This is a genomic window from Chryseobacterium panacisoli (assembly GCF_008274625.1).
Classification (GTDB): Bacteria; Bacteroidota; Bacteroidia; order Flavobacteriales; family Weeksellaceae; genus Chryseobacterium; species Chryseobacterium panacisoli.
Genome location: NZ_VTRU01000001.1, coordinates 2,017,124 through 2,074,794, shown reverse-complemented (window position 1 = coordinate 2,074,794; position 57,671 = coordinate 2,017,124). Strand labels below are relative to the sequence as shown.

The 57,671-nt window shown below is 36.2% G+C and carries 39 protein-coding genes and 1 pseudogene (1 of these 40 cut by a window edge); 18 read left to right on the top strand and 22 right to left on the bottom strand.

The window, feature by feature from the left end:
• The 3 genes in view from FW781_RS09225 to FW781_RS09215 are tightly spaced (at most 47 nt apart) and all read right to left on the bottom strand, a layout consistent with a single transcriptional unit that may run on beyond the window.
• Positions 1-757: the 5' portion of a cation:dicarboxylate symporter family transporter gene (locus FW781_RS09225; RefSeq protein ID WP_228720164.1), read on the bottom strand. The gene continues 449 nt to the left of window position 1, outside the view; the window shows 757 of its 1,206 coding nt (coding positions 1-757); its start codon is at positions 755-757; its stop codon lies beyond the left edge, outside the window.
• 47 nt (positions 758-804) lie between these two features.
• Positions 805-2,091 carry a CitMHS family transporter gene (locus FW781_RS09220; protein ID WP_149387126.1) on the bottom strand — a complete coding sequence of 429 codons (1,287 nt, stop codon included), beginning with the start codon at positions 2,089-2,091 and terminating at the stop codon, positions 805-807.
• Between the two features lie 23 nt (positions 2,092-2,114).
• Positions 2,115-2,720: a DUF2490 domain-containing protein gene (locus FW781_RS09215; RefSeq protein WP_228720163.1), complete on the bottom strand. Its 606-nt coding sequence runs from the start codon at positions 2,718-2,720 to the stop codon at positions 2,115-2,117.
• A gap of 383 nt (positions 2,721-3,103) precedes the next feature.
• On the opposite strand from FW781_RS09215, the gene FW781_RS09210 reads away from it, so the two are divergent.
• Positions 3,104-4,072: a sensor histidine kinase gene (locus FW781_RS09210; protein ID WP_228720162.1), complete on the top strand. Its 969-nt coding sequence runs from the start codon at positions 3,104-3,106 to the stop codon at positions 4,070-4,072.
• Positions 4,065-4,763 carry a LytR/AlgR family response regulator transcription factor gene (locus tag FW781_RS09205; RefSeq protein ID WP_149387123.1) on the top strand — a complete coding sequence of 233 codons (699 nt, stop codon included), beginning with the start codon at positions 4,065-4,067 and terminating at the stop codon, positions 4,761-4,763. The genes FW781_RS09210 and FW781_RS09205 overlap by 8 nt, the downstream gene beginning before the upstream one ends.
• Positions 4,764-4,818: 55 nt before the next feature.
• Here FW781_RS09205 and FW781_RS22745 read toward each other — a convergent pair whose 3' ends face one another.
• From FW781_RS22745 to FW781_RS09190, 5 genes and pseudogenes are all read right to left on the bottom strand, one after another.
• Positions 4,819-4,953 (bottom strand): hypothetical protein, encoded by a 135-nt coding sequence (locus FW781_RS22745; protein WP_255812661.1) that lies wholly within the window; start codon positions 4,951-4,953, stop codon positions 4,819-4,821.
• A 265-nt stretch (positions 4,954-5,218) separates the two neighbouring features.
• Positions 5,219-5,356: a hypothetical protein gene (locus tag FW781_RS22410; protein ID WP_165790518.1), complete on the bottom strand. Its 138-nt coding sequence runs from the start codon at positions 5,354-5,356 to the stop codon at positions 5,219-5,221.
• A 154-nt stretch (positions 5,357-5,510) separates the two neighbouring features.
• Positions 5,511-6,233, bottom strand: a complete 723-nt coding sequence (locus tag FW781_RS09200) for a DUF3108 domain-containing protein (RefSeq protein WP_149387122.1) — start codon at positions 6,231-6,233, stop codon at positions 5,511-5,513.
• Positions 6,234-6,979: 746 nt separating this feature from the next.
• Positions 6,980-7,627 (bottom strand): annotated as a pseudogene (locus FW781_RS22815) (M1 family aminopeptidase); the annotation flags it as partial.
• A gap of 1,117 nt (positions 7,628-8,744) precedes the next feature.
• Positions 8,745-9,323 (bottom strand): HupE/UreJ family protein, encoded by a 579-nt coding sequence (locus FW781_RS09190; protein ID WP_077418960.1) that lies wholly within the window; start codon positions 9,321-9,323, stop codon positions 8,745-8,747.
• 150 nt (positions 9,324-9,473) lie between these two features.
• On the opposite strand from FW781_RS09190, the gene FW781_RS09185 reads away from it, so the two are divergent.
• The 3 genes from FW781_RS09185 (at position 9,474) to FW781_RS09175 (ending at position 14,378) form a co-directional block, all read left to right on the top strand.
• The gene (locus tag FW781_RS09185) at positions 9,474-12,692 is read left to right on the top strand and encodes a S8/S53 family peptidase (protein ID WP_149387120.1); all 3,219 of its coding nucleotides are present in this window, start codon (positions 9,474-9,476) and stop codon (positions 12,690-12,692) included.
• A gap of 81 nt (positions 12,693-12,773) precedes the next feature.
• Positions 12,774-13,289 (top strand): DUF6702 family protein, encoded by a 516-nt coding sequence (locus FW781_RS09180; RefSeq protein WP_149387119.1) that lies wholly within the window; start codon positions 12,774-12,776, stop codon positions 13,287-13,289.
• A 126-nt stretch (positions 13,290-13,415) separates the two neighbouring features.
• The gene (locus tag FW781_RS09175; RefSeq protein WP_149387118.1) at positions 13,416-14,378 is read left to right on the top strand and encodes a phosphatase PAP2 family protein; all 963 of its coding nucleotides are present in this window, start codon (positions 13,416-13,418) and stop codon (positions 14,376-14,378) included.
• Here the strand turns inward: FW781_RS09175 and FW781_RS09170 are convergent.
• Complete coding sequence (locus FW781_RS09170; protein WP_149387117.1) at positions 14,375-14,968, bottom strand: acyl carrier protein phosphodiesterase; 594 nt, start codon at positions 14,966-14,968, stop codon at positions 14,375-14,377. The genes FW781_RS09175 and FW781_RS09170 overlap by 4 nt on opposite strands.
• Before the next feature lie 232 nt (positions 14,969-15,200).
• Positions 15,201-16,550: a DNA repair protein RadA gene (gene radA, locus FW781_RS09165; RefSeq protein WP_047379126.1), complete on the bottom strand. Its 1,350-nt coding sequence runs from the start codon at positions 16,548-16,550 to the stop codon at positions 15,201-15,203.
• Between the two features lie 137 nt (positions 16,551-16,687).
• Here radA and FW781_RS09160 point away from each other — a divergent pair, with 137 nt between their 5' ends.
• A complete protein-coding gene (locus FW781_RS09160) occupies positions 16,688-17,257 on the top strand; it encodes a YceI family protein (protein ID WP_149387116.1) in 570 nt (189 codons plus the stop codon).
• Positions 17,258-17,336: 79 nt separating this feature from the next.
• Here the strand turns inward: FW781_RS09160 and FW781_RS09155 are convergent, their stop codons facing one another.
• From FW781_RS09155 to FW781_RS09130, 6 genes are all read right to left on the bottom strand, one after another.
• The gene (locus FW781_RS09155; protein WP_149387115.1) at positions 17,337-19,037 is read right to left on the bottom strand and encodes a bifunctional alpha/beta hydrolase/class I SAM-dependent methyltransferase; all 1,701 of its coding nucleotides are present in this window, start codon (positions 19,035-19,037) and stop codon (positions 17,337-17,339) included.
• A gap of 3 nt (positions 19,038-19,040) precedes the next feature.
• Positions 19,041-20,342 carry a phosphatase PAP2 family protein gene (locus FW781_RS09150; RefSeq protein WP_149387114.1) on the bottom strand — a complete coding sequence of 434 codons (1,302 nt, stop codon included), beginning with the start codon at positions 20,340-20,342 and terminating at the stop codon, positions 19,041-19,043.
• Positions 20,324-21,079, bottom strand: coding sequence for an SDR family NAD(P)-dependent oxidoreductase (locus FW781_RS09145; RefSeq protein ID WP_149387113.1), 756 nt, complete (start codon positions 21,077-21,079; stop codon positions 20,324-20,326). Before FW781_RS09145 ends, FW781_RS09150 begins: the two co-directional genes overlap by 19 nt.
• Before the next feature lie 233 nt (positions 21,080-21,312).
• Complete coding sequence (locus FW781_RS09140) at positions 21,313-22,368, bottom strand: patatin-like phospholipase family protein (RefSeq protein ID WP_149387112.1); 1,056 nt, start codon at positions 22,366-22,368, stop codon at positions 21,313-21,315.
• 4 nt (positions 22,369-22,372) lie between these two features.
• On the bottom strand, positions 22,373-23,176 hold the full coding sequence (locus FW781_RS09135) for a phosphatidate cytidylyltransferase (protein ID WP_149387111.1): 804 nt from the start codon (positions 23,174-23,176) through the stop codon (positions 22,373-22,375).
• Positions 23,166-23,768, bottom strand: a complete 603-nt coding sequence (locus tag FW781_RS09130; protein ID WP_149387110.1) for a CDP-alcohol phosphatidyltransferase family protein — start codon at positions 23,766-23,768, stop codon at positions 23,166-23,168. The genes FW781_RS09135 and FW781_RS09130 overlap by 11 nt, the downstream gene beginning before the upstream one ends.
• Positions 23,769-23,921: 153 nt before the next feature.
• On the opposite strand from FW781_RS09130, the gene FW781_RS09125 reads away from it, so the two are divergent.
• Together FW781_RS09125 and yidC are read left to right on the top strand one after the other, a co-directional pair.
• On the top strand, positions 23,922-25,529 hold the full coding sequence (locus FW781_RS09125) for a CTP synthase (RefSeq protein ID WP_149387109.1): 1,608 nt from the start codon (positions 23,922-23,924) through the stop codon (positions 25,527-25,529).
• A gap of 178 nt (positions 25,530-25,707) precedes the next feature.
• Entirely contained in the window at positions 25,708-27,507 is a 1,800-nt protein-coding gene (gene yidC / locus FW781_RS09120; protein ID WP_149387108.1) for a membrane protein insertase YidC, read from the top strand.
• A gap of 130 nt (positions 27,508-27,637) precedes the next feature.
• Here the strand turns inward: yidC and FW781_RS09115 are convergent, their stop codons facing one another.
• Complete coding sequence (locus tag FW781_RS09115) at positions 27,638-28,222, bottom strand: ribonuclease HII (protein ID WP_149387107.1); 585 nt, start codon at positions 28,220-28,222, stop codon at positions 27,638-27,640.
• Positions 28,223-28,478: 256 nt separating this feature from the next.
• Here FW781_RS09115 and FW781_RS09110 point away from each other — a divergent pair, with 256 nt between their 5' ends.
• From FW781_RS09110 to argS, 6 genes are all read left to right on the top strand, one after another.
• Positions 28,479-31,496: a SusC/RagA family TonB-linked outer membrane protein gene (locus tag FW781_RS09110; protein ID WP_149387106.1), complete on the top strand. Its 3,018-nt coding sequence runs from the start codon at positions 28,479-28,481 to the stop codon at positions 31,494-31,496.
• Between the two features lie 46 nt (positions 31,497-31,542).
• A complete protein-coding gene (locus FW781_RS09105) occupies positions 31,543-33,135 on the top strand; it encodes a SusD/RagB family nutrient-binding outer membrane lipoprotein (RefSeq protein ID WP_172625689.1) in 1,593 nt (530 codons plus the stop codon).
• Positions 33,136-33,539: 404 nt separating this feature from the next.
• Positions 33,540-36,497: a SusC/RagA family TonB-linked outer membrane protein gene (locus FW781_RS09100; protein ID WP_149387104.1), complete on the top strand. Its 2,958-nt coding sequence runs from the start codon at positions 33,540-33,542 to the stop codon at positions 36,495-36,497.
• 3 nt (positions 36,498-36,500) lie between these two features.
• Positions 36,501-37,961, top strand: a complete 1,461-nt coding sequence (locus FW781_RS09095) for a SusD/RagB family nutrient-binding outer membrane lipoprotein (RefSeq protein WP_149387103.1) — start codon at positions 36,501-36,503, stop codon at positions 37,959-37,961.
• A gap of 53 nt (positions 37,962-38,014) precedes the next feature.
• Positions 38,015-38,464 carry a lipocalin-like domain-containing protein gene (locus FW781_RS09090; RefSeq protein WP_149387102.1) on the top strand — a complete coding sequence of 150 codons (450 nt, stop codon included), beginning with the start codon at positions 38,015-38,017 and terminating at the stop codon, positions 38,462-38,464.
• Between the two features lie 130 nt (positions 38,465-38,594).
• On the top strand, positions 38,595-40,355 hold the full coding sequence (argS, locus tag FW781_RS09085; protein WP_149387101.1) for an arginine--tRNA ligase: 1,761 nt from the start codon (positions 38,595-38,597) through the stop codon (positions 40,353-40,355).
• A gap of 61 nt (positions 40,356-40,416) precedes the next feature.
• Here the strand turns inward: argS and FW781_RS09080 are convergent, their stop codons facing one another.
• From FW781_RS09080 to ccoN, 5 genes are all read right to left on the bottom strand, one after another.
• Positions 40,417-41,370 (bottom strand): YihY/virulence factor BrkB family protein, encoded by a 954-nt coding sequence (locus tag FW781_RS09080; RefSeq protein WP_149387100.1) that lies wholly within the window; start codon positions 41,368-41,370, stop codon positions 40,417-40,419.
• Position 41,371: 1 nt separating this feature from the next.
• A complete protein-coding gene (gene tamL / locus FW781_RS09075) occupies positions 41,372-43,699 on the bottom strand; it encodes a translocation and assembly module lipoprotein TamL (protein WP_149387099.1) in 2,328 nt (775 codons plus the stop codon).
• The gene (locus FW781_RS09070; RefSeq protein WP_149387098.1) at positions 43,699-48,726 is read right to left on the bottom strand and encodes a translocation/assembly module TamB domain-containing protein; all 5,028 of its coding nucleotides are present in this window, start codon (positions 48,724-48,726) and stop codon (positions 43,699-43,701) included. The genes tamL and FW781_RS09070 overlap by 1 nt, the downstream gene beginning before the upstream one ends.
• Before the next feature lie 289 nt (positions 48,727-49,015).
• Complete coding sequence (locus FW781_RS09065; RefSeq protein WP_149387097.1) at positions 49,016-49,903, bottom strand: cbb3-type cytochrome c oxidase N-terminal domain-containing protein; 888 nt, start codon at positions 49,901-49,903, stop codon at positions 49,016-49,018.
• A gap of 19 nt (positions 49,904-49,922) precedes the next feature.
• On the bottom strand, positions 49,923-52,202 hold the full coding sequence (ccoN, locus tag FW781_RS09060) for a cytochrome-c oxidase, cbb3-type subunit I (protein WP_149387096.1): 2,280 nt from the start codon (positions 52,200-52,202) through the stop codon (positions 49,923-49,925).
• A gap of 185 nt (positions 52,203-52,387) precedes the next feature.
• Here ccoN and FW781_RS09055 point away from each other — a divergent pair, with 185 nt between their 5' ends.
• The 4 genes from FW781_RS09055 (at position 52,388) to FW781_RS09040 (ending at position 57,657) form a co-directional block, all read left to right on the top strand.
• Positions 52,388-52,681, top strand: a complete 294-nt coding sequence (locus FW781_RS09055) for a helix-turn-helix domain-containing protein (RefSeq protein WP_149387095.1) — start codon at positions 52,388-52,390, stop codon at positions 52,679-52,681.
• A gap of 353 nt (positions 52,682-53,034) precedes the next feature.
• Positions 53,035-55,926 (top strand): sensor histidine kinase, encoded by a 2,892-nt coding sequence (locus FW781_RS09050; RefSeq protein WP_172625688.1) that lies wholly within the window; start codon positions 53,035-53,037, stop codon positions 55,924-55,926.
• Entirely contained in the window at positions 55,923-56,537 is a 615-nt protein-coding gene (locus tag FW781_RS09045) for a response regulator transcription factor (protein ID WP_149387093.1), read from the top strand. Before FW781_RS09050 ends, FW781_RS09045 begins: the two co-directional genes overlap by 4 nt.
• Positions 56,538-56,712: 175 nt before the next feature.
• Complete coding sequence (locus FW781_RS09040) at positions 56,713-57,657, top strand: hypothetical protein (protein ID WP_149387092.1); 945 nt, start codon at positions 56,713-56,715, stop codon at positions 57,655-57,657.
• The last annotated feature ends 14 nt before the right edge of the window (positions 57,658-57,671 follow it).

The window sequence follows — 57,671 nt, the reverse complement described above, 5'->3', positions numbered from 1 at the left end:
CTATCACCAGAATAATTTCTTCTTTGATGCTGATCAGAAAATCCCAAAGGTTAATTTTAAAGTAAGCTGTTATAACACCTAATATTCCGAAAATAAAAAATACACTGGTAAGGTATACTGTGGCAACAATTTTACTTAATGGCAATAAAGTATTAATTCCGTAGACTGAAATTCCATAAGCGATATTACAGAAAATGACCACCGGAAGAAATATATAAACATACTTGATGAGCTTAAAAAACAAATTTCTTCCCGCGTCTAAACCTTTAAGAATGTTATCCTTTTTCTTTGAAAGACCAAGCAGTATTCCTGCAGATATTGATATTAAAAGAAAAAGTACATAATTGCTGATATGTAAAGGATTTGTAGTCTTTGCTAAAAACCTTTCGGGAAGTGCTTTGTGAGAAGAAATAATAATACCCGTATCGGCTCCCGGTTTTAAAAGAAGTCCGGCGCCGATTCCCAATAAAATACTGATGGAGGTGATGATTAAGAAATAGATCACCATCTGGCTTACAATTTTAATCGCATTTTCAGTACTGAAAATATAGCTTACTCCATACGTTACTGCAATGAAAATAACAGGAATAATCAAAACCTCAAGAAGCATGAAAAAGTAACTGCTTACCGTTTCCAGATGTTTACTGACTTCCGGAAAATAATACCCTGTTAATGCTCCACAGATAATCGCTGTAAAAACATAAAGGGTAAGGTTTCTTAAATAGGAGTCTGTAAATGTTTTTTGCTTAAGTTTCATCATCCGTTTTTTTATATGATAAGATTACAACATTCAAAGATATAATCTTATATAATACCAAGAACCAATGCACTCAGCAACATTACAATTGATGATCCTATGGCCCATTTTAAGGTGAATTTCAGATGATCGGAGAATTCAACACCTGCCAGTGACACCAGCAGATAAGTGGAAGGAACCAAAGGGCTTAATAAATGAGAAGCCTGCCCCACAAGACTGGCGCGTCCCAAAATATCAGGAGGAATATTCAGGTGGCTGCCCGTTGCTGTAATCACAGGTAATATTCCAAAATAATAGGCATCATTGGTAAGGAAAAAAGTAAGCGGTACACTGAATATGGCCGTGATTACATTCAGATAGCCACCCCAGGTTTTAGGAACGATACTGATAATACTGTTTCCCATAGCATTCATAATTCCTGTGCCATTTAAGATTCCTGTGAAAATTCCTGCTCCGAAGATCATTCCCGCTACAGATAATGCATTTCCTGCATGTTTTGAAATGATTTTCTGCTGGTCTTTCAGCTTCGGGTAATTAATCAAAGAAGCTATACAGAAGGCGATCATAAAGGCAATTCCCAAAGGAATAATATCAAGAATCATCACGCAAAGAAGGATGATGGTCAGGATAAGGTTGATAATAATAAGCTTGGGACGTCTTAATGCAGGATCATTCTCGCCGGCAATATCCTGTCCGCTGTATTTTGTGTATTTTCCATGTTTGCTTATTCTTTTTTTCTCTCTGACTCCTAAAATATAGGCAACAAAAAATACCCAGATCAGCCCGATCACCATTACAGGAATCATAGGAACAAATATTTCTGTATGCCCCAGTTTAAGAGAACTCATTACTCTCGCGGTAGGTCCTCCCCATGGTAAAATATTCATAATACCACCAGCGAGCATGATAATACAGGTTAGAACCAGTGGATTCATCCCCTGTTTTTTATAAAGCGGGAGTAATGCTGCCACTACAATAATATAAGTGGAAGAGCCATCGCCGTCTAAAGAAACTAAAGTGGTAAGAAGGGCGGTTCCGATGGTTGTTTTTACAGGATTATCTCCTACAGCCTTCAATATGACATTGACAAGAGGTTCAAAAAGTCCTGTATCAATCATCAGGCTGAAATACAGGATGGCAAAAATCAGCATAACCCCCGTAAGTGCTATTTCTTTTACTCCTTCTTTCATCATTTTCCCCAGATCAGGCCCGAATCCGGCCACCACTGCTATAAGGACAGGTACAAGTACTAAAGCGGTAAGCGGAGTCATCTTTTTGTTCATGATGAGAATCATGAAGATGAAAATCATTAAAAAACCAAGAAATGTAAGCATAGTTGTTGTAAATATTAATGAGGTTATTGTTTCTTTTTTCTCCAGTCAAAATTATTTCTGAATCCTACGAACCCATAATTACTTGTTTTTTGGGTTTCAAGCTGATTGATAAAAGCCAGCTCCAAAGCAGAGTTTTTTCCGAGTTTTATTCCAAGACCTGCCGTAATACGATTGCTGTCGAAAGGTTCTAGCTTATCAACATTCATTCTTATCTCATTTTTAAGAATACCGTAGAGCTTTTCTTTTTCGCCTTTTTTATTGAACGGAATTCTGACAGAGATCAGGTATCGGATTCTTACCTCGAATTCATCAGGATTACTGATAAAACGTTCTTCTACTCTAAGACGGTTTGATATTGAGGTTCTTCCGATATAATAATCAGCAGTTACCTGTTGAAAAGGTCTTTTTTCATATCTTATCTTTTTAGAATCGTCGGCATTATAAGATTCAAGGATCAAAAACATGGCTCCGGCAGCAGGTTTTATGTTTTCCACCACTTCATAATCTACATAAGCATTCACCAGAAAAAGTCTTGTATCATAAGCCAGGTCAAAAGAACGGTATTGGGTAAGTGCTGTTAAAGTACTTTTATCAGTAAGCTTTGCTGATAGCAGGTACTGAAACCACATATTATAATTGTCTTTGCTCTGACTGTGTAAAAGGCCATTTATCAAACAAAATGATAAAATAAGCGTTAATTGTATATTAAGTTTCATGTAATATTTGATTAATATTGCGGTTTCTCAAATATATTTATTCGGAAGAGCGGGCCCGGATTTTTTCAATCAATGACAGTTTTTCTCAACGAACTGCATTTTGAGACAAAAAGATATTTATATTTGATGCGTTTCAAAATAAGGTATGGACTATGTTTTTAATCATTAATTTTATTATTATATTATTGATTATCAGGATTTTATTTAGCGGTAAAATTCTGGAAAGTCTTATGAAGTACCGTTGGAAATTTTTGTTGAGGTTTCAGCATGTATTTTTCCTTTTTATCTTCATTTTGATGACTTATTTCACCGAAAACTACTTCCTGGATTCCACTCAGCTGGTGATCAGTATTATTTTGAATACAATTTTCAATATTGGAATTTACTATCTGGTATATTATTACCTTGTTCCCAGATTTTACTTATCCAATAAATATCCGGAGTTTATTCTCTATGCTTTAATCTGCTTTTTGGTTTCCAGCCTTTTCAGAATTTTGTGGGAACCTGCAGTTTTTCAGATAGATTTCAGCGGAAAAGGGTACCATGTAGGCTTTTTGTATAATATTTATATATCACAGGGGATCATAATTTTGGTAGGAGCTTTTTTGGGGATTACCAAAGACAAATTTTTAATAGAGCAGAATGTGATCAGCCTTGGAGAAGAAAAAGATCAGCTTTATCTTGATTTGCTGAAGTCTAAACTGAATCCTCATTTTTTGCTGAACACCCTTAATAATATTTACGCGAACAGTTTTACCCATTCTGAGAAGACATCGGATTCTATTTTACAGTTGAGTAAACTTCTGAAGTATATTATTTATGACAGCGGAAAGGAAAAAGTGACAGTTTCTCAGGAATTTTCTTCACTGAAAGCACTTGCAGCTTTGTATCAACTCAAATATAATAATCAGCTCGATATTGTCATGGATATTGAAGAGCAGGAAGAATTTGACATTGCTGAAATCCCGTCTGCTATACTTCTTACTTTATTTGAAAATGCCTTAAAACACTCAGCAATAGGAGAGGATACTCATGGTTTTATAAAATTATTCTGTAATATTGAGCGCTCTGAACTGTATTTTGAAATTATAAATTCTGTAGGGAAAGATAGAATTCATGCCGCTGAATCTAATTATCACGGATTGGGTAATGAAGCAATTATTCATATATTGGAAAAATTTTATCCTGATCAGTATGAATTTTATTCCGGACCGAAAGAAAATGATCAATATAAAATTGCTTTAACAATTACTATCAATGGCTAACCTGACTATCGTTAATGTAGATGATGAATACCCTGCGCTGCAGCTTGTAAAACAATATTGCGGTCAGCTTGAAGATGTTGAGCTGCTGGCTTCATTTCAGAAACCGGAAGAAGCCCTTGCTTTTCTAAAGGCCAACAAAGTAGATCTTGTTGTTTTTGATATCAATATGCCTGGCATCAATGGAGTAGAGCTTTTGCAGCAGCTTCCTGATCCGCCACTGTGTATTTTCCTTACGTTAGAAACAAAATATGCAGTGAAAGCATTTGAACTGGATGTTGTTCATTATCTTATAAAACCTGTAGATTTTGATACTTTTAGAAAAGCTGTAAATAAAGCAAGAGATTTTGTTCAGTTCAAAAATTCAGCAAACAATCATCATCAGGAGGACTATATTATGTTCAAATCCAATTATGTGATGAATAAAGTCTTCCTTAAAGATATTATGTGGATACAGGGATTCGGGGAATATATTGTACTGATGACCCCATTGAAGAAGTATATGATTCTGGAGAGAATGTCAAATTTTGAAGAGAAGTTTCAGCATTTCGGGTTTATCAGGATTCATAAGTCTTATATCGTATTGTCTGAGCACATCAATTCTTATAATTCCGGTCATGTTTTCCTGAAAAATGGGGAAGAGCTTCCATTGGGGAGGACGTATAAAAAGAATTTAAAAGCACATTTAAGCTAAAAAAATAAAACCGGAAATTTCCGGCTTTATTCAAAATTGTTATCTGATGAATGAACTATGGGCAATATTGTCCCGGTCCGATCCAAAGAATGCATTGTCCTTTGTAATTGTACTCACAGCAAATGCGTCCTGCTGCTCCGCCATTGATTGATTTCTGAGCATCTCTGCTTAATAATTTAGCGTTTTTCATAGTTAATAATATTTTGATTTGTACAATCCTGAGCATTTAAAGTCAATCAGGAGTTTGACATTTGGTGTAAAAGAAGTGAATCAAATATACTGTTTTTCCTTATAACGTGATATATTTTACTGATTTTTTTTTAAATAAAATTTTGATTATCAGTTGTTAATAACTTTTTATTCAATAGGAAGATAAACAATACAAAGATTGAAAATATAAAAAGAGAAAGCCGGAAACTTCCGGCTTTGTTCAAAATTGTTATCAGATGATAGAACTAAGGACAGTTTTGTCCCGGTCCGATCCATAAAGTACATTTTCCGTTATCGTCGCGTTCGCAGCATACAAGTCTGGCAGCAATTCCGCCATTGATGGTTTTCTGAGCATCTCTGCTTAGTAATTTGGCATTTTTCATAAGTAATATTTTGTTTTTTTTAATCCTGAACATTTATTGTCAATCAGGTTTTTGACATTTGGTGTTATGATTATTCAAATATAAAGCTTTTTAAGTCAGGTTGTTATGTTTTTTATAGACGGAAATAAGATGTTGGTATTTGTTCTTCAGTAATCTATTGGACCATCTCCAAAGACATTTTTCTTCCCGCCATATCCATATCCTGTTTTACGATCTTTCTTGTTGTGGTATCAATATAGTAAGTAGTGGTAGAGGCTTTACCGCTGATGTCATCATTTGTTTTTACCATCCAGACCGGTTTTCCTTTATATTCTGCTTTTTGGGTATCCAGAATGTAGGCTTTCATCATTCCTTTTTTCTGAGATTTTGGGTTGTAGTCGAAAATAGAAATCTCAGCGGTGTAATTTTCTTTTAAAGGAAGATATCTTATCAGCATGGCATAGCTGCTGCTGTCAAAATAATGGGCAGCAGGAATATCAATATCATCTTTTTTCTGAGATTTTTTATCAAGATAATATCCGGTGACTTTGCCTTTCTCGGATTTGAGAGCCATATCTCTGTTTAAGTTGTAAGAAGAATGATAAATGGGAGCGAAGTTTGATATTTTTACAAGGGTAGAATCGGTCCATTTTGCATCAGGAGCCTGTTTTAGCTTTACCGTTGTTTTGATGAGAAGATCAGTCTTGTTCAGCTTTTTGATGTCTGTAACAATAGTTCCGATTTCTATTTTTGTATCTGCTTTTTCAGCATACCATACCGCTTCAGTAGTTTCATCCTTTATTAATTTTGAATTGATCCCGGAGTTTTCCGGACTCAGCAGATTTTGGGCAAAAAAATTAGCACTACTTAGTATTAAAAGGAAAAGAATAGTTCTCATGATCTTTTTAATAATAAGTAGTGCTGTATTTGTTAAAAGTTACAACCTTTTGGTTTTTAACTCTTTCCTGAGGCCTGCATTGGATTCACCTTTCCGGTTGAGCCTCCTCTTACAGTTCCTCCTTCCTGTTTTTGTTTAAAGAGTTGGAATTTTGAATTTTCAGTGCCGGATCCGGTGCTGCTCCAGAAATTATTGGTGGTATCAATATCAGCAGTTTCTCTCATCGGATCAAGCTGAATAGATTTTACTTTCTTTTCAAAATAATACGTCTTGGAAACCTTTTGCTCATTCAGTCTCCAGATCTGAGCAGCAGATTTATCATACAATTTTGAACCGTCTTCAAAAGTGAACTCAAGAATGATTGGCATTACCAGTCCGCCTTTGTTTACAAAATCGATCTGATATCCTGTAATATTTTTAAACTTCTCTTTATCCTTAGCATCTAAACGAAGACTAGCCTCTGTTTTTACCGTGTATTCTTTATTATTGTCTACTTTTTCCTGACCTCTGTCATATCTGTAATAGAAATCCTGGGCATCTTTATCACCATCTACATAGAATTTGATATTCTTATCTTCTCTGTTTCTGATTTTTGATAGATCTTCAAAACTGTTTACCAATGGTTTTTCAACCTGATACTTCACTTCGGCAGCAGCTTTAGGATCAGTCTCCAGATTTGGAACGGCTACCGTTACTTTATCAATAGCAATATCTACAGGATCTGTACCGTAGAACCAGCCTCTCCAGAACCAGTCAAGGTCTTCACCGCTGGCATCTTCCATCGTACGGAATAAATCAGCAGGTTCAGGATGCTTGAAAGCCCATCTTTTAGCATAGGTTTTAAAAGCTTTGTCGAAAAGCTCTCTTCCCATGATCGTTTCGCGAAGAATATTCAATCCTGTCGCAGGTTTTGAATAAGCGTTCGGGCCATACTGAACAATATTTTCAGAGTTGCTCATAATAGGTTCCAGCTGATCTTTCGGAAGTTTCATATAATCTACGATCGTCCAGGCCGGCCCTCTTTTGGAAGGGAATTTATTATCCCATTTTTCTTCAGTAAGATATTCTGTAAACGTGTTCAGACCTTCATCCATCCATGCCCATTGTCTTTCATCAGAATTGATGATCATTGGGAAGAAGTTGTGTCCTACCTCATGAATAATCACTCCGAGCATACCGTTTTTGGTACCCTCAGAATAAGTTCCGTCTTTTTCGGTTCTTCCGAAATTGAAACAGATCATCGGATATTCCATCCCGTTGGCTGCTTCTACAGACTGCGCCACAGGATATGGATAAGGAATGGTAAATTCTGAATAGGTTTTAATAGTATGCGCTACAGCTTTTGTGGAAAACTTTCTGTAAAGACCATAAGATTCTTTTGGATAGAAACTCATTGCCATTACTTTATTATTATTTTCAGGAATCGTTACACGCATTCCGTCCCAGACAAATTTTCTCGAAGAAGTCCATGCAAAATCACGAACATCTTTTGCTTCAAAAACCCATGTTTTTCTTTGTTTTGAATGGTTTTTTTCTGCTTTCTTAGCTTCATCCAATGTTACGATTTCGATAGGTTCAGCTGCATTTTCAGCTTTTCTGTATCTTGATAATTGATCAGAAGTTAATACCTGATCATAGTTTTTACATTCTCCGGTGCCTCCTACAATATGATCGGCAGGAACATTCATTGATACTTTAAAATCTCCGAAGACCAAAGCAAATTCACCTCTTCCGGTGAACTGGTGGTTTTGCCAGCCCTGAAAGTCGCTGTATACGCACATTCTTGGATACCACTGTGCCATCGTATACAGATCATTACCATCTGCAGGAAAGTTTTCATACCCGCCGCGGCCTCCCATCTTCATTCGGTTGGAAATATTATAGTTCCAGTCTACTTTGAAAACGAATTGTTCACCCTTTTTTAAAACTTTGGGAAGATCAATACGCATCATGGTTTTGTTGACGGTGTATTTTAAAGCATTGCCTGAAGCATCTGTTACTTTTTCAAGACTTACTCCGTAACCATTATCTTTTACAGGAAGTTCTGTTGCCTTCAGCTGCTGGTCGGTTGTTGAAGGACGAAGAACAGATGAAGCATCATATCCTGCATTTCTGACGCTTGAATGTTCATTTTCATCAAGCTGCAGCCAGATATAATCCAGATCATCCGGAGAATTGTTGTAGTAAGTCACCGTCTCTGAACCTTTCAGATTTCTTTTGTCCTCATCCAGATAGGCGGTAATATTATAGTCGGCTCTGTTTTGCCAGTATCCGTGTCCGGGAGCTCCAGAAGCCGTTCTGTAAATGTTGGGGGTTGGAAGAATTGTTCCCAGCTGCTCAAACTTGTTGCCATGGTTGCTGCCCGGGTTATTCTGAATATTTTGTGCGGTGAAACCTGTATATGCAAATACAGAAAGTGAAAGTATAACAACTTTTAGTTTCATAACCGAAATGATTTATTGATGATCAAAGATAGTAATAAGCTCTTGAAATAATACAAATATTTAACCTTTAAAAAGGAATTCTTTCCAAAGTCATTTTTAAGGATAAAGCAAATACGCCGGAAGAAACGAAGAGTATCCAGTCTTTTTTATTCACTTTGAAAAGGTTGAGTGAAATAAACAGGAGGATTAAGATCGCTGCAACAATTACAATTTGTCCAAGTTCCAAACCAATATTGAATCCCAGAAGAGGTAAAGCAATACTTTGACTTTTCGCAATCATTACTCTTGCCGTATTGGCAAACCCCATTCCATGTACCAGCCCAAAGATCAGAGCAAGATAGTAATTGGCCCGCATCAAGGTCTGCTTGTGATTTTTCATGATGATATTATCCAGTGATGTCAGAACAATCGTCAGAGGAATCAAAAATTCAACCCAGTCAGACGGAACTCTGAAGACATCCAGAATACTTAAAGCTAATGTAATGGAATGTCCGATCGTAAATGCGGTGACAAGGATCAGAATTTTTTTCCAGTCACTGTAAGAATAAACAGCAATTAAAGCCAGAACAAATAACTGATGATCTAAGGCGTCCAAAGAAATAATATGCTCCCATCCAAGGTTTAAATAAAAAAGAAAATCCTGCATTTTGGTTAAAAATTTTTATATTTTAAATATTTTGTTAAAATGTTATTAATATTATTGTTTGATTTGATTTTATGCTTATTGTTTGATAATTATTTATCTTATTTTTGATTTAGGTAAAAATTGTATAATTTTATTGCTTAAAAATGAAATATGGATATTAAAAAATTATTTTTTACAAAAGTAAGCATTTCACATGGAGGATCGAAGCTTCTCAGAAATGCAACAGCAGCCTTTTTAGGATTATATTCCTATGCTTTTTACGGGCAGGTACAGAAACTGGATTCCCGATTTGATATTTTATTGAAAAATAAAGAGAGTATTGCCAATGGGAGAGCAGTCAGAGAATTGGAACGCCCGGATATGAAACTTGATCAACATTTGGTGGTGACTTCAAAGGGAGCACAAACAATGTATTCATGTATTATTTATACTAAAGAGCCGGAAAAACTGAAGGCAGACGGTTTCATTATTCAGAGTCAGCTGCCAACCTTTTCCACAGCTTTAGTTTCCATTGAAGATATTGAAAGACTTGTGCAGCTTCCATATGTAACATCTGTAATGGGGCCGGCCTTTGATGAGCTTCATAATGATGTAAGCAGAGCCCAGTCCGGTGCAAGCCTTTTGCAGGATGGGGTTTTCAATAATACGGCTTATAATGGGACCGGTGTTTTGGTAGGAATTTATGACAGCGGAATAGACTGGAAACACCCGGACTTCAGAAAAGCTAATGACCAGACCAAAAGCAGAATTGTTTCTATCTGGGATCAGACATTGACTGCACAAGCCGGCGAAACTACTCCTGCAGGATTTTCAACGGGTGTAGAATATACGAGAACACAGATTGAAGATGAACTGGATGGAACACCAACAGGATTTGTTCGTGAAAGTGATACGAACGGACATGGAACCCATGTTTCAGGTACAGCTGCCGGAAATGGTGCGGCTTTTACAGATAAAAGACATAAAGGATTTTCATCTGATGCAGATATTGTATTTGTAAAAGGGGGAAATGGCTCTTTTCCTACAACAAACACAATTAATGCTTTAACCTATTTCAAAAATGTAGCTACGGCACTTAATAAACCTATTGTTGTCAATATGAGTATTGGCGGACAGGGAACGGCTCATGACGGAACATCAAGTCATGAAGTGGCTGTTAATAATTTTACGGCATCAGGACCTGGTAGAGTCGTGGTTATTTCTGCAGGAAATGATTATGGAGCTAACCTTCACAGAAAAGTGGATATTGCAGCTGGTGCAGCACAGACGTACAGTTTTACAGTAGCAAGCAATACTTCCGCGACTTCAATATTTTCATTCATTATGTATGCCAATGATAATACTCCTGTTACAGCAAAACTGACTACTCCTGATGGACAGCAGTATACTCAGAACATAAGTACAACTACGGCTCATACTATATTGGGAGGAGGCCTTACGGCAACTATGTATAACTATTGGGGTAATGATAACAACAAAAGATACGTACAGTTAGTAGTAAGCAGAAGCTCCGGAACTACCAATGTTCAGGGAAATTATACATTGGAAATTACCAATAATGGAGCACAACAGATAACAACCCATGGCTGGCTGTACAGCCAGGGAGTGGGAACTACCTTGCAAAATGGTGATAACGAATATATTGTAGGATCACCAGGAAATGCTTCTAACGCTATTACAGTGGCTTCTTATATGGGTAGAGCAAGTTGGTATAGTGGAACAAGTGGTTATTTTACGCTTACTCCGCAGGAGTCTATATCTTCATTTAGTGGGCAGGGACCAAGAACAGATGGCTTCCAAAAACCGGATATCGCAGGTTCAGGGCAGAATGTCATTTCATCCAGATCAGGTGATTCTTCTCCTGGTAGTACAGATATTATTGCCGGGACAACTTATTATGTGAAAAACCAGGGAACAAGTATGTCTTCACCGGGTGTAGCAGGGGCGGTAGGACTATTACTGCAGGCTAATCCGGCATTGACGGCAGCCCAGGTAAAAGCACGTCTTACCTCTAATGCAAGAATGGATGGAGCAACGGGAACTGTACCCAACATGAGATGGGGATATGGTAAACTAGACATTTATAAGGCGGTTACCGATGAGCTGGGATGTGTAAAATCTAATTTTGAGACGGTAGGATACGATGAACCTTATATTATTGCCAATACAGAATCTAATTATTATTTTGATAATATAGCCCTTGCTGTCCGATATACACCAACCCTGACAGGAAAACTGGGAGGATTTTCATTTTTAACGGGAACTTCTCTCCCTTCTGACATTCCGGTAGATATTCAAATCAGAAAAGTGGATGCGAATGGAAATCCCGGAGATATTATAGCCACTAAAACAATTACTTCATGGCTTAATAATGTGCAGAGATTTACCTGGAATTATGTGAATCTTTCAGATCTGAATGTACAAATGGTCACCGGAAAAGAATTTTATATTGTTGTCAATGGATTAGGCGGAAGGATTGCCATGAAAGCTGAGAATGCGGTGGTCAACAACAGATCCAAAACGTCTACAGATGGTACAACATGGACTTCCAGAACATTTGATCTTAAAATGAGAGCTGTGGTTTATGAAAACATTGCTGAAGTGAAAAATTTAGCAACATCCAATCAAACTAAAGCAAGTACAGTAGCTAATGGATACAACTATTTTACAAATGCCTGCCAGTTGATCTCCAGAGTTGAAAAAGAAACAGCGAGTACTGTAACAGGAAATACAACATCAAAGGTATGGGTGGATAATGCACAGCCAAACTATGTTGCAAGAAGATATGAAATAAATCCGGACACGAATGCAGCCACTGCAACCGGAAAAGTAACTTTATACTTTAAACAGAGTGATTTTGATGCTTATAATCTGACCAACGGAGTGAAATTACCTACTTCACCTACAGATGTTGCCAATAAAGCCAACCTTCTTGTTGAAAAATATACAGGAACAAGTACTACGGGTACAGTAGCTTCTTTTGGAGGAACTGCTACAATTATTACACCTGATATTGCAAATATTATCTGGAATGATACCTACCAATACTGGGAAGTGAGCTTCCAGACGACAGGCTTTGGCGGATACTTTGTGAAAACAGGAACAACACTAGGAACAGCAGATGTTAAGATGAGCTCAGAAGTAAATATCACTCCGAATCCTGCAAAAGATTTTGTGAATGTAGCATTAGGCAGACATTCTAAAGGAGCGGTAACCATTTATGATGCTTCAGGAAAACTGGTTAAAACCGTAAATGTAAATACCAATGCCGGTAAAATTGATGTTTCAGAACTGGTAAGAGGAACTTATCTGTTCACCATCGTACTGGATGATAACACAAAAATTACGAAAAAAGTAATTAAACAATAAATCTTCATCAATCAATTATTATCAGAAGCAGCAGTTTTTATAACTGCTGCTTTTTTTATATTTGCTGTAAAAATAGAATTCATGTCGGGTAAGCTTTTTTTTGGATTTCTTTTATTCGTAGCCATGGTATTTCAGAGTTTTACGAGTGACGAAGCTTTTCATCCTTATCATGTAGGCTCTGTGGAAATTAATTATAATTCAAAATCCAGAACATTTGAAGTAACGGGACGATTCTTCCTTGATGATATGGAAAATGGATTGGGGAAAAAATATGGAGGATCTTTTCATTTTAATGATGAAAAATACAAAGCAAAATTGAATGAGGCCCTGCAAAAATACTGTTCGGAATATTTCAAATTAAAAGCAGATAACAAATTTTTGAAAGTAAACTATATTGGTTATGAAGAAGACCAGGAATCCGTAGATATATTTCTCGAGTCTGAACCTGTAGCCACACCTAAAAAAGTAGAGACTGCTGTAAGTTTTCTATATAACCTTTTTGATGATCAGATCAATATTGTCCATATCATTGTAAAAGGGGAAAGGAAAAGTGAGAAGATGACATATCCCAACCGCTATTTATTTCAGCAATTTTAATTTGATTTGTTTTTACATTTAAAATTATAATCGAAATCATTAATCATCGTTATTTATTTTAAAAACTTTTCATTTAACATAAAATAGTATTAATTAGATAGTTTTGCATCTTGTTTTTATTAGATTATGAAGAGAAGAAAAGCGCTTGCTGTATTTGCCCTATTAATTTCTTTCACATTGTTTGCCCAGCAGGACAGCCTCATTGTTAATAATGCTTCTGACAGCCTTATTGCAGACAAAGACTCGGTATCACTTTTACATTTGGATGAAACTGTTCCACCGTATTCTTTCACAGAGAATAGGAACAGGAAAAATGATATTTGGGGGCATTTTAAATATGATCTTGTGACAATGGCGGGAGGTTTTGGGAATGCTTTTACGCGTCCTTTATCCTGGGAGAAGAAAGATTATATTAGATTAGGAGCTACTGTAGCTACTGTAGGAATGGTATACCTTGCAGATGAAGACATCAGCCGTGCCTTTATCAGAAATAGGGAAAATGCGCCTAATATCTTAAAAAAATTCGGGTGGTATTTTGGGAGTCCACAGATCAATTATGGTATTACGGGTGCCGTGTATGTAACGGGTCTTTTGATTAATAATGAAAAGCTGAGAAGAACAGGAGTTCTGATGATTACAGCAGCAAGTGCAACAGGGGCTATTCAGCAAATTTCAAAATCGGCAACGGGAAGAGCCAGGCCGGGAGCAGGACTTGGAAAACACTTTTTCAAACCCTACGGAAGAGATGCCAATTTCAGGAGCTTTCCATCCGGACATACAGTGCTCTCCATCACAACGAGCTATGCATTATCCAAACAATTTGAAAATCCATGGATAAAAGGCGGAATTTTAGCTGTCGGATCTGTTGTTCCGGTTTCAAGATTGCTTGAAGGGGCTCATTGGTTTTCTGATGTTACTTTAAGTGCTATTATGAGTATTGCCATTGTTGAGGGGATCGATAAATTTATGAAAAGAAAGGAAAAATATCAAGAGGATATAAACTATAATCTTAAACAGCAAAATAAGAATAAAATAGCATGGGATATTAATGCGGGGCCTTTAGGAATAGGTTTTGTAGGGCGCTTTTAATTCTCCAGTTGTAATAATGAATGAATTCCTTTTGTATGTTCCAGCAGGTCAGGAAAAAAATCATCATAACATTGCTGAAGATGATCTTTATTCTTTAAAAAAGCTTCAAAAACAGGAATATCTTTATCCAGGTATTTTGCTTTATTAAGTACATTCTGAATACTGAATTTAATTCCCCAGTCTTCGCGGTAATTATAAAGCCAGTCGTCGTGTTCCATTTTGACCAGCATTTTTTTGAAGTTTTCCGGCAGCCATTGCTTGTTAGCATTTAAAACGCTGTAAACTTTAAGAGAATGCGCTTTCCATTCTGCGAGAGTGTTTAAAGAAAGATCATTAGCCACAAAATAATCCATAGAAACATCCACAAATGCACCGGCATACAGCCTTACCAAAGGGGCAAATACTTTTTTAGCTTCATGAATGGCGGGGTGGGAGTCGGTATAAGTATCAATGGCTCTGTGTAAAGTAATTCCGTCCTGAATGTCTTTCGGGAAAGAAAAACGATCCCTGTTGCGGATAAAATCTTCGAGAAACTGACCAACGATCTGTCCGTCGGTAAAAGAAAGAAAAGAATGCGCCAGATAATTCATAACTTAAAGGTATGAATTAAAAGTGAATGTTTGATAAAAGTGAATAGTGAATAGTGAATAGTGAATCCGCTTCGCTTGTGAATTTTTTTATCAGCATCCCAATTGACTATTGACTTGCGCAGCAAAAATTGAGCATTCACAATTTTATCAATAGTGAATCTGCTTCGCTTGTGAATTTTTATTCACGTTCCAATTGACTATTGACTTGCGCAGCAAAAATTGAGCATTCACGTTAGAAAAGCCTCTCATGAAAATCCTCAATCTTACTCACCTCTTCGATCTTTATCCCAAATTTTCTTTTCGGAATTTTATTAAGATTGGAAACAAATATTTTTTCATAACCCAGCTTTTCAGCCTCAGTAATTCTTTGTTCCACTTGCGCTACAGGACGTATTTCACCACTTAATCCGATTTCTCCGGCAAAACAGTAGTGTTCTGAGATGGCAATATCCTCATTGGATGAAAGAACAGAAGCTACCACTGCCAGATCCAGTGCCGGGTCGTCTGTTTTTATTCCTCCGGTAATATTCAGGAAAACGTCTTTAGCTCCCAGCTGGAAACCTGCTCTTTTTTCCAGTACAGCCAAAAGCATATTCAATCTTTTGGAATCAAAACCGGTGGAACTTCTTTGAGGAGTACCATAAACGGCAGTACTTACCAATGCCTGAATCTCCAGAAGCATAGGCCGGTTTCCTTCCAGAGTTACCGCAACGGAGTTCCCGGAAAGTTCTTCAAATTTCTTGGTGATCAGAATTTCAGAAGGATTTTTAATTTCTTTCAATCCCTGGGAAACCATTTCATAAATCCCAATCTCGGAAGTAGATCCAAAACGGTTTTTATTAGCTCTCAGCAACCTGAAAAGGTGATTCCGGTCTCCATCAAAGTTCAGAACCACATCCACCATATGTTCCAGGACTTTTGGTCCGGCAATCTGACCATCTTTGGTGATGTGTCCTACAAGAAAAACAGGCGTATTATTTTCTTTGGCATATTTGATGATCTCATTGGAACATTCCCGGATTTGGGAAACGGTTCCCGGAGAACTTTCTATCAGCTGAGACTGCAGAGTCTGAATAGAGTCAATAATCATAAAATCCGGTTCCAGTTTTTTTGCCTCATGAAGGATTTTTTCCAATGATGTTTCTGTGAAAAGGAAACAGTTTGGATTTTGAATATCCGTAAGTCTGTCCGCTCTCATTTTAATCTGAGAAGCACTTTCTTCCCCGGAAACATAGAAGATTTTTTTCTTCATTTTCAAAGCAAGCTGAAGCAGAAGGGTGGATTTTCCAATTCCAGGTTCACCGCCAATCAACGTAACGGAACCTAAGACAATTCCGCCTCCTAAAACGCGGTTCAGCTCATCAGAAGGAGTTTTTATTCTTGGCTCTTCACTCGTTACCACTTCAACAATATTGATCACATGTTGTTTGGTTTTTGAGAAAGGAGGAGTTTTATGAGAAGGTTTTTCAACCACTTCTTCTACCAGAGTATTCCATTCTCCACAGTTTTTACATTGTCCGAGCCATTGTGGGTATTGAGTTCCGCAGTTTTGACAGAAATATGCTGTTTTCAGTTTTGCCATACTGCGAAGTTATAAAAAAGCATTTTTCTTTCAGAATCTAAATGGATTTAATATTAAAAACTAATCCATCCGCGGTAGAAATATCTTTCATATCTTAGCTTCATTCAATTAAAATATTAATGTAAAATATTATTACAATGAAAAAAGTATTTTTATCTTTCGTATTTACGCTTTTAAGTGTTGTGGCGTTTGCACAGGGTACGTGGGAAGTAGACCACATGCATTCTTCTGTCAACTTTAATATTAAGCATATGGGAATTAGCTTTGTACAGGGAAGGTTCGATAAATTTGACGGTAGAATGGCTAGTAGCGGTGCTAATCTGGATAATGCCGATTTAAACTTTTCCGTAAGTGTTGCTACCATTAATACCGGAGTGGATATGAGAGACAGACATCTTATAAGTGAAGAGTTTTTTGATGTTGCAAAATATCCAACTATTGAATTTAAAAGTTCTTCCGTTACAAAAGATAAAAACAACAATTATATCGTAAAAGGGAAACTGACTATGAAAGGGGTAGAAAAAGAAATCACTGCTCCGGCTACATTTGGTGGAATTACAAAGAATAAGGACGGTAAAGAAATCATGGGAATTCAGACAAAATTTACGGTGAACCGTCTGGATTACGGAATTAAATATGACCCTACAGGAGCTGGGATTGCGAAGGATGTTGAAGTAACAGCTTATTTTGAATTGGTCAAGCAATAATATTGTAAAACATAAAAAAATAAAAAGGTTTTCCACTCAATGGAAAACCTTTTTTGTTGAGATAAGCTGATTAAAAAAATTAGTTTGAAACATTCACTTTTCCTGAAGAAACGGTAAAAATTCCAAAGTCATCGATCAGCATATTTTCTTTCTGAATGGTATTAAAAGCCATAACTCTGTCCAGCTCTTTCTGTGAACGTCTTCTCATGATCCAGTCTTTGTTCTGATGATTGTTCAGAACATAGGCAATCATTTTCAGTTGGGGATGCCATGGCTGTCCGGTATAGACGATGTATGCATTCTTTTCTGAAATAGAATTCACTCCCTGAATCGCTTTACTGGCCATTTCATTATCCCCGAAAAGCTCAAGAATTCCGGATACAATGGTTATATTAGGTTCAATATTCAGTTTATGATAGGTTTGCGGATCAAAACAGTCAAAATTGGTAAACCGGATATTCTGATAATTCTTTTCTTTAATAACCTTTTCTCCAATCTCAATATTGGATTTTACAAATTCATTGATCACAATTTCAGCATCAGGATATTTTTCTTTGATATCGAATAAATAATTTCCCGTTCCTCCAGCAATATCCAGTATTTTAACAGATCTTCCTTGTTGTTTCAGAGCCTGAATATTTTGTTCTAAAAGTTGAAGCAAATGCTGTTTTCTGATACGGATTCCTTTCCAGCCGATTGCGTTGAGGTAATTTTTATCCATCATTTTTCCGAATCCCAATTTCCCTTTCGGCTCATTCTGATATACATAATCCAGCGAAGCTCCGGAATCGAAGCCATATTTCAGACCAATAGCCATTCCGTTGCTTATTTTCCCGATTTTTCCAAGAGACAATTTCTGCAGTTTAAAGTTCAGATTATTCCCGACATTATTTTGCAGGTCTTCATATTCTTTAACAGAAAAAAGGTCGGGAGAAAGTGATATTTGTTTTAAAGGTTTGTTGAAACATTTTTCAGCAAACTCCACAATTTTATCGTACACTTTTTCTTTTCCGGTATCGAATAAAATACCATGGAAAAATTCCGGAAGAACCTCATAATGTTTCAAATCCGTATCCAGTTTTTCATGGAATATCTTCTGTTCCTTATTGAAAACCACATGATCTTTTTCTGCCGCCAGAATTAAAGTTGGGATGTCTATCGCTTCAGCATCTTCTACCAGACGTTTTCCGGCTTTTGCAAGATCAATAAGGAGTTCTGCATCAATAGACCTTGAGATAAGCGGATCCGTGTCATATGCTTTTTGCTGTTCAGGATCATGAGTCAGCATTTTGGATTTTACATAACTTTTAATAATCAGCCCTTTCTTAAGTTTCGTTCCTAAAGTAATCATTTCATTAGCAAAGGGAACAATAAGATTGATTTTAAAAGCAGGAGCCAGAAGTGCCATTCCTGCGATAGGAGGTGCGAAATCATGTGCCCAGGCAGAAGCTACAACACCTCCAATGCTGTTGGCAACAACAAAAATATCTGAAATTTTCACACTGTATTGAGCATGGATAAACTTAGAAAATGCATCGAGATCCCTTACATAATCCATAAATACAGATGAGGTCTGGGTTTTCGTATAACCATGTCCCCGAAGATCAAATGCGAAGATGTTATATTTTGAAAACTGAGGAGATTGAGCAATATTATTTAGCCTTTCAGAATGCTCATGTCCGCGGTGGATCATAATAATGCTTTTCTGATGAGGTTGGTAATTCCACTCACGATAAAAAAATTCACTGTTGTCAAAACTTTTAAAATGTCCGCTGTTCATAGATTAAAATTTTTTCAGAAAATCCTCCAGGTAAGTATGAATAACTGCATGCTTATTATGGGTTTTCATTATGGTTATTGCTTCTGTTAAAGGTAAAGATAAAATATTTTTGATTACTAAAATTACGATTACTGAACTTCTTGTGAATCCCATGGTGCAATGAATAAGAATCTTTCCATCCGAAGGAAGTTGCTTGTATTTTTTGGTGATTTCCGAAATCAGCTTTTGGGTTTCATGAATATCCAGTGTTCCTATGTCCAGAAAAGGAACGGAGTGATAAACTGCTGTATCTTTTATGTTGAAAAGTTCTTCCATTTCGGCCGATACATCATAGACAAGCGTGGTTTGGGTAATTCCGAAATTTTTCAGGGTTTCCTGATCAGGTCTTGATGAAATATACAATCCGGGAAGAACTTCTACAGGGATTTTATTTTTCCGGAAAAACTTCCAGAATATCCAATACAGTAATAGATATGGGAAATAAAAGATTTTTTTAATCCATGAAATATTCCCTTTTTTATCTTTTAAAAAGTAAATATTATTTTTCTGATAATGATAGCCAATCAGAATGACCATTGTACCTGGCCACAATAAGAACAATCCAATATTTCCAAAGAATTGATTTATCATTAAGGCTGTTAAGATGATGATCCACCCCAATAGAAAGTAGAGGTTAGCTACCTGAAAATTCCTGTACAGAAAATCATTTTTTCTATAATGGAAGATAATAAAGCTAAGATGTGCGAGAATACTTCCGGTTATGATATCAATACAATGATGTTGATACGTCGTTAGCGTAGAAATTCCCAACAAAATGAGCCAAAATAATAATAAAGTTCTCCCTCTTTTTAAATTCCTGAAAACAGACCAGAAAATAAAAGCATAGGCAATATGCAATGAAGGAGCTTGGTTAAAGGGAGAATCAAAAGCTTTTAAAAACCGGAAAGAATATCCTGGAAAAGAACTGTTGATTTCGGGTTTGGGCAATGAGAATTTTAAGGGAAATAATAAGAAGCAAACTCCGGCAATAATAGTTACAAAAAGCATTCGCTGTGTTAGAATTTTAAGTTGTTCTTTATTTTGACAGAAGAGAAATACGCTGCAGAAAAAGATACCACTCGTCATATAAGGAATAATGCTCCATGGAATGAAAGGAATATATTTTTCAAACCCAAAAACAAAAGATGGGATTTCATCCAAAGTTGTAAGATACCATGCTGCAAAATTGTACACCATCATAAATACGATGGCACAAAGAATCAAAGCATATAACTTTTGTTGTACTGTCAGTCGTTTTTCATCCATTTAGCTTTTCTGAACATGATGATGTTTAATAATGAAGAAGGAAGCAGTGATAGCGATTTCATCATCCACTTCATTTTTGAAGGAAAAATAATGAGTTTTTTTTGTTTTTCAATTGCTTCTGAGATGATGGAGACCGCTGTTTCTACATCAGTAAGAAATGGTTTTTTTCTTAAATCATTCTGGTTAAGCTGTCTTAATTTTTCAGTATCAATATATCCCGGTGCAATTGCGGTGACTGAAATTCCAAAAGGCTTCAATGCACGGCGGTAAGCATCAGCAATCTGTAATACGGAACGTTTTGTCTTGGTATAAAGACTGGAGTTTTCATATTCCAGTATTCCTGAAACAGAAGCAATCACGGCAATGCTCCCTTTTTTTTGATTCTTCATTACTTTTCTTGCTGCCTCGAAACAGTTTACCGTTCCCAGAATATTGGTTTGAAGCATTTCTTCTGCTTCGTCGTATGAAATTCTTCCTGCTACATCTTCTGCATAGCTTCCGGCACAGTTAATGAAAATATTAAGTCCGTTTTTATCCACAAGAAAAGAATGCAATGTAGATAACACTGCATTCATATCAGAGACATCAGCCTGAAAAGCTTTTAAATTTTCATCATTTTTTTCCGAAATTTTGGTAAGATCTCTTCCGCAGATTCCTACACAATATCCTTTGGAAAGATAATGCCTCGCCAATGCATAGCCAATACCTGAAGTTCCGCCTGCGATAAAAATGGTCATAAGTGTTTGGTGGGTTTCATTTTTTGTAAAAATAGATTTTAAAAGTGAAAACAGGAATAATGTTTTTTAATGAAGTTGTTTAAACTTAAACCATTAAGATTATACTGAACATTTTTGATAAGTCTAAATAATTAGTATAAAACTAAGATATTCAATAGGCACGGGCTTTAGCCTGTGGTCACAATAGATCACCATGCCAATGGCTTTAGCCAAAACTTAAAAACGTTCTATTTTCAATTGAAATATTTATTATCTGCTTTTATACTTTTTATGGTTTGATCAAACCCATACTGCCATTGTATTTCCATGTCTTTTACAAATTGTGGATAACTTTTTGGAAAAGAAAAATCAATTTCAAATTTTTTCCAGTTAATGCCTTTTTTCAGATAATGTCCTTTTAGTTCCTGTTTTATATTGGTGGTGTCAATCTGCAGACCGGTTAAGATTTTTTCTGTTTCTGTAAGTCTTTTATTTCCACTAAATCCAAGTACGGAACGAACAAGTGCTTCTTCCACCGAATTGTAAGACTGTTTTTTTTCAGTAATTGTTTCCTGAGCCAGATGTTGAGCCAGTTCAGCAGGAACAAGATCTATGGCTCCGCCCGCAAAATATTTTCCATGAAGAAATGCCGGTTGCACATAAAACATATCAGAAACGGAAGCACGTGTACTTTCAAGCATAGAAAAATTAGTGATGATTTTGGGAGATTCTTCAACAGCGCTGTTTTTATAATTTTCAGAATTACTGATGAGGCGTTCAGGTTTGATTTTATTTGCAGTTTCAGTGTCTGTGAAGATTGTTTTTTGATATAATTTTTTTTCGTTTCTGGGTTGTCCCGATTCTTTTGGGGTAAAAAGAAGCTCAGAGCCAATAATTACCGTTGGAATTTCTTTTGAAAACTGAACATTTTTGATGGAGGGAAAACATTCAGATAAATCCTGAGGCAGCTCAACAAGATAACGGTTGAAAACATCTTCAATGAAAGGAGCATTTCTTTGATCAAATACTTTTTTCAATGAGAAAAAGCCTATTTCTGAAAGCTTTTTATGTTTTGTAAATACAGTGCCTGAAACAAATTGAAAATATTCTTCTGACTGCAAATATTCTTTTCGGGAAAGATGATCTGGAAAAGCATTGATGACTGTAGCAGCAAATGATCCGCCACAGGAAGCAATGAGAATATCCGGTTTGAGATTTATTTCTTCCAAGGCTGCAAAAATCCCAAGGTAGATCATTAGTCTTGTTCCGCCTCCTGAAAAAATAACCGCTCTTTTACATTTTTCATTCATCGTTTTAGTTTTTTATCAGAAGAGGAAATATCCAGAAAAATAATGGAGCATTGAAAATCAGACTGTCCACTCTATCCAGCAGACCTCCATGGCCGGGAAGGAGATTACCCGTATCTTTTACTCCTGTTTTTCTTTTTAAATAAGATATGAAAATATCCCCGAAAAATCCTGAAAGCCCCAGCGTAAGTCCTAAAATACTATTGGTTAAGATATTGGTTTTAAGCAGGAAGTAACCCAAAATGTTACTCAGAATAGTAGTAAGAAAAACGCCGCCGATAAGACCTTCCAAAGTTTTGTTAGGACTGGTTTGAGGGGTAATTTTATGCTTCCCGAAAAACTTTCCCGTCAGATATTGAAATACATCGTTCAGTTCAGTTACAACAACAATAAAGATAATGGAGTGAAGCCCATGAATGCTATCTCTTATCCAATATAAATGCGGGAAAGAAAAAAGAGAAACCAATAATGCTATGGTTAATCCATACAGCTGATCTTTAGAAGATTTTAATACTAAAAAGTAAAGCACTATAAGAAGCCCCAGTAGACTGCTGTACAAAAGATAATGCTCAATATTAAGATAAAATAACAGATAGAACTGTGTTATTCCTATGAGTATTGATGAAATAACAGGATTTGCACGGAGATTAAACATCTTTGAAAATTCAAAGCATGATTGTAGTCCTATCCATGAAACAAAAAGAACCATAGAGAGAGGATGTGAAATCCCGAGAGCAAAAACAATAATGATATAGATCCATGTCTTTACCCTTAAAGGAACATCTGCAAATTTATTTTCTTCAGATTTCATTCAGTGATTTCTTAAGTCGTGTATAAGTACTGATCAGGAGTAAAGCAATGATAACTCCAAAAATATACAGGGAAATACCGGAAATATTTACTCCGAAAAGCATTAACAAACCATACAAGCCAAGGATAAGTGCACGGTCACTTTTTCCCATAGGACCATCGTAAAGGCGTTCCTTTCCTACAATTTTCCCCATTAATCCTGCAAATTCATTAATAATGCTAAGAACTATAAAAGCAACAATAAGATATAAACTTTCTGGCTGAAACTTTAGAAGTGGAAAAAATATAATCACATCAGAAACAATATCACCCACTTCATTTAAAACTTCTCCAAGCTTGCTCGTCTGATTGAATTTTCTTGCCATCATCCCATCCAGCGCATTTAAAGCCATTCTTAGAAGTAATCCGATAGGAAGGCTCAGAAAAAACCATTTTGAAATATCAGCATTCCAGAACAATATCCCAATTAAAATAGAGAGAAGGATAGAACTGATCGTAATCTGGTTGGCTGTTATTTTATTTCTGTGAAAAAATAATAAAACAGGGGTGAGGAGCTGCTGAAATTTTGGTTTTAGTTTATAAACGGAAATCATGGTGGCTATAGCTTTGTTTCATTTGCTTATATCAAATATAGATAAAAATTTTTATCAGGTTTTATAATTGTTTGAGCGGTGTTTTTCAATTTTCAAAATGTAAATAATTGCTTTGTATCTCTTTTTCCCATAACTTTGCACAAACCTAATCTAATGAGTAAAAAGAATACAAAGTACATCTTTGTGACAGGAGGTGTAACTTCATCTTTGGGAAAGGGAATCGTTTCTGCTTCTCTGGGACTTCTACTAAAATCACGCGGCTTTAATGTAACGATCCAAAAATTAGATCCTTATATCAATATCGACCCAGGAACTTTGAACCCTTATGAGCACGGAGAGTGTTATGTAACTGAAGATGGTGCGGAGACGGATCTGGATTTAGGCCACTACGAGCGTTACCTTGATGCTCCTACATCCCAAAACAACAACGTTACTACAGGAAAAATTTATCAGACTGTAATTGAAAAAGAAAGAAAAGGAGATTTCCTTGGAAAAACAGTTCAGGTAATTCCTCATATTACTAACGAAATCAAACGTAGAATTAAAATCCTTTCAAAACAGAACTACGATATCATCATTACTGAGATCGGCGGAACTGTAGGGGATATCGAATCTTTACCATACATTGAAACTGTTCGTCAGCTGAAATGGGAATTGGGAGACAAAAATTCTATGGTAATCCACCTTACATTATTGCCTTATCTGGCTTCAAGTGGAGAATTAAAAACAAAACCTTCTCAACACTCCGTTCGTCAGTTGATGGAAAGCGGAATTATGGCGGATGTTTTAGTGTGTAGAACGGAGCATAAAATTCCTAAAGATCAGAGAGCAAAACTGGCTCAATTCTGTAACGTTGCTTTAGAAAACGTTATTGAATGTAAAGATTTGGAAACAATCTATGAAGTTCCAATGTATCTTCAGAAACAAAACTTTGATGACGTAGTATTGAAAGAACTGGATCTGAAAAGTGATAAAACAGCTGATCTTAAAGACTGGAAGAATTTCCTTAAGAAGTTCCAGAATCCTAAGAAAACAGTTGAGATTGCATTGGTTGGAAAATATGTTTCTCTTCAGGATTCCTATATTTCTATTGCTGAAGCTTTCAAGCATGCAGGAGCTGACCTTGAAACTGAAGTAAAAGTAAGATGGGTATACAGTGGAGATATCACAGAGGAAAATATTAAAGATACTCTGAAAGGAGTGAATGGTATTCTTGTAGCCCCAGGTTTCGGAGACAGAGGAATTGAAGGAAAAGTTCTTACTGCAAAATATGCAAGAGAAAATAAAATTCCAATGTTGGGAATCTGTTTAGGAATGCAGATCATGACGGTTGAATTTGCAAGAAATGTTTTAGGACACACAAAAGCGAATTCCGTAGAATTTGATACGGCAACTCCGGATCCTGTGATCTCATTAATGGAGGAACAGAAAAATGTAATCGATAAAGGTGGAACAATGCGTCTTGGAGCTTGGAAATGTTCTTTGAAAAACGGTTCTAAATTATTTGATATCTACGGAAGCAAAAATATTTCTGAAAGACACCGTCACCGTTATGAATTCAACAGTGATTATCTTCAGGAATTTGAGAAAAATGGTTTCCTTGCTACAGGTACAAACCCTGAAACAGGCTTGGTAGAAGCGCTTGAGCTTCCTGATCACCCATTCTATGTGGGGGTTCAGTATCACCCGGAATATAAGAGTACAGTGGCAACACCGCATCCTTTATTCAGAGCTTTCATTAAGGCTTGCGAAAAGAAATAAGGTAATATTTTATCATAAACGTCTATACATAAACTCAAGCTGATTATTCTCAGCTTGAGTTTATTATATAGTAACATCGTAAAGCATAGAGTTTTGATAAAAAAACAGTATTTTTGTCAGCTCAAAATTATGTACGTTACAGGTACATCCTAAGTTTAAAATTTTAATATAAAATAAAATGCAACAAAACAACGGAATCGATAAGAAACAAATGATTAGTTTCGCGGTTTTATGCCTGGTTCTCTTCGGCTTTATGTTCTATTTCCAGAACAAACAAGCGAAAGAAGAGGAGTTAAAAGCTCAGCAGCAGAAAACGGAACAGGTAAAAAATGCCGTAAAGCAAACTCAGGCAAACAATATCAATCCAAATGTAACTCCTAATTCCATCCAGACCGCAAGTCTTGGAAATAATGAACTGAAACTTGAATTTTCAAGCTTAGGAGGACAGGTTTCTAAAGTAGAGCTTTTAAAGTATAAAGCCTACAACCATAAAACAGACAATGCAGATCAGCCACTTTATCTGATTACTAAAAATAATTCAAACTATGGTTTTCAGTTTAAAGACAAAACAGGAAAGATTGTTAATACTAAAGATTTAGTTTTCTCACCTTCTGTTAATGGAAATGCTGTAACCTTAACTGCAGATTATAATGGTGCTGTAATTCAATTCATTTACACACTACTTCCAAAATATACTCTTGATTTTAAAGTAAGAACTCAGGGACTTTCCAAAATTACTTCAGACAATAAAGCTGACTTCATCTGGGATTATAATGTAAGAAACCTGGAAAAGGGTAGAGCTCAGGAGCAGTCTCACTCAGAATTCTCGTACGCTTTCAATAATTATAAAGATTATGATTATGATGGAAGAACAACGATGGAAGAAGAGAAGGAAACTCTTAACTGGATTGGTGTAAAGCAGCAGTTTTTTACTTCAGTAATTGAAGCTAAAAACGGATTTACTCAGAGCAAAGGAAATCAGGAAAATGTTGAAGAAGGAGAGTATTTGAAGAAATTAAATTATGAAGGCTTTGTTCAGATGACCGGAAGTGAATTGAACCAGGACTTCACATGGTATTTCATGCCATTGGATTTACCATTACTTAAATCTTATGATAAGAACTTCGATGAGATTCTTCCATTAGGTTGGTCATTCATCGGAGCAATGAACCGTTACTTCTTCATGTGGTTATATAGTATTATTGCTGCCTGGGGATTATCAGCAGGTTGGGTGATTTTTGTAATGACAATTATTGTGAAATTGATCCTTTCACCAATTATGTATAAGCAGCATAAATTGAGTGCGATGATGAAGGTAATCCGTCCGGAAATTGATGAAGCGAATGCTAAATTCAAGGATGCAGATCCAATGAAGAAGCAGCAAGCTACAATGGAAATCTATAGAAAAGCAGGAGTGAATCAGATGGCAGGATGTTTACCGGCGTTGGTTCAGATTCCTATCTTCTATGCGTTGTTCCGTTTCTTCCCGAACTTTATTGACCTTAGAGGTCAAGGGTTCTGGTTTGCAAAAGATTTAACGGCTTATGATGATTTGATCAAGCTTCCGTTTAAAGTTCCTTTCCTTGGAGATCACTTAAGTATTTTTGCATTAGCTTGTACAGTTGTTATCCTGATATATACTGTAATGACTTCAGGGAATATGCAGCAGCCTCAGCAGGAAGGGATGCCAAATATGAAAGTATTAATGTACATCTTCCCGATTACGTTCCTATTCTTCTTGAATACATCAGCTTCAGGTCTTTCCTGGTATTATTTTGTATCGAATGCAATTAACATCTTAATCATCCTTGTGATTAAATACGTGATTCTGGATGAAAAGAAGATCCATGCTCAAATTCAGTCTAACAAGGAAAAACCAAAAGCAGAAGGTAAGTTCCAAAAGAGAATGAGAGAAATGATGGAGAAAGCTCAGGAGCAGCAAAAAACTCAGGAGCAGCAAAGAAATAAGAAGAAATAAACTCTTAATTATAAATTAAAAAAAGAGAAGCAATGTATAATTGCTTCTCTTTTTTATTTGCATTTTATTTAGAATGGTTTCAAATTTCTATTCTTGGCATGAGAATTTAATAATTGAAAATGAGACTGTTTCAATCATATTTCAGCCTGAAAGATTGTCTGTGATGGGATGTTGGACCGTACTTTATAAGGGCCTCCTGGTGCTTTTTTGTAGCATAGCCAAAATTGGTGTCCCAGCCATATTCTGGATATTCTTCATGAAGCTGGATCATTAATTTATCTCTATAATTCTTGGCAAGAATAGAGGCCGCAGCAATAGACAAAACCTTAGAATCTCCTTTAATAATACACTGGTGCGGTATATAATTATAAGGGTGAAATTTATTTCCATCTACCAGAATAAGCTCTGGAATTATGGTAAGTTTATCCAGTGCCTGATGCATGGCATGAATGCTTGCATTAAGAATATTATGCTCATCAATAAATGAAGGTGGAAGCTCTGATATGGCGTAATCTTTCACATTATCTTTAATATAGTTATCCAGTTCCATCCTGGTTTTGAACGTTAATTTTTTTGAATCATTCACCAGATTTTGCTTGAAATTATCATCCAGAATTACTGCTGCCGCCACTACCGGACCACTTAAGCATCCTCTTCCCACTTCATCACATCCTGCCTCGATGTAAAGGTTTGACCAGTTTTTTATTAGCTCCATGAATTGTTTCTCAGAATGCAAAAATAGAAAAATTTTGCAGAAAGTTATTTTGTGTTTTTTTGTTTTAATCATTATAGATAGTATAATTTACTGTTTTTAATCCTTTTTATTAATTGTACATTTTTTTTATTTAATTGTATTTATAATGTGTTTTTTTTAACAATGAATATATTCATTATGAAAAATTAACATTTTTTCTTGCTGATTTTAAGAAAGTTTCACATATTTGTAGGCAATAAAAATAATCATTCTAAACATGAAGAAATTAACTACAAGTATTTTAGCGATCGCTCTAACTGCTTCCTTTGGAGTAATGAGTGCGCAAAATACGCAAGGTGATACTTTAAAAGTTACTGACCTCCGTGAGGTTGTTGTTACGGGTGCTCTCGGTCTTAAGAAGAGACAGGATGCGATTGTTACGAGTAATAAAGTTATTGATACTAAAGAACTTAATCAGGCAGTAAACCCTAACGCAGCTCAGGCTTTGACAGGTAAAGTGCCGGGTTTGCAGATTAATACAACAAGTAATTCTGTTAATAGTCAGGCAAAAGTAACTATTAGAGGTCCGAGATCTATTTCAGGTAATAATGAAGCATTGATTGTTATTGATGGTGCAATATCTACATTGAGTATTTTTCAGCAGTTACCACCCGAAGTAGTTGAAAGTGTAAACGTTATTAAAGGTCAGCAAGGATCAGCTTTGTATGGAGAGAAAGGAAGTAACGGGGTGATTGTAGTGACAACTAAAAAGGGTTCCAAATCTGAAAAAATACAATTTACTTTAACATCTTCTATAGATGTATCTACAATTTACAAAACTCCAATTCGTCAGCAGCTTTATGGACAAGGTTGGACTGGTGAGCCTACTGACTTCAGTGATGTAGAATATGGAGGGACAAACTGGGTGCCTTACGAAAACGGAAGCTGGGGACCTGCTTATAATGATCCTCAAATTGGAGGTCAGTCATTAATCGCCGGTTTGCCTCAAGCTGACGGAAGTTTAATTTACAGCCCATATGCTCCTAGAAAAAACAACGCTGATAAGTTTTTTAGAAATGGAGTTTTGATTCAGAATGGTATTTCAATGAACGTTGGGGGAAGAGACTCTTACTCTTTCCTATCATTCAACAGAGTTGAAAATGATTTTATGATCAAAGGAGATAATCTGAAAAGAAATACTGTATTCTATAAAGGTGGTAAGCAGCTTGGAAAATTAAGAATTGATGCTACTTTTAATTTTATTGATCAAAATACTTCTCAAACCGGAGGGAATCTTTTCGGACAGCTTATCCAGACTCCTACCAATATTGATGTTAGAGCTTATGAAGCGGGAGGAATGGATGGTCACTGGACGGCGTTTTCCCGCAGCCCATACTGGTTAAGAGATCATTTACGTAATGATAATAATACGACTACTTTTAATGGTATTGTATCTTTAGGATATGAGTTTAACAAAAATATTAGTTTGACTTATACAGGTAATATGTCAACAATATCTAATGTAATTGAAACTCATACTGATGCATACGGGCCTAATGAAGCTAAAACGTATAATGGTACAGGTACAGCTTATGATGGTACAAACTACTTGGATTACGGTGCTACAGCTATTACTTCTGCTTATAATAAGACGGTTAATAAAATCTGGAGATACTATGGAGACTTAATGTTAAACTTTAATTATGATTTAACTGATGATTTAAATCTTAAATTTAACTTAGGTAACAATATTCAGGATACAAAAGAAGATTATTCTCAGGTAGGAGGAACAAATCTGCAAATTCCTGGATGGTATAATATCCAGAATGTACTTAATGCTACTCCTTGGTACAATCTTGAAAACGGTAAAATGAGAAAGAGAAGTGTAGCCTGGTTTTCTAACTTGGATTTAGGATATAAAGATTATCTTTTCTTAAATGCAACTTACAGATTTGAACAATCATCCGCTTTAAGTATTCATGAGACACCTGCAGTAGGAGAGGCTAAAAGACCGTTGAGAAATGATGGATATTCCTACTATTCTGCCGGGGTATCATTCATTCCTACAAAAGCCTTTAAAAACTTATCAAACGGAGATATTCTTACTTATGCAAAAGTAAGTGGAGGTTTTACCAGAACAGGTAACTCTGTACTCGATGCTTATGCTGTTGATGAGGTTGGAACTTTCCCAACAGGTTTTCCATTTGGTACGCTTTCATCCTATATTATTAATAGAACACCGGTGTCCCAGGATATTAAGCCTGAATTTAATAATACTATAGAAGCTAATTTGAGCTTAGGTTTCTTGAAAGACAGGATTACTTTTGATGGATCTGTTTACCAGACTAAAACAGATGGTTTGATTACCAATAGTGGTGTATCAAATGCAACAGGATTCAGTAATGTATTAGACAATGCCGGATCTATGAGAAACAGAGGTTTTGAACTAGAATTGGGAGTAACTCCGTTCAAGTCTAAAGATTTTGAATGGAATGTGAAAGGTTCTTATTCAAAATATAAATCTGTTGTAACAAGTCTGGACAATGGGGCTTTAAGTGTACCTAGAGGAGCTTCAGGTCAAGGAATACCAGCTGGACTTTATGCTGTATTGGGAGGTAGCGCAAACACTATTATGGGTACTGCATATCAGAGAGATCCGGAAGGAAGAATCATTGTAGATGATCTGGGAATTCCTGTAGTAAGCAGCCAATATAAAGTGCTGGGTAAATTAGATCCTGATTATATCCTTGCCTTCAGTACATCTATTAGAGTTAAAGGGTTTACTATCAGTGCGGTGGCTGATTACAGAACTGGAAACAGTTTTGTTTCTGAAGCTAAAAACTTAATGTCTTATGTAGGTACATTGGAGAAGCAAGCTGATTTTAACCGTTCTAATGGTTATATCATTCCTAACTCTGTTCAGAATACTGGTACAGCTTCTAATCCTGTATATGTTCCAAACACTACACCGGTAGGTGATGATGCAAGCTATGCAGGTACAGTAAACTATTTTACTACCAACTATGGAAGTGATATAGCTGAAGAATTTGTAATTGATGGGACTGCTTTAAAAATTAGAGAAATTGCATTAAGCTATGCTATTCCTAAATCAGTACTAGCAAGTACTTTCATTAATAGTATGAGCATTGGGGTGTATGCCAGAAATCCATTTGTGGTATATGCGAAGGACAACAGAAACTTTGGTGATCCGGAAATGCAGACAGGTGCCAGCTTAGCAGTAAGCCAGTATCCTACGGCCAGAAACTTTGGTTTTAACTTTAATATAACTTTCTAAAATTCTAAAAATGAATAAAATTAAATATATAATCTCATCACTTATTGTGGTAGCTTCATTAACATCTTGTAATAATTATCTCGATATTAATGAAAACCCCAATTCTATTCACGCTGAGAATATAACCCCGGAATTAATTTTCCCAGGAGCTGTTGCTCAGTCTTATAGAGCGCAGGCTGGTGATATGATGCAGTTTGGTAATTTAATGATGAACTCCTGGGCGGGAGATGTATATCATTATGGTGGGCTATATCCCAATGAATTTTCTTTATCAGCTGTAAATAGCCAGTTTTATGATGGTATTTGGGATAATATTTACCAGAATGTCAATAACTTTGTGGTAATTGAAAGATATCCAAACGGTAATCATTCACAAGATAATTATATTGCTATGGCGAAAGTTATGAAAGCTTTCTATATGCAGTATATCGTTGACCTTTATGGTAACGCTCCTTATACAGAAGCATTTAAGGGGCAAAATAACCTTGCTCCTAAATATGATAAGGATGTAGATATTTATAAGTCTCTTATAGGTAATCTTGATGAAGCAGTAGCTCTTATCGATGCAGAAGAAGATAATGCTGTAAATCCGGCAGAAAAGGATATTGTTTTTGGAGGCGATATGACTAAATGGAAGGCATTTGCTCAGACTGTAAAACTTAGATATTTACTAAGAATGTCAAAAGTAACGGGTGATCTTGCTGCTTATCGTGATGGACATCTTGCAGCATTAAGCTCTAGCACTAACTTGGGAGCTAATTTAATAAGTTCAGATGTTGTTGAAAAACCTGGTTATTCTACTGCCAATAATGATAAGTTGAATCCATTTGCATTTAATTATTATTATAACTCTACTCCTACTGAAGTTCAGAATCATATTGTAATTACAGCTTCAGAACACATTGCTATTGCTTTAAATGGTAATAACTTGGGGAATACAGCACCGCAATATCAGAAATTTAATGGACTAGTTGATCCTCGTAGATTCAGATTATTCACTAGCATAACCTACAATAGTGTTGGTCAGGTAAAAGGTGTGAGACAAGGTGCTACCTCAGGTCAACCTGGTGCTCCTACAGATAACCAAAATGTATCAAAACTTGCTGCAGGGAATTTTTCAGGAGGTACTCCAGTTAGTAATGTTACAGGTGTTCTTAATGCATCAAATGCCAGAGGAGGTGTTATTATGTCTTTGGCAGAAGCAAAACTAATGCTGGCAGAAGCATCTTTAAAATATCCTGCATTATTTACTGGTGGGCAGACAGCCTTCAATGATGGGGTTACTGCTTCAGGTCTGTGGGTAGGAGTTACCCCAGTAAATATGGGTACATATATTACAAATATTTCTACAAGACCTGGTTTGGGCTGGGTAGGTACTGATGCACAAAAAATGGAAGCAATCATGACTCAAAAATGGTTGGCTCTTACTAATGTGAATCCTACTGAAATGTATATTGAGTATAACAGAACCGAACTTCCTTATAATCCTTTAGCTGTAAATGCTGTAAAATCAAGAAGGCCATATAGATTGGTTTATCCTAATTCTGAATTTGCGACAAACTCAGCAAATGTACCAAACATTGCAAGTGATGTTGTATTTACTAAAAATCAATATACACCTTTCTGGAATCAAAATTAATCTTACAAATTTTTAATATATTTTTACCGCCTTCGGGCGGTTTTTTTGTTTTAAGATCTAATATTTCCTTAAATATAAAAATATGCCCAACATAGCATCTGCTTGAAGTATTTATGCTTTTTATCTTTTTCAGGCTTTCAAGTTGTTGACATTCAAATCGTTTAATTCCTCTTGGTTTGTGATTTAATATAGATATTATCAATTTAAATGATTGTTATTATTTCTTAAATGAAATTAACAATTAAGTAATTTGTTTTTGTTAAATATTTGTTTTTTAACTAATTTTAATGTTTGCATCGTTGTTTTTATTTCAAAATATTGAATAAATTGTAATTTTTTTAAATTTTGCTTTGTGGTATTAAGAAAGTTTTACAAATTTGTAAAGTCACAAAAATTAATTTGATATGAAGAAACTAACAGCAAGTCTTCTTGTTTTAGTACTGTCTTCTTCCATAGCTGTTGCAAACGCCCAGCAAAAGAATGATACTATTAAAACAAAAGAAATTGAGGGGGTGGTGGTAACCGCACTCGGAATTAAAAGAGAGAAGAAATCTCTTGGTTATGCTTCCGAAGAAGTAAAAGCAGCAGAGTTAACCGGAGGAACTACCAATACCGGTAACGTAGCATCTCTTCTTTCAGGGAAGGTGGCCGGACTACAGGTAAATACAAACAACAACTTTGGCGGATCTGCAAACCTTTTGATCAGAGGATATAAATCTTTATCAGGAGGTTCTCCACTTATTGTAATTGATGGTTCACCCGTTAACAATAACACTGTAACCGGGTCTACATTCGATTATGGTAACTTTCTTTCAGACATCAATCAGGAAGATATAGAATCTGTAAACGTATTGAAAGGTGCTGCTGCATCTGCTTTGTATGGTGAAAGAGGAAGTGATGGGGTAATCCTGATTGTAACTAAAAGCGGAAGAGGAAATAACGACGGAAGCTGGGGGGTTACTTTAAATTCAGGAATTACAGCAGGATTTATCGATAAGTCTACATTCCCAACTTATCAGAAAAAATATGGAGCAGGATATGGTGGCCAGGCATGGAACGAAGATCCGGGACCTGGAGGTTACAATTATGCTAACTTTGTAGATGACGCATCTTACGGACCTGCATTTAATCCCAACCAATTGGTTTACCAATGGGATTCATTTGATCCTTCTTCTCCAAACTATGGAAAAGCTACACCTTGGGTTGCTGCAAAAAATGGACCTATTAAATTCTTTGAAACACCAGTCACATACATTAATACAATTACCATTGAAAAAGGAAACAAAACTTCAAATCTTTCCTTGTCATATTCCAATATGCTTTCTAATGGTTTGATGCCTAACTCTGAACTTAAAAAAAATACAATTTCTGCGAAATTCAATCACGATTTTACAGATAAATTACATGCCTCTGTTTTCACAACTTTAACTTTACAAGATACGAGAGGGCGTAATGAAACGGGCTATTCAGATAATATTGTTTCTGGTTTCAGACAGTGGTGGCAGACCAACGTAGATGTGTTGGCATTAAGAGATGCTTATGCTAACAATGGAAATAGTAACTTTTCCTGGAACAGATCTACAGCGGCTGATGGAACTCCTCAATATTGGAACAATCCGTATTTCCAGAGATATCAGAATTATCAGTCTGATGACAGGACCAGAATATTCAGTTATGCCCAATTAAAATATGATGTTTCCAAAAATTTTGGAATCACAGGAAAACTATCTTATGATGATTTACAGATGGTTGTAGAAGAGAGATTAATGAATGGATCGCTTCCTCAGGCATTTGGTGCATCCGGGCTTAATGTAAGTTCGGGATACGCAAGAACCAATGTGAAAAACACTGAGATCAACTTTGATTTATTTGCTAATTACAAGGTTGATATTACTTCAGATCTAAGTGTTAGCGGTATTGCAGGGGGGAACGTTAGAAGAAACCTTGTGGATAATATTTTTATGAGTACAGAAGGAGGTCTATCTAAACCTGGGCTTTTTGCTATATCCAACTCTGTAAGAACGATACTTCCACCTGATGAAAATTATGCAAAATGGGTTACTTCCAGTTTATATGCAACAGCATCCTTTGGGTATAAGAACTTCTTATTTGTGGATGGTACTTACCGTGTAGACCAATCGTCTAACTTACCAAAAGGAAATAACAGCTATGGATATCCTTCGGTTACAGGTGCTGTTATTCTATCCGAATTTGTAAAACAACCATGGTTAAGCTTCTGGAAATTGAGAGCAAACTACGCTGAAGTAGGTTCTTCTACCAACAATTACAGATTGGTAAATACTTTCAAAGCAAGAGGTGAAGGTTTATTTGACCAGCCTTATTTCCTTGCAAATCCAAATTTAAAACCTCAAAGATCTAAGGAAACTGAATTCGGTATGGAAGCACAGTTTTTCAAAAATAGGCTAGGTTTTGACATCGCAATCTATAAAACAAGAACATTTGACCAGATTATCAACTTGCCGGTTTCTTCTGCAACAGGATATAGAACATTCCTTGTAAATGCGGGACAGATTGACAATAAAGGGGTCGAAGTACAGTTAAATGGTACACCATTTAAAACAGATAATTTTACATGGGATGTGAATGTGAACTGGTCTAAAAATGAGAATAAAGTTATTGCATTAAATGGTGATTCTCAGAATTACTTAATAGCAAGTTATCAGGGTGGGGTTTCTCTTAATGCACGTGTAGGAGAATCTTTTGGAGCTTTGGTAGGATCAGATTATGTATATAATGCGAATGGCGATAGAGTAATTGATCCAGCTACAGGTCGCTATTTAAGAAATAATAATCAGGTAATAGGAAATATCACACCAGACTGGGTAGGTGGTATCAGAAACAGCTTCCGTTATAAAGATTTCTCAGTAAGTTTCCTTATTGATGTGAAAAAAGGAGGAGATGTATTCTCTACTGATATGTATTACGGATTAGCAACTGGTCTTTATGCAGAAACAGCTGATTATAGAGAGGGTGGATTCGTACATCCAGGTGTTAACCCGAATGGAAATGTAAATACGACCCCTGCGATTAATCCGGGATCTTTTGGTAACGTAGACGGATATAGAAGAATGCCGAATAAAAGATTTGTTTATGATGCATCTTATGTAAAACTTAGAGAAGCAAGTATAGGGTATAACCTTCCTAAATCTGTTCTGGCTAATACTGCTATTCGTGATGCAAAAATTTCAATTGTAGGTAGAAACCTTTGGATTATCCACAAAAACTTACCTTATGCAGATCCGGAAGCGGGTACTGGGAATGGTTTAGGAGCTAAAGGTAATTCTATCGGAGTACTACCTACTACCCGTGATATTGGGATTGATATAACTTTAAAATTCTAGAAAATGAAAAAAATATTTTTAATTATAGGTTTAGCTTCATTATCGTTAACTTTTACATCTTGTGAAAGAGACATCACGTCACTAAATGAAGACCCTAAACACCCAACTGAAGTTCCGTCAGGAGTACTTTTTGCCAGTGCTGAACATGCACTTCTTGACCAGCTATTGTCTGCCAATGTAAACCGTAACATTACCAGGTTTTTTACGCAGCAGTGGTCAGAAACTACTTATACTGATGAGACGAACTATGATATGGTGACGAGACCAATTCCAAGGAATCATTATAACCGTATGATGGCATCTGCATCAGCTACAATTAATTCTCCAGGAGTATTATCTGCATTAAGAGATGCCAGAAGGTTTCTTGAGACCGAAGGAGTAGATCCCGTTACTAAAAATAACAATATTGCTATGATTGAATTAGTAAATGTTTATGCATGGGCTAATTTGGTTGACACGTATGGTGATATCCCTTATTTCGGAGCATTGAAAGCTACCGCTGAAAATCCAGGAAGTGCGGAAATTCCTTATGATGATGCAAAAACAGTGTATCTGGATCTTATCAAAAGAATTGATGCTGCTGTTGCTATGATTAATACTTCTGGTAGTGGATATGACAAGGATTTGATCTACAAAGGAGACATGACTAAATGGAAGAAAATGGGTAATTCATTGAAATTCAGAATGGCTGTAACTTTAGCGGATAGCGACCCTGCATTGGCTAAAACATATGCAGAAGCAGCTTACACTGCGGGATTATTTACTGGCAAAATGGATAATTTCGGACTGCAGACTTTTCCATCGGGATTGCTGTCAAATCCTGTGTATCAGGATGTTATTCAATCTGGTAGAAATGACTTTATTCCGTCAGATGTTCTAGTTGATTTTATGAATACTACTTCAGATCCAAGAAGAGCAACGTGGTTTACACAGGTTGCTGGTGCTTATGTTGGTGGAGTTTATGGAGACCAGAATATTTTCAAAGATTACTCTCACTTTACAAACGTAATTTCTGGAGAAAATGCACAAGGCTTTTTATTAGATTATTCTGAAATTCAGTTTTTAAGAACTGAAGCTGCTGCAAGAGGTTTCAGCGTTGGTGATACTGCGGCTAATTTATATGAATCTGCAATTAAAGCATCAATGACTGAGTATGGTATTACTGAAGCTACTGCAAATACTTTTATAGCTGCTAATCCATATAATGCTGCTAACTGGAAAAAATCTGTAGGTGAGCAAGCTTGGATAGCAATGTTCAATAAAGGATTCCAGGCATGGAACTTTGCAAGAAGATTAGACTTCCCTGTATTTGTAAATCCTGGAGGTTCTGTAGTAGAATCAGTACCAGTAAGAATGAAATATTCTGATCAGGAATATCTTCTTAATGCTAATAATGTAAATGCTGCTGCTTCAAAAATTGGAGGTGATAAGGTATCAACCAAATTATTTTGGGATAAATTTTAATAATAATAATTCTTCAAGCCTGTTTATGGCTTGAAGAATATAAAAACTTTTATATGAGATTTTTTATAGGAATTCTTCTTTTAATGGGCATTGCATCATGTTCAAGTGATGATGATCGTACGGTTGTAAATGAAGATGTAAGTATTAATGGAAGCTGGAAACCATATAAGTACGAGTTCAAAGGTAAAGATATAGTGCTGACTGATTGCGAAAAGAAAGGAATCATATTTATAAATCAGGATTTCTCAGGATCTTATGAAAGATATGATATCTCTTCTTCTTCCGGAAATTGTAATTTGTTTGATTCTTTTGGAGGAAAATGGACCTTTGATAAAATGTATCAGACATTAACTCTTACTTACACAGAAGCAGGAGTTTCCAAGACATTGAAAAAAGAAATAGATTCTTATTCCAATACTGAACTCAGAATTAATGACAACAGCAAAAACCTGGATAATACACCTGGAAATGACGAAGCTGTCCTTGTTTTCAGAAAAGAATAAATATTCTTGTTTACCTATAAAACCGCCTTCGGGCGGTTTTTTTATTTCCGTATATTTGTAACTCAGATTTTGAGCGGAAACACACGGTAAAATGTTTCAGCAATAAGCATTAAAAAGAGAATTTACAAACATGAATATTAAATATATTATAGAAGAAAAACTTTCAGAAGTTATTTTAAATGTATATCAGTTAAAAGACATCAAGCTGGAAGTTCAGGAAAATAAAACGGAATTTGAGGGCGATTTTACCATTGTTACTTTTCCGTTGGTGAAACAGTTGAAAAAAAATCCAGAGAGCATCGGAGTTGAATTAGGTGAAGCTTTGACAGAGCAGACGGAAATTTTTGAAAGTTTTAATGTCGTAAAAGGTTTCCTTAATGTTAAGGTTAAAAATCAATTGTTTGTAGATAACTTCAGATCTGTAAGCAAAAATTTTTCTGTTATAGAAAAGAAAAATGCCACAGTAATGGTAGAATATTCTTCACCGAATACGAATAAACCTTTGCACTTGGGACACATCAGAAATAACCTGTTAGGATTCTCTGTAGCTCAGATTTTAAAAGAAGCCGGGTATGACGTAATCAAAACTCAGATCATTAATGACAGAGGAATTCATATCTGCAAATCTATGCTGGCTTGGGAGAAATTCGGAAACGGAGAAACTCCAGAAACAACCAATACCAAAGGAGATAAATTTGTTGGAAACTATTACGTAGAATTTGACAAAAACTATAAAAAGGAAATTGCTGAGCTTGTAGAACAGGGTATAGGAGAGGAGCAGGCTAAAAAAGATGCTCCGGTGATGAAAGAAGCACAGAAAATGCTTCTGGATTGGGAAAATGGCGATGCAATGGTAAGAGCACTTTGGGAAGAGATGAATTCATGGGTTTACAAAGGATTCAATGAAACTTATAAAAGACTGGGTGTTGATTTTGATCAGGTTCAATATGAAAGTAATACTTATATTTTAGGAAAAGATCTTATTCAGGCTGGATTAGATAAAGGTGTTCTGTATCAGAAAGAAGACGGTTCTGTCTGGTGTGATCTTACCGACGAAGGGCTTGATCAGAAACTGCTGTTACGTTCAGACGGTACATCAGTTTATATGACACAGGATCTTGGAACGGCAGTTGAACGTTTTAAGCAAAATAATATCCAGAAACTGATTTATACTGTAGGTAATGAGCAGGATTATCACTTCCAGGTTTTATTTAAAATTCTGAAAAAATTAGGATATGAATGGGCTGATCAGCTGTTCCACCTTTCTTACGGAATGGTAGAGCTTCCTGAAGGTAAAATGAAATCCCGTGAAGGAACTGTAGTTGACGCCGATGACCTGATGCAGGAAATGTATGAGACCGCAAAATCTAAAGCTCAGGAATTAGGAAAATTGGAGACACTTTCCGAAGAAGATAAGGAGATATCTTATGAAACAGTAGGTTTGGGTGCATTGAAATATTTTATGCTTAAAGTAGATCCTAAGAAAAAAATGCTTTTCAACCCGGCAGAAAGTATTGATTTTAACGGAAATACAGGGCCATTTATTCAGTATACTTATGCTCGTATTCAGTCATTGTTGTCTAAAGCAGGTGCTTTGCAAACAGAAACAGCTGATATTGAATTGAATCAATCCGAAAAGGAATTGATTATGCAGCTGACCAACTTTAAAACTGTAGTAGCCAAATCAGCGGAGACATTAAGTCCGGCTTTGGTGGCAAACTATGTTTATGACCTGGTAAAGGCCTATAATTCTTTCTATCAGAATAACCCAATTCTGAATCAGGAAGATGAAAATGTAAAACAATTCCGTTTAAATATTTCAGATATCACAGCAAAGACGATCAAAAAATCATTGGAACTACTGGGAATCGGAACCGTAAACAGAATGTAAAAATAAAAGCCTCCTGAATTTCAGGAGGCTTTTTATTATAAGTACGTTTAATATTTTAGAATTATTTTGAATCTGAAATTTCTGAAGTTTGCTGGTTGCTCATCTGCTTCAGACTATCTGCATATAACTTGGCTGGAGTCCATCGTGCATGCTTGGAAAGAATGGCTTTATATCCCTTTTTGTAAGTATAAACTTTGGTGAATACGGCGCCAAAAAAGATCAGCATACAGGAATAGTTGATCCACATCATAATCAAAATGACTGTTCCGGCAGCTCCAAAGGCTGAGGTAGGCTTCACCTGGTTAAAATAAAGACTTAATAAAAACTTTCCGAGGGTAAATAAAACGGTTGTCAGAAATGCTCCTTTCCATACCGGTTTCCAGCTGATCAAAACATCCGGCAGCACTTTAAACATTAAAGCAAATAAAAGCATGACCAGCCCAAATCCTACAGCAAAATTTACAAACTCTACCAGCATATAAGTTTCAAAACCAAAATATCTGGTAATAATCTGATTGAAAAGACTAATCAGGGAAGATAAAACCATGGTGATCATCAAAAGAAATCCCATAATAAGAATCATTCCCAGAGAGTTAGCTCTGTCCAAAAGGAACTTAATCAATGCCTTTTTGGGAGCAGCTTCTACTTCCCAAAGCGAATTTAATGAATGCTGAAGTTGAAAAAAGAGTGTCGTAGAACCGAAAACTAAGGATCCGACTCCCACTGCTTTCATAAAAATATTCTTTTTGTCAATCAAAGCACCGGCAAGCATTCCTTCAATACTTTTAGCTACATCTGGTCCCATAATACCACTGATCTGCGTGCTGATCTGCCCGCGAATGGCTTCTTCACCAAAGAAATTCCCAAGCACCCAAATAATAATAATCAATAATCCGGGGATAGAAAAGATAGCATAATAGGCCAGACTTGCTGAATCTTTTGATGCAGTAGAATTGTTCCATTCTGTAAATGTGTCTTTCAGAACCTCCCAGAAAAATTTAGCACTTTTGATCATATTAAAAAGGATATCCGATGGCAATATTTAAAACAAGGTTATCTTTCCTCCAGCTTGAGTCTCCGAAATTAATTTTATCGAAGGCCCATCTGTCTCCTTTTTCGTAATAAGGAACTCTCAGTGGCATAGCAAGATCCAGTCTTAGAATCAGGATAGAGAAATCCAGTCTCAGACCCACTCCGGCTCCCACCGCAATTTCATTTAAAAAATCTTTTGAAAACTTAGCGCCCGGTCTTGTGGAATCGTCATGAAGCAGCCAGATATTTCCTGCATCAACAAAAACGGCAGCATTTAAAAATTTATAAAGATTAGCTCGGTATTCAGCATTTAATTCCAGCTTCACATCTCCGGACTGATCAAAATACGCTCCCTTATCAATAGTTCTCGGATCAAAGCTTCCCGGTCCTAATGTTCTTGCACGGAACGCTCTGATACTGTTACTGCCTCCTGAGAAAAACTGTTTGGAGAAAGGAATATATTCTGAATTTCCGTATGGATAAGCAATTCCTCCGATAAACCTTGTTGCCAGCGAAGATTTCTCAGTGAATTTATGGTAAAATCTGAAATCGTTTTCAATCTTCACATACTGGCTGAAAGGAATACCGAATATTTTCTTTTCCTTATCTTTTTTTACATCAGCTCCGGTTACCAACCCTGTAATATTTCCTGCAAGATCAAGCGTTCCTTTATAATAAACGGTATTGGTCTTTGGAAGCATCGTGTTGGTATACGTGAAAGAATAAGTAGGACCAAAAATTAACTGTTTATCTACAATTCTCTGCATGGCAGGATTGGTAGCAGATATTTTTTTGTATTCATCCGTAACATTTGCCGGAGAAACCAATGTAATATCAATTACTTTGAGATCATGTTCCTTTCTTGCATTTTCTTTCCACAAATATCCAAATGATCCGGTGAAGTTATTTAAGGTGTAATATTTTGTTCTGTTCTGGAATTCATATCCCAATGTGATATTCGTTCTCGGAACAAATTCACTGGAAGAATGAAAACGGAAAGGCGCTACAATTCTCGGGATAGAAAGCTGTGCATTCGCTCCTGCACGGAAAATATTATTGGCATCCTGAGCACCTCCCATCTGGAAATCAAAAGCTCCAAAGATGGCTGCCTTGAATTGCTCTGCACCTCTGAAGAAATTCCGGTGGGTCCAGTTCAGATTGAGTTCACTACCTGCATAATTTGCAGAATTGGTTCTTCCTAAAGCTTCCAGGCGAAGTGACTGGATTTGTCTTGGTGTTAATAAATAATAGGCATCAAATTTATGACTTAATGAATCCGAAACCACGAACTCATTTTTCACAAATTTAAAGACACCGAGACTGATCAAACGGTTCAGTGTAAGATTATGATTGGAACGGTTATAAAGATCTCCTTTTTTGAAATATAAAGCTCTGTCAAAAATTTTCGGTTTGAATTTATGCTGAGGATCAATGACGTAAATATCATCAAATGCATATTTGGAAAGAGAATCTTTATTCATTGGAATGCTGTATTTTCCTTCTTTTACATCCTGAATGTTGTAATTGGGAAATACAATAACATTATTGATGCTGAATTGCTGGGTTGCTAAATCAGGTGTATTGTCTTTCAGTTTTACATTAAGTTCGACCTTATGATTTTTACTTACGGTACTGTCTGCCTGTACGATAATATTATCAGGGTGGAAATAATAAAAACCTCTTTCTTTTAAACCATTATCAATTCTTTCTCTTTCTGCTTTGATGACATCCAGATCAAATGGTTTTCCGTTTTTAAGAAACGTTCTTTTTGTTAAACCCTGAATTTCCTGGTTTATCAATGTAGAGTCCTTCTGGAATTTTACACCGTCAATCAGATATCTGGAACCCGGTCTTACCGTATAAATTACCTGCGCTTTTTTGTTCTTTGAAACTGTATCATAAGAAGCTTTAGCATTGAAATATCCTTTATTTTCAGAATAATTGACAATAATATCTTTATTGAACTCACGGTCTACATCACCTAATAAGACAGGCTTTTCACCCATTTTATATTTAAGCCAGTAATTGAAACCTTTATCCTTTTTCGGCTCTTTGGCGATATTATAAAAATACAGCTTTGGACGCATTCCCAAAAATGTAGAATTGGGTTTTGGAGTGAGATTAGCTTCCAGTGCAGCCTGAAGATCATTTTTTTCTTTTTTTGAAATTGTATCATTTTCAATCTTTATTTTGGCTCCTGTGTAGAGCATCTGACCTTCTTTCAAAAACCTTGTATTACTGCACGATACTACTGTGGATGCCATTCCGGAAACCAACAGATACTTACAATATATATGGAACTTATTACTCATTATTTAAATTCTACTACTTGGTTATTTTGATTCTTTTTTGGCTTCTTGTCTTTAGATTTCTGGAAGATCTCGCGGAATTTGTCATAATCCAATGTAATAATGAATCCCACTCCGGTCTCTATGATCTGCCCCTGAAGAGCCACCTGATATTCATCCTTACGATAAGCCCGCAGCATGTATCTTCCGTCTTTGGAAAGGCTGTAATCCACAGAAACATTACCTGCAATATTGGTCATATTTTCGTTCTGGCGTGCCTGGCCTTCCAGTCCGAAATTACTTCCTACCGTTACCTTCAGTCGGTCATTCAGTAACTTTTTACTGATGTCTACATTAAGGTCGGTTCGGGTATTTTTCTCCCCGCTGGAATAATCTTCAGTAGAATCAAGACCGAAGTTCAGGTCTACTCCTTTAATCAGTCCGGAGGCAAGATTGTTCAGTTGTTGAGAAAGAATTTTACTCACACTCTGTCTTGCCATGGTTTCAGCAGACATTCCTACACCGCTTTCAAATGGATTTTCTCCGATGAAACGGTTCAGAAGAAGTAAAGCAAATACCTGTTTATTCATTTCAGATTCCTGAGTTCTCAGCTGGGCGAGTTTTGCATTAACATCCTCGGTTACCGTTGAAGCAACAGAATTATTCTTTTCATCAGTAGTAATGTCAAAAGAGAGCTGAGGTTTCAGCAGTTCTCCTTTCATTTTTAATAAAGTATTGAAAGGAATCTTTTGTTTATACTGATTCATCTGTGAAGTTGCTTTTCCGGTGAGTTGCTGCTCTAAAAGATCAATAGGCGGAGCTTCTGTTTTATATACGGCAGTAATATTCATTTGAGCCATAGTAGGTTCACCCGTCCATGTGATCGTGCTGCCTTTCTGAATATCAAATTTACGTTTAAGCAAGCTCACGGAAAGATCATAACTTCCTTTTTCCACTTCATAAACTCCTACCAATGTCATTTTTCCGGAAGGGTCAATTCCTCCTGTGAGTTCAGCTTCTCCCTGAAGTTTTACAAAATCACCATTTACTTTATCAATAATAATAGAGAGTTTGGCTTCTTTGCTGACTTCAATATTGACACTCACATCCATTCCTTTGATACGGCTTTTGGAGTCGAGAGAATCTGTTTTAATCGTTTTATTTAAAACCACCTGATCCTGATCTATAAACTCTACAATACCGTCTCTTTCCTGTAAAGATGGGGAAGATTGAGGAAGAACAAATGTAAAGTCTGTGTTGTCTGCCACATTTAGTTTTCCGTCTACTTTAGGAAGGTCAAGATTTCCACGGATATGAAGACCGGCATCAATGGCCAAAACACCATACATCATCGCATCGTTTGATTTTTCTGAATTGACCACTTTAAAATCTCTGGCATTGACATTCAGATTGAAGGCAAAATCTCTGTAGGTCTGTGTCAGAACCTGTCCGTCCACAACAAGGGCATTTCCGTCTTTATCTTTGATTTTGAATTTATCAAACTCAATTCCACGGCTCGTAAAATCTATTTCATCGCTCAGATGTCTGAAATCACTTCCTGTTTTGGCTATTTCCAGCCCTGCATCGTTGAATTTTACTTTCCCTAAAATATTAGGTTTATCAGTAGTTCCGGTAATCTTTAAATTTCCTGAGAGATACCCTTCCGTATTGGTAATTGCATTCATGGAAAACCCCTGAATACTCTTCATCTGGAGCTGATTGATCGCCATATTCAGATCGAAAGTACTGGAAGAAGTATTATAATCTCCCAGGATTTTTACATCATTGTTATTTCCGGAAAGCGCAATGTCAGCATTTAAAACATTCGGTGAAGCATTGTTTACTTTTACCGCAAGGTTTCCGACAGGACTTCCGTAGACGATTAAATCAGAAATATTCAGGTCCGAAGTGAAGGTCATATTTTTAGTAACATCACGAAGCTGTGCTGTCCCATTAATAGTTCCTCTTGCCAGAACAGTATCTTTTTTAATAAGTTCCGTAATGGTTTCAATCTTAAAATCTTTCAACGAAATGTTCAAAGGACTGCTTGGGCTGGTGCTTTCAGACTGAACAGCAATTTCACTGTTTCCATTGGACAGGATGAAATTGTCAGCCAGAATTCCTTTGCTGCTGATCTGGATTTTGTTGTTTTCTGCAACATTCCAGTCTGTATAATTAAGCTTTAAGCCATTCGGGTTCAGAGAAATCTCTGTAATATCATTTAAGGATTTTGCATTTCCTGCAATCAGGAATTGGGTAGCATCCTTTTCGTCTTTTGTAGTGACGTTGTATCGGATGGTATTGTCTGCAACATCTCCGTCAATATTGATTTTATTTAGAGAAAAGCTTGAGCTTTTTAAGGCTGCAACATTCAGGCTGTACTGTAAGGCCTGATTTTCATTGGTTACTTTTAAAACTCCTTTTTCAATAGTATTCTCCCCATATAGTAATCGCGGAATCTGTCCGTCAATTTCAATTTTCTGAGAATCCGCATCGTAGTTTCCTGTAAGATTGATGGTTTCAAAATCTTTCAGATCCGGAACAAATTTTCTGATAATATCATCATTTTTGATTTTGGCTGTAAAAGTAAAATGCTGCCCCGGATCTATTTTCTGGCTTTTATCCGGCTTCTGGAACTGATAATACTGATTTACGGTTTTCGTTAATGCTCCAAAAATCTGGGTAAGTTTATATTTACCCTTGAGTTCCACATCTGCTACCTGAGAATTGAAAACAATCTGGGTAGAATCCTGAGTAGATGAAGCTTTCAGATTCACTTCCTGTACCGGATAGACTTCTTTGGTATCCGAGAACGCGAAATCTTTAAGGTTTAGATATCCGTTCAGATTATTTGGATCTAAGCTGGTGAAATCACCATCAATTTTTCCGGCAATAATCATCGGTTTTTCATAGAAACCAAGTTTGTTCACATCCAGTTTGATGACTTCTCCATTCACTTTTACCGTAGGATTTTTTTCATCATACACTCCGGACGCGGTCAGCTGTAAACTGGCATTGGGATCTTTTGAATCAAGAATAACATGATAAGCTCCTTTCTTGATCTTTCCGGTAAGATTCATGTTTTGATAGCGGTATCCTTTATAGACTGCAGAGGCAACATGTCCCTTTAAGTCTGCATTGGCATTTTTAAAATCAAAACTTTCTCCTTTTGCAGCAATCTGTGCTGTAATAGGACCAATATCTTTATTCTGAATAATTTTTCCTACCTGTATGCCCTGAAGATTTGCTTTTACATCATACAACTCATGATTTTTCCTGCGCATATCTACTTGGGCAATTACGGCCGCATTTCCAAGTGTGGAGTAGAGATTCAGATCTGCATTCACAACTTTAGTTGTGCCTTTTGCATTTCCCTTGATGCTGAAATGGGAAGGAAGGGAAATATTGGAAGGAATTGTATTTTTCGGGACAAGATTGAATATTGTTTTGGCGCTGGAAGAAAATTCTCCGATTCTCAGATCATAATACAACTGATCAGGATTCATCGCATTTTTAATTTTTCCGGATGCCATTACTCTCAATTGATCCAGCCCTGAAACTTTAAGATCCCGTATTAAAAGGTCATTCACGCTTCCTTTTACATTAGCGTTTACATTGAGAATAGCGTTCGGATATTTATTAAATGGAACTGTACTTCTTAAAGTGGGAACCAGATTCAGAATGTCAGAGAATCCTATTTTTGAATCTTTAATGTTGGCCGAAATCTTTACAGCGCCTAAGTTTGAGCTAAGCTGGTCGATAGAGTTATAGTTTAAAATAACCTCATCACGTAAGATTGTTTTCGGAGTCTGAAGGTAAAGATCTTTGAGGTAAGCTTCTTTTTCTGCATACACGAAATCCGTATTGAATTTCTGAATATCCAATCCTCTTCCCTCTTTGATTTCTGCAGAATTCACTGTGCCTGCAAAAGTATTATTCTCCATTTTGAAGCTTCTTACCTCCACATTCATTTTTGAAAAATTCAGGTGGTTGAAGTCCATTCCCTGTTTGGTTGGAGCAATAGCGGTATTGTTGTAGCTTGCCTTTACATCATTCAACACAAGTTTTCCTAAAAGAAGTTTCATAGCTTTATCCTGATCGGAAGCTTTGGAAACTTCAGGTTCGTTTGTCTTTTTCGGATTGGCATTCTTAGCGGGAAGATAAAGGTTGGCATTAATATCTGCTCCGGAAAGGAATACATTAGAAATATTGTAGGCATTGTTTTCAAGATCAAGTTTATTGACCTTTGTACTCAGCTCTTTAAATATAACTTTTGCAAATGTTTTGGTATTTTCATCACCGTAGTCAATGTCGAAATGAGTAAGCTTAATGCCTCTCAATTCAATATTCATTGGTTTTTTTTCATTGAGAGAGTCTACTTTTTTCTCAACCTTTTGAGCGACCTCTTCTACAAGTCCCTGTTTTAACTTTAATTTTAATCCGTCAAGGTTAATATCATTAACAGCGTAATTGTTTTTATTAAGATCAAAAGTTTTTACCCTGGTATCAAACGACTTAAAATAGAGTTGAATATCATTCCTGGACTGTTGATCATTGAAGGTTACTCCAATATCTTTTAAATTGATTTTATCAAGAGAAATAATGAATGGCTTGGAAGAACTTTCTTCTTTATCACTGGTTGCGAAAGCATCAATGATATAATCGAAATTGAATTTGCCATCCGGTTTCCGTACAACATTAGCACGGGCTCCTTGCATGCTGACTGAAGTAATGTCTGCTGTAGAATTGAGGAGTTTCAGCATATGTAAACCTACATCCAGTTTCTTCACTGCGAGAAGAGTATCTACATCCTGCCCTTTGAGATAAAGATTTTCCATGACAAGACTGTTAGGAAATCCGATGTAAACTTTTTCAAGGCTCACCTTGGTTTTGATTTTTTTCTCAAGGTAAACAATAAGCTTGTCTTTGATGAAGTTTTGAACGGCAGGAAGCCTTAAGCTTAATATCAACAGGGTAAGAAAAACCAATATTGAAATAAAGGTTATTACAATACGCCTTAAAATTTTTGTGGTGTTGATTTTCAGTTTCAAATGCGAGGTGGTTTCTAACAAAGATAATAATACTATTTTACTTAGTCTTTGTTGTGGTATCCTTTGCAAATGCAAAAATCCTGCCTTGGATGTCTTATTATGGAATTTTTAGTTTGTAGTTGTCAAGTGAATAGTTGAGTAAGACGAGCCAAGGCATGGATATTTATTTTAAAAAGCCCCCTTTATATCATTTTTAATGTTGAAAAGGTTAGTTAGCAAAAATGAAATTCAAATGTTAGTGTAGTAGAAAAGGGGGCTTGGCATGGTTTATATGATAGATAATAATTTTTTAGTTGTTTCCGTTTTCCCATTTTACCTCTTCTCCCTGTGGAGCGGCACCGCCTTGTGCTGCTGTAATAGGAGCGGTTTCCTGGTTGATATGGTAAATGTATGCGGCAATCTTTTCGGCATCTCGTCCTGTGATGGTTCCTTCCTTGATGAAAGGTCTCATGGTAGGATTGTTTGGAGAACCGTTTTCAAGCATCCAGAATACATTTTTGAATAAACTTTTTTCTTTCATGTTGATCCAGTGTGTGTCAGTAAGGTTCGGACCAATTCCTCCTTTTCCTCCGTCTCCATGGCAGGTAACACAATTTGTTTTGAAAAGCTCCTGGCCTTCTGCGATATTATCAGCACTGTATTTTGCGGATTCCAGATCGATCTGAGGAGCTGTTTTTTCATATGCTTCAATAGATGCTAACATGGTTTTGGCTTCTTTGGTATATTCTACTTCCGGATGGGCGTAATCTGTAAAAGAAAATGCGACCAGATAAACGGCACAGAAGATACATCCGAACCAGAACAGTCCGATCCACCATTTTGGGAGTGAATTGTCAAGCTCAGTAATTCCATCAAAACCATGGTCGATAAGAATATCTTTTTCTTCCGTAGCAGTTTGCTTTTTGAAGGCGGAATTCCACAGTTTTTGATAATACGGAACTTTTTTCTCTTCCAGATATTGTTTTTTCTCTTCCTCAGATAATCTGTTGAAGTTTTCATTTTCCACCAGATCTCCAATAGAATTCATGATGAGCAGGAGGATAATGGCGATTAATATCAGCGCCCAGAAAAAAGGAGAAGAAAAATATCCTGAATCACTGGCGAACATTTCAAAGGCCATGATCGTTAAACCTATCGTTGTTGCGATATATATTGAAATTGGGGTTCTCGTTTTCATTGCAATTCAATTTTAAATGTTACTCTACGCTGGCTGTTTGTACCTGTGTTGTTTTAATATCCGTACCTAATCTCTGCAGGTAAGCGATCATTGCGACAATTTCTCTCTGCTCAAGCGGTACATACGCTGTTCCTTTTGCTGTTTTTTCTTTTACCATCTGATCTTTTACATCCGTTGCTTCAGCATAGATTCTCTGTACAATCGCTTTAGATTGGTTGTCTGCCCATTGGTTGGCAGAATCTATCTGCGCTTTTGTATATGGAACATCAAAAGCATTTTTCATCAGTTTCATCTTATCTACCATCTGATCGCGGTCCAGTTTATTGGTAATCAGCCATGGGAAACGCGGCATGATAGAACCGGCAGAGGTAATTCTTGGGTTGTACATATGTTTGAAGTGCCATGAATCCGGGTTTCTTCCTCCTTCTCGGTGAAGATCCGGTCCTGTTCTTTTAGATCCCCATAAGAAAGGTCTGTCATAAATAAATTCTCCGGCTTTGGAGTACTGTCCGTTCTTTCCTTCAAATCTTACCACTTCATCACGGAAAGGTCTGATCATCTGAGAGTGGCATGAATTACAGCCTTCACGGATATAAAGATCTCTTCCTTCCAGTTCCAGCGGTGTATAGGGTTTTACTGCCGTGATCGTCGGAACACTTTGTTTCAGTGAGAGTGTCGGAACAATTTCTACCAATCCACCGATTGCTATTGTGATAAATGCTAATACAGAAAGAAGGGTAGGTGTTCTTTCCAACCACAGGTGTACCCCTTCGCCTTCTTTTCTTGAAGTGCCGATATTGGCCAATGCAGGAGCTTCCGCAGGAACTTCTTTCTGGAATGAACCGGCTTTAACGGTTTTGATAACGTTAATGACCATTAAAATTGCTCCGGACAGATAGAGTGCACCTCCTAAGAATCTCATTTTAAAGTAAGGAATAATTGCCGTAACGGTATCCAGCCAGTTTTTCCACAATAATGTTCCGTCCGGGTTGAACTGTTTCCACATCAATCCCTGTGTGAATCCTGAAATATACATAGGAACAGCATAGAAAATAATTCCTAATGTTCCCAGCCAGAAGTGCCAGTTGGCCAGTTTTTTAGACCAAAGAGGCGTTCTCCACATGATCGGAACCAGATAATATACCACTCCAAATGCCATGAAACCATTCCACCCAAGAGCTCCTAAATGTACGTGGCCGATAACCCAGTCGGTATAGTGACAGATTTTATTTAATGATTTTGTGGCCAATAAAGGTCCTTCAAAAGTAGCCATACCATAGCATGTAATAGCCACTACAAAGAATTTCAGAATTGGATTTTCTCTTACTTTATCCCATGCTCCTCTCAGAGTAAGTAGACCATTCAGCATTCCTCCCCATGACGGTGCAATAAGCATAATAGAGAACCCTGTTCCTACCGCCTGAGCCCAGGCAGGTAAAGCTGTATATTGCAGGTGGTGAGGCCCGGCCCAAAGGTATACAAAGATTAGCGACCAGAAGTGAATAATGGATAGTTTGTATGAGAATACCGGTCGCTGTGCTGCTTTTGGCATAAAGTAATACATCAGACCTAATACAGGGGTAGTTAATACGAATGCAACCGCATTGTGCCCATACCACCATTGTACTAATGCATCTTTTACACCTGCATATACAGAATAAGATTTCCAGCTTGTGAAAGATAACGGAACTTCCAGGTTATTGAAGATGTGAAGCATCGCTACAGCAATCCAGGTTGCAAGGTAGAACCAGATCGCTACATATAAATGTCTCACTCTCCTCTTGGCAATCGTTCCGAACATATTGATCCCAAAAACGATCCATGAGAATGCAATTAAAATATCAATAGGCCATTCATGTTCAGCATATTCTTTAGAAGTATTGATTCCCATAAGGAAAGTAATCACTACACTGACGATCATCAGCTGCCATGACCAGAAATGAATCCATGAAAGCGTATCGCTGTACATTCTGGTTTTAAGAAGTCTTTGCATACTGTAGTAAGCACCGCAGAAAAAGGAATTACATACGAAAGCAAAAATTACAGCACTGGTATGAAGCATTCTGATTCTTCCGAAGCCCATTGCTCCCTGAGTATTGATCAGTCCCTGAATATTGCCCGAAGCTAAGCTTTTAATTGTCGTATCATCTGTACCGAATAAAAATTCAGGTAATTCAGGATAAAAAAGCATCAATGCAGCTGTAAGCCCCAGCAGAAATCCTACAAGTCCGAATGCAATAGTCGCATAGAGGAATGCTCTGACAATATTATTGTCATAATTAAATTTTTGCGTCTCCATAAATTCCAATAGTGTTTACCGAAGTGATATTTTCTCTGAAAAAAGGCTTATTTTTTGACTCTTTTCTATGTTGAAAATAAATATCATGTAACGTGTATAATGTTTTGCCAAAGGTATTTATTAACTTTGTTAGAGGCTATTAGATAATCTTCTAAAATATACCGAAAACTACTAAAACAAAAAGGATGAAAGTGTGTGGACAAAATATCAGGAAAATTCGCAGGAGTAAAGACCTTACGCAGGAATACATGGCTTTTGAAATGGGAATCTCCCAGAAAGCTTATTCCGATATTGAGAATTCCAAAGTAAAGATCAATCTGGAGATTCTGACGAAAATATCAACTATTTTAGAGATCAAGCCTTCCGATATCTGCAGCATTTCGCATAAATGTGGAATAGATACATATGAAGATAAATATCAGGACCTTTTGGAATATATGAAAAAAAATAATATTTCAATTCCGGAAGAGTTTTTATAAGTTTCAAACTTTGCATTTTTAGTCATTATAGAACAATGATCTCCTTCAGCTATTGAAAGAGATCATATTTTTTGTCAAAAAAGGACTGTGTTTCTAGTATGCCTGAAGATCATGGCATTGATGGGGAACAAGTATTGATTTTCAAATTTATCATAATCAATATGTTATTTATAAATAATTATGTAGAAAAAAATTCACATAATTGTGGATAAATATTTACAATATATTTAATATTCTATAATATATTTGTCATAAATATAATGCGGGCTCACTGAATGAAGCTTCTTTACTTTATTTCACTCTTCTTTTTTTTATGTATCCAAGGGCAAGTCTATACTACCCAATGGTATAACATGGATAATGGTCTGCCTCAAAACAGCATCAAGGACATTGTAAAAGATAAATACGGTTTCATTTGGCTTTCTATGGAAGGCCGGGTTTTACGATATGACGGAAATAATTTTGTAGAATACAAAAATTTTAAGCTTAAAAATTTAAGCTTTGGTGATTTCTCCGGAAGCATACAAAAAGACAGCATTTGTGTTTTTAATACTTCTGAAAAAGATGTTTTGCTGATTTCCCGGAGAAGACCCAATATTATATCTTCCGGGCCAATGTTGAATTCCGAAAGTTCAGCAGGAAATAAAATATACAAGCAGCTTTTCAAAAATAATTTCACTGTACGATATGTTTCGCTTATAAATTCATTTTTTATCTGTTTAAATACAGGTTCCTATTATTTTGAAAACAACACAATATTGTATGTCGATAATAAAAATAAAAACAGAATACCAATTGATCTGAAATTTCCACGCAGCAGATTAAGGCGGCTATTTGTTCATGGAGATTATGCCTTTGTCGCTGATGTTAAAAATAAAAAGGTGCTTCAGCTGTATCGGGGAAAATATTCTTATCTCAATGCACCATCGGTTTATACTGATCCGGAAACTAAAATCTACTGGCAGCAGATTACCGGGCAGGTTTTCATGATCAGCCATGGCAAAATATACAGAAGTGAGTTTTCAGAAGGAAAGCTGAAGCTGACTTATCTGTTAGAATATAAGGATATTGATAAGGATATCTCGGGAGCTATGTTTTATGATGAAGTGCCCCGGAAATTATACATCGGAAGTTCTATTAATGGACTGAAAATTCTGAGCTTATCAGACTTCTCGGTTTCCAGAAAGAATCAGCCTTATCAGGATGAGGTCTGTTATGCAGCAATTCCTTATGGAGATGACTCTGTTCTTACCCAGGAAGGAATCATATATTTTCCCGGTTCATCAGAACGATTATACAGAGCTCCTCAATCTTATGATAAGCGATATATTTTAGAGGATAACACCGGAAATCTGGTTTATCGGGAAAATAATTCTATTCATATAAGATATAAGAATACCGGATTTACAAAATATGATTCTATTTCTTTTAAAGGGAAAGAAATGAATGGTTTATATAAAAGTGCAGGTTTGTATATGGCATCATTTGTAAGCGGAATGCAGTCTTATCTCTATCTGTTTAAGGAAGACCATTTTAAAGAAATTGAAAGAATTATTCCTTGTAAAGATAAGATAGATGCCGTTCTCCGGTATGATGAAAATCTTCTTTATCTGGGAAGCAGCGGTGGAATATATGTATATTCTCTTGCCGGGAATAAAGTGATAAGGCTTATTGGAAAAGGCCTTCCTGTGAAACAAATCATCAGGACAAGAGACGGAAATGTTTGGTTTACGACTTATAATAGAGGAATTTATTTAATAAAAGACCATAAAGTGATCAGACTTCCATCTGATAAAAATGCTTTTCTGACTAATGCTCATTATCTGCTGGAAGATCGAAATTCCAACTTGTGGATTTCGTCTGATAACGGACTGTTTAAAGTCAATAAAAATACTCTTCTGCAATATATGAAAGCACCTAAGGGAGTTGTTACTTATTACCGATATACTAAAAAACATGGTCTTTTAAATAATGAATTCAACGGAAGTGCCAATCCCTGTGCTCATCAACTGAACGATGGACAGTTTGTGTTTCCGTCTATGGAAGGATTTGTATTTTTTAACCCTGAAAAGACTAAAACTTATTACCCCAAGGCTCAAAACCTTTACCTGGAAAGAGCAAGAGTAAAAGGAAAAATGATTCAGCTGAAAGATAAGCTATTTTTGGAATGTGGATACAAAAATGCAGAGCTGTATATAGATATTCCTTACTATTCCGATTTGGAAAATATCTACCTGCAGGCAAAACTTTCAGATAGTAAAGATAGCCCATGGATAAATATCAAAAGTGATAAAACATTCCGGATGGCCAATATAGAGCCAGGAAATTACAACCTTATCGTACGGTTTCTTTCTTCCGATACTGGGAAATTTATTTACAAAACTATTCCTGTAGAAGTTGAAGCCCATTTTTATCAGACTCTTTTCTTTAAAATTCTTATTGCAGTTATTGTCATTTTCATCGTTTTAATGATTATACAGATCAGGACCAATTTTTTAAGACTGAAAAATAAAGTGTTGAAAAATACTATCGATCATAAAGATAAACAGCTGCTGGCAACCCATAATAAGCTTAAAAACGAATCTGATTATCAAAAAAAACTGATTGAAAGCATAAGCCACGATATTACTACACCTGTTAAATTTATTGCGCTTCTTTCACAGGAGCTTAACCAATCTGAAGATCTGAAAACTCAGAAAAAATATTTTGACAGTATTTATAAAACTTCTGAACAGCTGTATAAGTTCACCTTAAGCCTAAAAGAATATACAGAACTATACAAACAGGAAAATACTGACGATGATGAATATTCCTTCTATGATCTGATAGAGACCAAAAGATTGTTGTTTGAAGAAATTGCAGCTCAGAAAAATACATTTATATACAATTTTTGTGACCATCAGCTAAAGACCGGGCTTAATAAAAATATTCTCCTTGCAGTTTTTCACAATATTATAGATAATGCGGTAAAAAACACCTCAAATGGAGAAATTACCATTACAACAACCTCTGAAGAATCACATATAGAAATCAAAATCACGGATACCGGTAGTGGAATGTCTGATGAGCAGATGATTTACTATTCCGAACTTTTTAAGAAAAAAGAGAATGAACATATGACTTTTAAAAATTATGGTTTGGGCCTTCATATGGTTGTTCAGCTCATGATGAAGATTAATTCTGAAATGACTTTTCATCAAAACACCCCGAAAGGAACCCTTATTAAAATCCTTATTAAAATATGATAAAAAAAATACTCATCGCAGATGACCATCATGTGGTAAGAATCGGGACAGCTATGATCCTGGAGAAAAATTTTAATTATTTTGAGGTCGATTTTGCCGAAACTTATGGAGAAGCAAAACAGAAAATTGAATCTGAAAAGTATGACCTCATCATTCTTGATATTGAACTTCCAGGAAGTATTCTCAAATCTATGGTTAAAGAGATAAAAAGTATTTCTGAAGAAACTCTTATCTTAATATTTACTTCCTACAAAGAAAATATTGCCCTGCAATATATTGAAGAAGGAGCGAATGGCTTCCTGAATAAGCAGAGTGATCCGGAAATGTTTGTGAAAGCGGTTGAAGCTGTCTTTAAAGATGGATATTATTATACGCCGGAAATTATGCATGAAATGCTGAAAGGAAGTAAAAAGAAAAAAACAGTAGAACATTTATCAGAAAGAGAACTGCAGGTTTTTAATCTTTTAGCTAAAGGAAACGGAAATCTTGAAATCGCAAATGCCCTTAATATTGAAGAATCTACTGTAGGGACCTACAAAAGAAGAGTCTATCAGAAACTGAAGATTACCAATCTGATTGAATTGTTTGATATCTATAAAGAAATACATTAATATTTCATCTGCTCTTGTCATAAAACCACTACGATTTTGTGGAAAAATACGTACAGGATCTGTTCTTTATTTATTCGTTTTTCGCAGTAGGTTCGTATTGCGAAACTTCCATTAAATAATTAAAGGTATTGGACATTATTCCGGCCCTTTTAGATTCTAAAAAATGTATTTGTTTATGAAAAAAAAGATGCTTTTCATTGCCTTATTGGCAGGTTTAAATTGTTTTTCTGTAAATGCCCAGGTAGGAAGTGTGGGGATTAATACTGCAAATCCCGGCAGTACCCTGACTGTGAACGGCTCATTTGCGGCAACGTATAAAACAGTTACGGTAAGTGGTGTTGTAGGAGCCAATGATTACTATATCGCTTATAACGGAACTGCTGATGGAACGTTAACTTTACCCGCAGCCATCAATGGAGCTGGTAATTTTGCAGGACGTACCTATCACTTTAAAAATACAGGCGGAAAAATACTTACCGTTTCAGCCAATGGTTCTGAACTGATTGATGATCAGAACGGGACTGGCCTGGGAGTTCCTTCCATTACAGTTCCTCCCGGATATTATGCATTTCTGGTAAGTAAAGGAACAACTACTGGTGCGACATGGGAGCTGGTATTGGTTTCAAGTTCAAACAGTGTTCCTTCAGCAGAATCTACCTATCCTTTTTCAGCAGTGCCTACTACCCAAAGACAAAGCTGTAATGCAACTCCTACTCCCTCTGATCCATGGATACAGACAGCAATTGTTTATCCTCAAGGGACCGTTATTAATAAAGGAAATGTACTTAATACCTCTACAGGAGCATTTAAGGCACCCAGTGATGGGTATTACGTGATTCAGGGGTCTACACAATTTGATAATGGAAGTGTAGCCGGAAATCCAAACTTTACATGGACTGTTTTATATCTTGTAAAAAATTATGTTCCCGGTAATGGAGGAAGTGTCTTAGTCCAATCCTATCAGCCTACTGTAACGAGAGTTTTTGGTTCAAGCATTTCGTGCATGACTTATCTTAGTGCCGGGGAAACCGTAAGCATGGCTTCTGTAGCCGGAGTATCTGCCGGTAACAAGTACGAAGTGGTGACAAGTACTATGTATGGGTACAAAATAGCGAATTAATATCATATTGATAC

Coding starts and splice junctions, on each gene's coding strand:
- FW781_RS09220 (WP_149387126.1), bottom strand. CDS start 2,091: ATGCTTACATTTCTTGGTTTTTTAATGATTTTCATCTTCATGATTCTC.
- FW781_RS09215 (WP_228720163.1), bottom strand. CDS start 2,720: ATGTGGTTTCAGTACCTGCTATCAGCAAAGCTTACTGATAAAAGTACT.
- FW781_RS09210 (WP_228720162.1), top strand. CDS start 3,104: ATGACTTATTTCACCGAAAACTACTTCCTGGATTCCACTCAGCTGGTG.
- FW781_RS09205 (WP_149387123.1), top strand. CDS start 4,065: ATGGCTAACCTGACTATCGTTAATGTAGATGATGAATACCCTGCGCTG.
- FW781_RS22745 (WP_255812661.1), bottom strand. CDS start 4,953: ATGAAAAACGCTAAATTATTAAGCAGAGATGCTCAGAAATCAATCAAT.
- FW781_RS22410 (WP_165790518.1), bottom strand. CDS start 5,356: ATGAAAAATGCCAAATTACTAAGCAGAGATGCTCAGAAAACCATCAAT.
- FW781_RS09200 (WP_149387122.1), bottom strand. CDS start 6,233: ATGAGAACTATTCTTTTCCTTTTAATACTAAGTAGTGCTAATTTTTTT.
- FW781_RS09190 (WP_077418960.1), bottom strand. CDS start 9,323: ATGCAGGATTTTCTTTTTTATTTAAACCTTGGATGGGAGCATATTATT.
- FW781_RS09185 (WP_149387120.1), top strand. CDS start 9,474: ATGGATATTAAAAAATTATTTTTTACAAAAGTAAGCATTTCACATGGA.
- FW781_RS09180 (WP_149387119.1), top strand. CDS start 12,774: ATGTCGGGTAAGCTTTTTTTTGGATTTCTTTTATTCGTAGCCATGGTA.
- FW781_RS09175 (WP_149387118.1), top strand. CDS start 13,416: ATGAAGAGAAGAAAAGCGCTTGCTGTATTTGCCCTATTAATTTCTTTC.
- FW781_RS09170 (WP_149387117.1), bottom strand. CDS start 14,968: ATGAATTATCTGGCGCATTCTTTTCTTTCTTTTACCGACGGACAGATC.
- radA (WP_047379126.1), bottom strand. CDS start 16,550: ATGGCAAAACTGAAAACAGCATATTTCTGTCAAAACTGCGGAACTCAA.
- FW781_RS09160 (WP_149387116.1), top strand. CDS start 16,688: ATGAAAAAAGTATTTTTATCTTTCGTATTTACGCTTTTAAGTGTTGTG.
- FW781_RS09155 (WP_149387115.1), bottom strand. CDS start 19,037: ATGAACAGCGGACATTTTAAAAGTTTTGACAACAGTGAATTTTTTTAT.
- FW781_RS09150 (WP_149387114.1), bottom strand. CDS start 20,342: ATGGATGAAAAACGACTGACAGTACAACAAAAGTTATATGCTTTGATT.
- FW781_RS09145 (WP_149387113.1), bottom strand. CDS start 21,079: ATGACCATTTTTATCGCAGGCGGAACTTCAGGTATTGGCTATGCATTG.
- FW781_RS09140 (WP_149387112.1), bottom strand. CDS start 22,368: ATGAATGAAAAATGTAAAAGAGCGGTTATTTTTTCAGGAGGCGGAACA.
- FW781_RS09135 (WP_149387111.1), bottom strand. CDS start 23,176: ATGAAATCTGAAGAAAATAAATTTGCAGATGTTCCTTTAAGGGTAAAG.
- FW781_RS09130 (WP_149387110.1), bottom strand. CDS start 23,768: ATGATTTCCGTTTATAAACTAAAACCAAAATTTCAGCAGCTCCTCACC.
- FW781_RS09125 (WP_149387109.1), top strand. CDS start 23,922: ATGAGTAAAAAGAATACAAAGTACATCTTTGTGACAGGAGGTGTAACT.
- yidC (WP_149387108.1), top strand. CDS start 25,708: ATGCAACAAAACAACGGAATCGATAAGAAACAAATGATTAGTTTCGCG.
- FW781_RS09115 (WP_149387107.1), bottom strand. CDS start 28,222: ATGGAGCTAATAAAAAACTGGTCAAACCTTTACATCGAGGCAGGATGT.
- FW781_RS09110 (WP_149387106.1), top strand. CDS start 28,479: ATGAAGAAATTAACTACAAGTATTTTAGCGATCGCTCTAACTGCTTCC.
- FW781_RS09100 (WP_149387104.1), top strand. CDS start 33,540: ATGAAGAAACTAACAGCAAGTCTTCTTGTTTTAGTACTGTCTTCTTCC.
- FW781_RS09095 (WP_149387103.1), top strand. CDS start 36,501: ATGAAAAAAATATTTTTAATTATAGGTTTAGCTTCATTATCGTTAACT.
- FW781_RS09090 (WP_149387102.1), top strand. CDS start 38,015: ATGAGATTTTTTATAGGAATTCTTCTTTTAATGGGCATTGCATCATGT.
- argS (WP_149387101.1), top strand. CDS start 38,595: ATGAATATTAAATATATTATAGAAGAAAAACTTTCAGAAGTTATTTTA.
- FW781_RS09080 (WP_149387100.1), bottom strand. CDS start 41,370: ATGATCAAAAGTGCTAAATTTTTCTGGGAGGTTCTGAAAGACACATTT.
- tamL (WP_149387099.1), bottom strand. CDS start 43,699: ATGAGTAATAAGTTCCATATATATTGTAAGTATCTGTTGGTTTCCGGA.
- FW781_RS09065 (WP_149387097.1), bottom strand. CDS start 49,903: ATGAAAACGAGAACCCCAATTTCAATATATATCGCAACAACGATAGGT.
- ccoN (WP_149387096.1), bottom strand. CDS start 52,202: ATGGAGACGCAAAAATTTAATTATGACAATAATATTGTCAGAGCATTC.
- FW781_RS09055 (WP_149387095.1), top strand. CDS start 52,388: ATGAAAGTGTGTGGACAAAATATCAGGAAAATTCGCAGGAGTAAAGAC.
- FW781_RS09050 (WP_172625688.1), top strand. CDS start 53,035: ATGGATAATGGTCTGCCTCAAAACAGCATCAAGGACATTGTAAAAGAT.
- FW781_RS09045 (WP_149387093.1), top strand. CDS start 55,923: ATGATAAAAAAAATACTCATCGCAGATGACCATCATGTGGTAAGAATC.
- FW781_RS09040 (WP_149387092.1), top strand. CDS start 56,713: ATGAAAAAAAAGATGCTTTTCATTGCCTTATTGGCAGGTTTAAATTGT.